The following is a 54,561-nucleotide window of genomic DNA, read 5'->3' as shown; positions in this document are numbered from 1 at the left end:
GCGGCCAAGGAGTTCGGCAAGCGCGAGATTTTGATCCGGACCAACGGCCTCGACACGCCCTGGTGGGCCGACGACGTCGCGATGGCTGCCAAGGCCTCGCCGGACGGCATCCTGGTTCCAAAGGTCTCCAGCGTCGAGGACCTCGACACGATCGGCCGCAAGCTGGCCGAGCTTGGCGCCGCGCCCACCGTCAAGGTCTGGGCCATGATCGAGACCGCGCGCGCGGTGCTGCATGCCGAGGAACTCGCCGCGGCCGGGCGCGATCCGAACACGCGGCTGTCAGGATTCGTGTTCGGGCCGAACGACATCTCGCGCGAGACGCGCATCCGCATGCTGCCGGGCCGCGCCGCGATGATCCCGATGATCACGCACTGCATCCTGGCGACGCGCGCCCATGGCCTCGAGATCCTCGACGGCCCCTACAGCGACATCGCCAATTCCGACGGTTTTGCCACCGAATGCGCGCAGGGCCGCGATCTCGGCTTCGACGGCAAGACGCTGATTCATCCCTCGCAGATCGAAGCCTGCAACGTGATCTTCACGCCGCCCGAGGAGGAAGTCGCGCGTGCGCGAAAGATCATCGCGGCGTTCGAGCTGCCGGAGAACGTGTCGCGCGGCGCGATCCGCCTCGACGGCGCGATGGTCGAGCGCCTGCATGCCGACATGGCCCGCCGCACGATCGAGATCGCGGACGCGATCGCTGCGATGAGCAAGGGCTGAGATTGCCCGAGCACGCGCTTCGTCGTGCGCGGCGGAGCAGGGGAATTTTCGGCCAGGAACTCAGCTAATCCCTTGATTTGTCTGATGCTGCGGCGCCGAGATGCTTTTTGATCACGACCGCGCGAATATCCGCCGCGATTGCCGCCGTTGACTTGCGTCAGGTCCACGTCGCAGGCTAACTCCAGCAACAGTTGAACATATTTGGCCCAACCTTGGACGAGGTGTCCCCATGACGGCGCTTGCGGAAGTCGCGGCTCCTGCCAACCTGGTTGACGAACTAACCGCGCACGCGGTGCGCAGCATCGAGGCCGCCGATCATTCCGCGGCTCCGTTTCCGCACATCGTCTTCCGCGATTTCTTTCCCGCCGACTTCTACCGTGACCTGATCCGGAGCGTGCCCACGCAGGGCTACGATCCGATCACCGGGACCGGGACGCGCATGGCGCTGCGCCTCTACGGCGAGAACGTCGACAAGATCGAGCCGTCGCTGCGGCCGGCATGGGCCGCGGTGTCGGCCATGCTGACGTCAGAGAGCATCGAGCAGGCGATCCGGAAGCGGCTGCATGACGGGCTGGAGATTCGTGCCAAGGGCGACAAGGTAGCCAGAGCCGAGGATCTGACGTTGGTGGCAAAGCCGGTCGTGTACGTGGACAGGGACGGCTATCAGATCAAGCCGCATCCGGACACGCGCAAGAAGGTCGTGACGATGCAGCTCTATTGTCCGGCCGACGCCAGCCAGGAAGCCTTGGGGACGACGCTCTACCAGGCCTCGCTCAAGGGACTGTTTCACGTCGGCTCGTATTGCCTCGAGCCGGTGAAGACGATCCCGTTCCTGCCCAATGTCGGCTACGCCTTCGTGGTCCTGAAGGCCTATCACACCCTGACCAGGATGAGCTGGCACGGCCGCCCGCCGATCCAGACCGATCGCGACCGCGTCACCATCCTCAACACGTTCTATGTGAACGAGAAGGTCGGCTTCTGAGCGTTGCGCATTGAGCGCGTCGCCTCAGTGCGGCGCGAGGTCGGCGCGATCGAGCGACTCCAGCGTCGAGGCGTTGCCGCAATAGCCGTGATAGGTCTCCGCGGCGGTGCCCTCAGTGAGGTCGCGGTCGCACTGTCGCTTCTGCGTGCAGAGCGCGCAGACCCGCTCCATGTCGCGTAGCAGCAGCGGCTGCGCCTGCCCGAGCCGCTCTGCGTTGATGCCGAGCTGCTCCAGCATCTTCGGCAGCTCGTCGGCGGCATGATGGCCGTGGCGGACCAATTCCTCGAGATCGTCAGGCGCGATCCTGAGATCGCTCGCGATCCGGTCGAAATCGGAGCGGTCGAGCCGCCGCATCTCGTTCATCTCGCGGCGATGCTTCAGCCAGGCGGCAAAGGACTCGATGAGGTCCTGGACGATGGGATACGGCCTGCTTGCGGTGCTCATGCGAGGCTCCATGGGGATCGTGGATTTGGAGCGAGACTACGCACAATGATGCAGAGGCGCGTTGCGCTGGATCAAATTGAGATAATGGGGCCGCGGCCGGGCGATGCGAAGCATCGTCCCGCGCGCCGGGTGAGGGCTTTCACCTCTGGGGGAATCTTCGTTGCGGAGAGACCCTCTCCCCAACCCTCTCCCGCAAGCGGGAGAGGGAGCGCGTCTTCTGCGCGGCGCTACGCGAACCGCTCCGTCGCCCACGCATAGAGGCTGCCGGGCACTGCCGGCTGCTTGCTGCGTCCCTTGCCCGAGATGTGCAGGCCGATCACCTCGGGGTCGGTGACGATGCCGAGATAGCTCGAAGGCTCGAAAAACAACTTCGGCTCGGAATGCACCGCGTAGAACGATTTCTTCGGCAATGCCTTTTGAAGATCGCCCGAACGCTTGGCGAGGATGGTGAGTGCCGGCGGCCCGTAGATGGCGATGCGCAGGTCGGACAGGCGCTGCGAGCCGCCGCCCAGCCGTCGCATCGCAAAGCTCAGACGATGGCTCAGCGATAGCCATTCCGGCGTCAGCTCCTCCTGCTCCATCAGCGCCTCGAAGGCGCGAACGATCTGATGTCCACGCGGCAGATAGAGCACGGAGTTGCCGAGCCGGCGCGATCGCTCCCAGGCGAAGTACGGCTTTGCCGGATCGATCTCGACCGGCCTCAGCAACACCACGTCGGCATCGAGCCAGAGACCGAGGCCCATCGCCATCAGCTTCATGCGGAAGAAGTCGCTGAACTGAAGCGTGGTCCAGTCGCGCCAGCTGCCGTCCGGCTGCGGCGGCCGCAGGCGCTCGGAGAACGCGTGCGGCAGCACCGCCTCGGCGTCAGCGTTCTCGACGCCCGCGGGCAGGCCGGGAATGGGATCGAAGCTGTAGAGCGTGACCTTGTGGCCAGCGGCCAGCTGCGAGCGCAGACAGGTCTGGCGCAGCGCATCCATCGGGCCGTGCCAGAAGGTGACGATGTCGGGCAGCATCAGGGAAAAGCTATAGGGTATATCGAGGGCAAAGAAAAAGCCCCGGCGCGCCAGGCGCCGGGGCTCGAACGGGATGTCGAACTCAGGCCCAGGCGCGCTCGCGCTTGAGCTTGTCCTCGTAGTCGTCGATCGAGGCCTTCTTCTCCATGGTGAGACCGATGTCGTCGAGGCCGTTGATCAGGCAGTGCTTGCGGAACGGGTCGATCTCGAACTTGACCTTGCCGCCGTCGGGGCCGCGGATCTCCTGGTTCGGCAGGTCGATCGTCAGCGTCGCGTTGGCGCCGCGCTCGGCGTCGTCGAACAGCTTGTCGAGGTCTTCCTGCGAGACGCGGATCGGCAGAATGCCGTTCTTGAAGCAGTTGTTGTAGAAGATGTCGCCGAACGAGGTCGAGATCACGCAGCGGATGCCGAAGTCGAGCAGCGCCCAGGGCGCGTGCTCGCGGCTCGAGCCGCAGCCGAAATTGTCGCCGGCGACCAGCACCTTCGTGTTGCGATAGGCGGGCTGGTTGAGGACGAAATCCGGGTTCTCGCTGCCGTCGTCCTTGTAGCGCTGCTCGGAGAAGAGCCCCTTGCCAAGGCCGGTGCGCTTGATGGTCTTCAGGTACTGCTTCGGAATGATCATGTCGGTGTCGACATTGATGATCTTCAGCGGCGCCGCGACGCCTTCCAGCGTAGTGAACTTGTCCATGTTGCGCTTTCCCAGGGGTGGTTCAGGGAACCGGTGTTTATCGCGAACGGAGCGGGAATCCTAGGCCGAATTCGGCAGATCTCGTCTGCTTGGCTGGATCAAGCCACGGCCGAGGGCGCCCCCTCTCCCGCTTGCGGGAGAGGCTAGGGAGCCCGCGGCTCGATACCGCTCTACTCCGCCTTGGCCTCAATCGCGGCCATATCATCGTCCGAGAGGCCGAAATGGTGGCCGATCTCGTGGATCAGGACGTGGCGGACGATGTGGCCGAGGCTCTCGTCGTGCTCGGCCCAGTAGTCCAGGATCGGCCGGCGATAGAGCCAGACCATGTTGGGCAGCCGCGCCACGTCGCCAAAGCTCTGCTGGGGCAGGCCGACGCCCTGGAACAGGCCGAGCAGGTCGAACTCGCTCTCGCATTCCATCTCGTCGAGCACCTCGTCGGTCGGGAAGTCGTCGACGCGAAGGATCACGCCCTCGCAGAGCTTAAGAAACTCCGCCGGCAGGCGCTCGAATACGTCGTGAGCCATCGCTTCCATCTCGGCCAGCGAGGGCGCTTTCAATTCCGTCCACATGGGTCACTCTTAACCCGGGTTCCGCGGCGATGCATCCGGCTTTATAGATGGGGCGTTGACGCCGCGCGCGAAAACGGGGAGCGTACGGCGCTTCAAGGGGTTGGCAGAGGTCAGTGGTGGGTGTGATGCGGGCGGGAACAGCGATACCGGTTCTACTGTGCATGGGGTTGTTTTCGACTTTTTTTGTCGGCGCCGAATGTCAGGCCCAAGCCCAGACGGCCGGCCCCGAGATCCGGCTGGCCCAGGTGGCCTCGCCTGACGACGTCCCTCCGCCGCGCAGGCGGCCTCCGGCGCGCTTGCGCGTCACGCCCTATTACAGCCCCGACGGCGTCTATCCGCGCTACAACCCGGGCCCCGATGCGGTCCGCGAATGCAACGTCGCCTATGTGCAGGAGCACAGGCCCAGCGGCACCGTGATCACGCCGCATATGAGCTGCTACTGGCGGCGGGGCTGACGGGCCGAGTTCAATGCGCAGCGCGGAGGCCTCGTGAGGGTGGTCATGGCAAGATCGATTGCACTAGTCGCCGTTGCCGTCACGCTCGCCGCCGGTCTGCCCTGCGCGTCCGCTGCGCACAGGATGACGATACCCGAGGCCTCGGCAGGGATCGCGGTTTTCGATGCGCGACGACACGCGCGAGCCCATGACATCGTGCGGCCCGCCGTGCGCCGCGATCCCCGCTACTACGCGCGGCCGGTCTACTACCGTCCCTATCCCTACGGCGTGCCCGCGCCGTTCGTGCTCGGCTACGGGCCGTTCTGGTGATCCGCTAACCGGCGGGCGCAAATCCCTTGACCAGCAGCACCGTCGCCTGCGCGCCCGCCTTGCGATCGCGTGAGATCTCTTCGTACTCGGGTGAATTCGAGAAGGCGAGGAATGCGGCCTCGTCCGGAAACGACATCATGACGAGCTTGTCGTGCGGCCATGTGCCTTCGAGCACGCGCGGATGTTCATCGGCGGCGAGCAGGCGTCCGTTGTACTTCCTGAACACGTCGAAGAACCGCGCCTGATAGCGGTCGTAGGCCGCGCGGTCCGTCACCTTCAATTGCGCAATCGCATAGACAGTCATCTCGAATCCTCACCTCGCGGCACCGCGTTGCCTGCAACGTCGTTCATTCATGGGGCATTCACGTCGCTGTCCCTAACTTAATCTTGGGAGCGGCTGCAAATGAACAGGGATGACGCGGGCCGGTTACGAGCGTCGCAACTCCGCTGTCCAGTTTCAGGGAGAAGTCCATGCTGAGGAGTTTGGGTCTCAGGGCAAGCCCGATGCGCTTGCTCGGGATCGCGGCGGCCGCGACGTTGATGCTGTCGGCCGGGACTGCGCGTCGTGCTGAAGCGCTGACCTTGATCAATCCGGCTGCGTCACCCGCGACGAAAGCTGCGACCGACGATCTCGTCACGCAGGTTCGTCACGGCGGCGGCGGTGGCGGACATGGTGGAGGTTTTCACGGCGGCGGCGGTTTCCGCGGCGGCGGCTTCCATGGTGGCGGCGGACATTTCGGCGGCTTCCGCGGCGGTGGTTTCCATGGCGGCGGCTTCCGCGCCGCGCCGGCGTTTCACGGCGGCGGCTATCGCTATGGCGGATTCCACCGCTACGGCGGCTTTCATCGCTACGGGATCTATCGCCCGCATTACGGCTACCGTCACTTCCACCGGCGCTATTATTACGGCGGCTATTATCCCTACTATCACTATCCGCGCCGCTGCCGGATCATCTGGACCTATTACGGCCCGCGCCGCATCTGCCGCTGGCACCATTGGCATCGCCCGTACCGGTACTATTGGTGAGGTGAGTTAGAACCGTCATTCCGGGATGGCGCGCAAGCGCCAGACCCGGAATCTCGAGATTCCGGATTCGCCCTTCGGGCGCTCCGGAATGACACCATCACTTAGAGCCAATCCTTCAGCTTCCAGGACGAAGCCTTCCACCGCATCAGCGTCTCGGCCTTCCACTGCCGAAACATCGCCGGCGGCCAGCGGCTGAGCTTCGAGGTCTCCTCGACCTCCGGCTTGGCGACGATGCGCAGCGGCGTCGCGCGCCGGCGGTGCTGGCGCGTCGCCTCGCTGATCAGATCGACATATTCAGGCTTGTTGGCCATCAGAGGTGTCCTCGCGAGATCGTCGCGAGGACACTGTCGGCGCTGCCGATTAACGGCCGTTTGCCGGGTTAGTTCAAATTGCAGGGACGGGCTTAGCGCCAGTCCCGGACGTCGACGAAGTGACCCGCGATCGCCGCTGCCGCCGCCATCGCCGGCGACACCAGATGCGTGCGGCCCTTGAAGCCCTGGCGACCCTCGAAATTGCGGTTCGAGGTCGAGGCGCAGCGCTCCTCCGGCTTCAGCTTGTCCGGGTTCATTGCAAGACACATCGAGCAGCCGGGCTCGCGCCATTCGAAGCCGGCCTTGATGAAGATCTTGTCCAGACCCTCGGCCTCGGCCTGCTCCTTCACGATCCCGGAGCCCGGCACGACCATGGCGTTGACGGTGCCTGCAACCTGCTTGCCTTCCGCGATCTTGGCGGCGGCGCGAAGATCTTCGATACGGCCGTTGGTGCAGGAGCCGATGAAGACGCGGTCGAGCTTGATGTCGGTGATCTTCGTCCCCGCGGTCAGGCCCATATATTTCAGCGCGCGGTGCTTGGAGATGCGCTTGGCCTCGTCCGCGATCTTGTCGGGATCGGGCACAATGCCGGTCACCGAGATGACGTCCTCAGGGCTGGTGCCCCAGGTCACGATCGGCGGCAGTTTTGCCGCATCGAGGCGCAGCTCGTGGTCGAAATGCGCGCCTTCGTCGGAGCGCAAGCCCTCCCAATAGCGCATCGCCGCGTCCCAGGCCGCGCCCTTCGGCGACTTCGGACGGTCGCGCAGGAAGTCGTAGGCCTTCTGGTCGGGCGCAACGAGGCCGGCGCGGGCGCCGCCTTCGATCGACATGTTGCAGACCGTCATGCGGCCTTCCATCGAGAGCGCACGGATCGCCTCGCCGGCATATTCCAGCACGTAGCCGGTGCCGCCCGCGGTCCCGATCTCGCCGATGATTGCCAGGATGATGTCCTTGCCGGTCACGCCGTCGGGCAATTTGCCGTCGACGGTGACGCGCATGTTCTTGGCCTTCTTCTGGATCAGCGTCTGTGTCGCCAGAACGTGCTCGACCTCGGAGGTGCCGATGCCGTGCGCGAGCGCGCCGAACGCGCCATGCGTCGAGGTGTGGCTGTCACCGCAGACGATGGTGGTGCCGGGCAGCGTAAAACCCTGTTCGGGGCCGATGACGTGGACGATGCCCTGGCGCTTGTCGAACTCGTTGTAATATTCGATGCCGAATTCCTTGGCGTTCTCGGCCAGCGCCTTGATCTGCTCGATGCTCTCAGGATCGGGATTGGGCTTGGTGCGGTCGGTGGTCGGCACGTTGTGGTCGACGACGGCGAGCGTCTTCTCGGGCGCATGCACCTTGCGCCCCGTCGCGCGCAGGCCTTCGAACGCCTGCGGCGAGGTCACCTCGTGCACCAGGTGACGGTCGATATAGAGCAGGCAGGTGCCATCCTCGGCTTCGTGCACCAGATGGTCGTTCCAGATCTTGTCGTACAATGTGGTCGACTTGGACATGAGCTTAAGCTCCGAAGGAATGTGTGTCAGCGATGAGCGCGGCGAGCGCGCGGGGCAACAAAATCGTCAGCGCAGCTTTTAGGCTGCGCGCGTAAGCTCTGACGTTGCCGAGGTCGCGAAGCGTCCGAAGAACCGGCCAGGCAGCCGCGAGCGATCGTCGATGACGATGCGCTGGGGGCTTACGAAGCTGGTCAGATCTGGAAACATTCTAGGAATATATAGCAGGCCGATTTGGAAGCGCGAGGGCTTTGACGCGCACGGCTGACGCAACAAAAAAGCGCGGAGCCGAGCCCCGCGCTTTCGAAAAGCTTGCCTGGTGGCGAAAGCTTACTCGCCGACGGCGGCCTGACGGTCCTGCTTCTCGACGATGCGGGCCGACTTGCCGCGGAGGTTGCGGAGGTAATAGAGCTTGGCGCGACGCACCTTGCCGCGGCGGACCACCTTGATCGAGTCGATCATCGGGGAGAGCAGCGGGAACACGCGCTCGACGCCCTCGCCATAGGAGATCTTGCGGACGGTGAAGCTCTCGTTGAGGCCACCGCCGGAACGGCCGATGCAGACGCCTTCATAGGCCTGCACGCGGGTGCGGTCGCCTTCGACGACCTTCACGTTGACGATCACGGTGTCGCCGGGGGCGAATTCCGGAATCTCCTTGCCGGCGGACAGCTTGTCGAATTGCTCTTGCTCGAGCTGCTTGATCAGGTTCATGGGTAAATCTCCATCGGCGCGCCCAGCCTTGGAAACGGGGGCTGCGCGAAATTCGTTTATCCAGCCATTGCGGATGTGGCCGCTCCTATAAGGCAAGCCGGAGCGTTTGTCACCCGTCTGTCTTGTTTTTTGGCGTTTTTTGGCGACGGGGCCGATTCGGGGGCTTGGGCGGGATTTGGGCCCATAAATCCGGCCGCCGGGCCTCGGTTAGAGCCTCGGATTGCGCCCGCCGCCAGCTAGCGACCTTGGCATGGTCGCCCGAGGTGAGAACCTCCGGGATCGGAACCCCCTCGAACAGCTGCGGCCGGGTGTATTGGGGGTATTCGAGCAGGCCGTCGGAAAAGCTCTCCTCTGTTCCCGAAGCTTCCTTGCCCATCACCCCCGGCAGCAGCCGGACGCAGGCGTCGATCAGGGCCAGGGCTGCGATTTCGCCCCCAGACAGCACGTAATCGCCGATCGAGACCTCCTCGAGGCCCCGCGCATCGATCACTCGCTGGTCGATCCCCTCGAACCGCCCGCAGACGATCAGGGGGCCGGGCCCCTGTGCGAGCTCGGCCACGCGGGCCTGGGTCAACGGCCGACCGCGCGGGCTCATCAGCAAACGCGGCCGATCCGGAGCGATCTCGGCGGCATCGATCGCCGCCGCCAGAACATCCGCCCGCAGCACCATGCCCGGTCCGCCGCCGGCAGGCGTGTCATCGACGCTCCGGTGCCGGTCGGTCGCGGAGGCCCGGATGTCCCGCGCCTCGATCTCCCACAGCCCGGAGGCGAGTGCCCGGCCGGCCAAGCTCACGCCGAGCGGCCCCGGAAACATCTCCGGAAACAGCGTCAGCACCGTCGCGCGCCAGGGTGAGGGGGTTGTCATGGTCTCTCAACTCTCGTCGTCCCCGGGCGCGTGAAGCGCGAGCCCGGGACCCATAACCACCGCAGTTCGTTTTGCGATGATCGGGGCCACCAGCTTAGCCAAAACCACGTCTCGTGGTTATGGGTCCCCGCTTTCGCGAGGACGACTCGGGGCGTCCTGATCATCGCCCTCGATCTCCTGCGGCAGCGCGATCACGACACGGCCGCCTTTGAGGTCGACCTCGGGCACCACGGCGTTCGAGAACGGCAGCAGCATGGTCGGCCCCTTGAGCGGCGCGATCTCGATGATGTCGCCGGCGCCGAAATTATGGATCGCGAGCACGCGGCCGAGCGCGTCGCCGTCGGTGGTGACGGCGGCGAGCCCGATCAGATCGGTATGGTAATATTCGTCCTCGTCCGTCGCGGGCAGCTTTTCGCGCAGAACGTAAAGCTCGATGCCGTTGAGGCGCTCGGCCTCATCGCGGGTCGTGACGCCCTTGAACGTCGCGACCAGATGATCTTTTGCCTCGCGCGCCGTTGCGACCTCGAACTGGCGCTTGCCGTCCTTGGCGAGAAGCGGACCGTAGCGGCGCACGGCAAACGGATCTTCGGTGAAGGTCCATAGTTTGACCGCACCGCGCACACCATGCGCGGCGCCGATCCGCGCGACGCAGACCAGCGCCGACATGATCTGGCCTTAGGCCTTCGCGGCGGCTTCGGCCTGCGCCTTGCGCTCCTTGCGCGGCACGGCCTTCTCGGGGTTGTTGCGCGCTTCGCGCTTCTTGACGCCGGCGGCGTCGAGGAAACGCATCACGCGGTCCGACGGCTGCGCGCCCTTGGCGAGCCAGGACTTCACCTTCTCCATGTCGAGCTTCAGGCGGGTCTCGTTGTCCTTCGGCAGCAGCGGATTGAAATAGCCGAGACGCTCGATGAAGCGGCCATCGCGGGGAAAGCGCGAATCGGCGACGACGACGTGATAGACGGGACGCTTCTTGGTGCCTGCGCGAGCGAGGCGGATAACGACGGACATTCAGTTCTCCTTCAAAGTACGTTTTGTTCGGTTGATTGGTATTCCGCGTCACGCGAGACCGATGCGATCCCGTGCGACGAATTCCTCATTTCTTCTTGCCCGGGAAACCGCCGAGGCCCGGCAGCGTCGGCTTGCCGCTCAGCCCGGTCAGTCCAGGAAGGTTGGGCAGGCCGCCGCGAAGACCGGCCGGCAAATCCTTCGGCAAATTCGGCAGGCCTTGTCCGCCGCCGCTCTGCATCTTCTCCTGCAGCGCCTTCACCTCTTCCGGCGAGGGCATCTTCATGCCGCCGCCAAAGCCCATCGCCTGCGCGATGCCGGCGAGCGGGCCGCGCTTGCCCGAGCCCATGGCCTTCATCACGTCAGCCATGTTCCGGTGCATCTTCAAGAGCTTGTTGACGTGCTCGACGCTCTGGCCGCTGCCTGCGGCGATGCGCTTCTTGCGGCTTGCTTTCAGCAGGTCGGGATGACGACGCTCGTCGCGCGTCATGGAATCGATGATCGCGACCTGGCGCTTCAAGATCTTGTCGTCGATGCCGGCGGCCGCGATCTGGTTCTTCATCTTGGAGATGCCGGGCATCATGCCCATCAGCCCGCTGATGCCGCCCATGTTCGACATCTGCAGCAGCTGCTCACGCATGTCGTTGAGGTCGAACTGACCCTTGCGCATGCGCTCGGCGGTGCGCGCGGCCTTTTCGGCGTCGATGTTCGCCGCAGCCTTCTCGACCAGCGAGACCACGTCGCCCATGCCGAGGATGCGGCCGGCGATACGATCGGGGTGGAAATCCTCCAGCGCGTCGGTCTTTTCACCGGTGCCGATCAGCTTGATCGGCTTGCCGGTGACCGCGCGCATCGAGAGCGCGGCGCCGCCGCGGCCGTCGCCGTCAACGCGGGTCAGCACGATGCCGGTGAGGCCGACGCGCTGATCGAATGCGCGCGCAAGGTTCACCGCGTCCTGGCCGGTGAGCGAGTCCGCAACCAGCAGCACTTCGTGCGGATTCGCCGCAGCTTTGATCGCGGCTGCTTCCGCCATCATCTCTTCGTCGAGTGTAGTGCGGCCGGCGGTGTCGAGCAGCACGATGTCGTAGCCGCCAAGCTTGCCGGCTTCCAGCGCGCGCTTGGCGATTTGCGGCGGCTGCTGGCCCGCTACGATCGGCAGGGTCGGGATGTCGAGGTCGCGGCCGAGCACGGCCAGCTGCTCCATCGCCGCCGGACGGTAGACGTCGAGCGAGGCCATCAGCACCTTGCGCTTGTCGCGCTGGACCATGCGGCGGGCGAGCTTTGCGGTGGTGGTCGTTTTACCCGAGCCCTGCAGACCGACCATCATGATCGGCACCGGCGGCACGGCATTGACGTCGATGGTCTGGCCTTCCGCGCCGAGCGTGTTGACCAGCTCGTCATGGACGATCTTGACCACCATCTGGCCGGGGGTGACCGACTTGACGACGGTGGCGCCGATCGCCTGCTCGCGGACGCGCTCGGTGAAGCTGCGCACCACTTCGAGCGCAACGTCGGCCTCCAGCAGCGCGCGGCGCACCTCGCGCATCGCGGCGTCGACGTCCTTTTCGGTCAGCGCACCGCGCCCCGTCAGACGATCGAGAATGCCACCAAGCCGTTCCGACAGATTGTCGAACAATGCCGTTGTCCTTTTTTACCTCTCCCCGCCTGCGGGGAGAGGTCGCCGCGCCCTTGAGCGGCGGGTGAGGGGGTACGGGACCATCAACGCGCATCACGCGCGGAGAGAGCCCCAACCCCGACCCTCTCCCCGCAAGAGCGGGGCGAGGGAGAGAAAGTCCAAACACCTTTGCGCCCGAGGGCGCACAGCGCTGTCGGGCGTTGACCTCCGGCCTCCAGGGCCGGTCGGCGGGTCGAAAAGAAAGCCTTTCCGAGAAAGTGGCGGGGTTAAACGCCGCTCCCGCCCAAAAGTCAAGGAAAGTTAGGGTGCCCAGGCGCCCTTGCCAGGGCCGAATCCTGAAATAAGGCCTTGAAATCTGGCCACTTCCGGCGATGGGTTCCTTTTTCGGCGGTCCCGCCCATATAGCCGGTCATGACTTCCCTCCGCTATCATCGCTGAAGCCGCCCGTGCGCATCACCCGCCGCCGCCTGTTCGGAGTGCTGGCCGGGGCCGGCGCGCTGGTCGGCGTTCCGCCCGTTTGGATGTCCCGTATGAAAACCTATGACGGTCCCGTCTCCGATCATTTCGACGGCCTGCACTTCTTCGATCCCAACGGGGCGTCGCCACGATCGCTCGGCGAGGTCCTGCGCTGGCAGTTCGGCGGCGGCCGGAAGCGTGAGACCTGGCCGGACTGGGTCCCCAGCCCCCATGCCGACATCCCGCCCGCGCGGGTCGATGGCGACAAGGTGCGGCTCTCCTTCGTCGGCCATGCCAGCTGGCTGATCCAGACCGGCGGACTCAACATCCTGGTGGATCCCGTCTGGTCGATGCGGGTCTCGCCGGTCGCCTGGGCGGGGCCGAAGCGGCACAATGATCCCGGCATCGCTTTCGAGAAGCTGCCGAAGATCGACGTCGTGTTGGTCTCGCACGGGCACTACGACCATCTCGATATCGTGACGCTGTCGCGGCTTGCCAAGAATTTTGCCCCGCGCGTGGTCACCCCGCTCGGCAACGACGTGGCGATGCGGAGCTTCGATCGCACCATCAAGGCTGAAGCCTTCGACTGGCACGATCGCGTCGAGCTCGGCGAAGGCGTTGCCGTGCATCTGGTGCCGACCCGGCACTGGACCGCGCGCGGCGTGTTCGATCGCAACAAGGCGCTGTGGGCGAGCTTTGTCTTGGAGACGCCGGCCGGGAAAATCTATGTCGTCTGCGATTCCGGCTATGGTGATGGCGGGCATTTTCGCAGCGTCGCCGAGAAGCATGGGGCGCTGCGCCTCGCGATCCTGCCGATCGGTGCCTACGAGCCGCGCTGGTTCATGCGCGACCAGCACATGAATCCGGAAGACGCGGTGAAAGCGCTGGCCGATTGCGGCGCGCAAGCCGCGCTCGGGCATCATCACGGCACGTTCCAGCTGACGGACGAAGCGATCGATGCGCCGGCGAAAGCGCTGGTGGAAGCGCTCGATGCCGCGAAGATTCCGCAGGAGCGGTTCGTCGCGATGAAGCCGGGGCAGGTGGTGGAGATTTAGCAGAGATTTGGCGTCATTCTCCGCTGTCGTCCCGGGGCGCGACGAAGTCGCGAACCCGGGACCCATAACCACAGGGCGGAGTTTGGCGAGGGCTCGGAGTTACCGCTTGCGCGTCACAACCACTCCCCGTGGTTATGGGTCCCCGCGCCCGTGCGCAATTGCGCACTAGGCGGGGACGACACCGTTGTTGTGTTGAGCCGTGAGCCTCTTACGTCCGCTACTCTTTCGGCTTGATCGCCCAGCTCACATTCACCGTCACCGACAGCGTCTCCTCGCCCGGCGCGACCGCGGCGGGGGCCGCCATCGGCGCTGTCGCCATCCGCGCCTTGAACAGCGGCACCGGGCCGCTGCCTTCGGAGACGCTCAGCGGCGCACCCAGCGTCACGCCGGTGGCCTTGGCGTAGATCTCGGCCTTGCGGCGCGCGTCGGCCACCGCCTGCTCGCGCGCATCGTCGAGCAGCTTCGAGGCCTGCGTCACCTCGAACGAGATGTTGCCGATGTCGTTGGCGCCGGCGCTGACCAGCGTGTCGATGATGCCGGCGACCTTGGTCACGTCGCGAATTTTCACCGTGACGCGGTTAGAGGCGCGGAAGCCGACGACAGGAGAGGCGCCGGTGGATTTGTTCTGGCCGTATTGCGGCTGCAGCGACAGGCGCGAGGTCTGGTAGTCCTTCTCGGCGATCCCGGCGCCCTTCAGCGCCAGCAGCACCTTGCCCATCGCGGCGTTGTTGGCATCGGAGGCCTCTTTCGCCGTCTTGGCGTCGTTGGCGACACCGGCATCGATCTGCGCAAGGTCCGGTGCCGCGGAAACATGGGCTTCGCCGCTTACCGAGATGGCGGAGGGGAAATCGTCGGCCAGCACAGGCGTTGCCAGCAGCGTGGCGGCGAAAGCGGCGGCGAGTACGGCAGGCTTCTTCATCTCTCTCACTTCAATGGCACGAACACGTTGATCACCAGCTTGTCCTCGGCCGTCTTCAGGGGATCGGTGAGGTACTCCTCGATGAAGGTGTCCTTGGCTTCCAGCTTCTTGTCGTCGAGGTGATTGGTGATCGCCTCATAGGTGTTGTCCATGTTGTCGTAGGAGCCGCGATGGACGAATTTCAGCGCCTTGCCCTCCGGCGACTTGCCGATGCTCATGTCCTTGGGCAGGTTCTTCGGATCCTGCTCGACCGGAATCTCGGCGAGGAAGGTGAAGCCGGTGTCGTCGGTCGAGGTGTAGACGATCATCGAATTGCCTGATGCCTTGATGCCCTGCTTGTCCAGCAGCGTGTTCAGCGCCTTGAATGCGTCGATCAGGGTGTCGAAGGCCGAGTCCCAATTGGCAGTGCCCTTGACCATCACGACCTTCTTGGCCTCGAGCGTGGTCTCCTGGCCGAACGGGTCGGCGGTCTGCACCGGGGCGGGCGTGGCGGAGGCTGCGGGCGGCGGGGCTGCCGGGCTGGGTGAGGCGCTGGCCGCGGGCGAAGGCGTCGCCGCGGGGGCCGGCGAGGCGCTCGCCGCCGGCGACGGGCTTGCCGCCGGCGCGGGCGAAGCGCTTGCGGCCGGGGCGGGCGAAGCCGACGGGGCCGGCGAGGGACTTGCTGATGCGGCCGGTACCGGGCTCGGGGTCTGCGCCGGCGCGCTGGACAGGCCAATCGACATGGCCGCCGCCGGGATCAGCGCGGCCAGAGCGAGACGACGAAACCTGATCATTTTATTCTCCCCAAGGCCTTGTGTACCAAGGCCTAAATCCACCCTTGTGCCCGCCCGCGTGTCCCGGTCCGCGCGAGTCGCGCCGTTCTAACACGCGAGCGCCAAATTCGTCCCATGACAGATGCGTCATGGCAGTTCACCTGGCAGGCCACCCTGGCCGGCGCCAAATGGCTGGCCAAGCCGGTAAGGATCGCCATATAAGGCAGGCGAAATTCGGGAATTTTCATGAGCGCGCTGGCCAACCACGCATTTGCCAAGATGAACGGCATCGGCAACGAGATCGTCGTTGTCGACATGCGCGATTCTGCCTCGCCGGTGACGCCGGACGATGCCCGCGCGGTGGCGTCCGCGCAAGGCGGCGTGCCCTACGACCAGCTCATGGTGCTGCAGAAGCCGCGGCTCGATGGCACCGAGGCCTTCATCCGCATCTACAACAATGACGGCTCGGAGGCCGGCGCCTGCGGCAACGGCATGCGCTGCGTGGTGCGGCGGATCTTCGAGAGGACCGGCCAGACCACGGCGACGTTCGAGACCGCGGCCGGCCTTCTCAATGCCTGGCAGGGTCCGGCGCCCGATCTCTACACCGTCGACATGGGCGCGCCGAAATTCGGCTGGCAGGACATTCCGCTCGCTGAGGAGTTTCGCGATACCCGCTACATCGAATTGCAGATCGGGCCGATCGACAATCCGATCCTGCATTCGCCCTCGGCCGTGAGCATGGGCAATCCGCACGCGGTGTTCTGGGTCGACGACGTCAACGCTTACGACCTCGGCCGCTTCGGTCCGCTACTGGAAAACCACCCGATCTTCCCCGAGCGCGCCAATATCACGCTGGCACATATCGTCGATCGCGAGCACATCACCATCCGTACCTGGGAGCGCGGTGCAGGGCTGACTCGGGCCTGTGGTTCGGCGGCCTGCGCGACTGCCGTTGCTGCTGCGCGGCTGAAGCGCGCGGAGCGCAATGTCGAGATTACGCTGCCCGGCGGCAAGCTCGGCATCGAATGGCGCGAGCGCGACGACCACGTGCTGATGACCGGCACGGCGACCTTCGAATATGAAGGCAATTTCGATCCGGCGCTGTTCGCGCCGGTCGGGTAATGGCCGTCGACGTCGTCAGCTTCGGCTGCCGCCTCAACGCCTTCGAGGCCGAGGTGATCCGCCGTGAGGCCGAGGGCGCGGGCCTCGAAGACACCATCGTCATCAACAGCTGCGCCGTCACCAACGAAGCGGTGGCGCAGGCGCGGCAGTCGATTCGCAAGCTGAAGCGTGAGCGCCCCTCGGCGCGCATCGTCGTCACCGGCTGCGCGGCGCAGACGCAAAGCGCGATGTTTGCCGAGATGGTCGAGGTCGATCGCGTCGTCGGCAATGACGACAAGCTGCGCAGCGATGCGTGGCGCCAGACCCGCGACGCGTTCGACATCGACGCCAGCCAAAAGATCGCCGTCAGCGACATCATGTCGGTCAAGGAGATGGCGCCGCATCTGATCGACGGCTTTGCGAGCGGCCTGCCGCGCGTGTTCGTGCAGGTGCAGAACGGCTGCGACCATCGCTGCACCTTCTGCATCATCCCCTATGGCCGCGGCAATTCGCGCTCGGTGCCGATGGGCGCGGTGGTCGATCAGGTCCGGACGCTGGCGGAGCGCGGTCATGCCGAGATCGTGCTGACCGGCGTCGATCTCACCAGCTACGGCACGGACCTGCCGGGCGCACCAAAGCTCGGCATGCTGACCAAGCAGATCCTGCGGCATGTGCCGGAGTTGAAGCGCCTGCGCATCTCTTCGATCGATTCGATCGAGGCCGACAGCGATCTGCTCGATGCCATCGCCGACGATGCGCGGCTGATGCCGCATCTGCATCTATCGCTACAGTCAGGCGACGACATGATCCTGAAGCGCATGAAGCGGCGGCATTCGCGGAAGCAAGCGATCGCGTTCTGCGAACAGGTCCGCCGCCTCCGCCCGGACATTGCGCTGGGTGCCGACGTCATCGCGGGCTTTCCGACCGAGACCGAGGAGATGTTTTCGCGCTCGCTCGATCTCGTCGAGGAATGCGGCCTCACCTTCCTGCACGTCTTCCCGTACTCGCCACGCCCCGGCACGCCGGCCGCGCGCATGCCGCAGGTCGCGGGTGGTGCGATCAAGCAGCGCGCGAAGCGGCTGCGTGCAGCCGGTGAAGTGGCCCTGCGTCGGAGGCTGCAAGCCGAGATCGGCGCAACGCGCGAGGTGCTGATCGAGAGCGACGGGCAGGGGCGGACGGAGCATTATCTGCCGGTGGCGGTCGCGGGCGAGCGTGTGGGGAGCGTCGTGCCGCTGAGGATCGCCGGCAGTGATGGTGAGCGGCTGACCGCGTAATCCGGCTGCGAGGAATTTCGCCGCGCTCTATCCTCAACGTCGTCCCTGCGCACGCAGGGACCCATACCGCGCGATCTATCGGTCGAAAACGGTGCTTGTCCCAACGAAGCAGAGCAACGGCTAGTCGTCGCCAAACCTCTCCCTGTGGTTATGGGTCCCTGCGTTCGCAGGGACGACACCGAGGGTGCAGCGCGCCCTACTGCGCCCTGACCTGCCAGAACCGCAGCGTCCGCCGCGCGTTCTCCGGCGTCATCCGCGCAAAATGCCCCTGCGCTCTGGCAAGGTCGGCCGACTTCATCGCGCCGGTGGCATAGCGGCTTTCGAGCACGGCGGCCGTGGTTTCCCAGCGGAGCTGCGCCGCTTTGCACGGCACCAGCAGGCCGTCGTCGCGCAGGCTCTGCATCAGCGGGCGAATCACCTCGACGGTCGAGCCAGACAGCGCGGCCAGCGCCGCGACGGTCTCCTCATAGCGCCGCTGCGTGGCGAAGCCGAGCAGCGTCGCCTCGTTGAGCTGGCCGGCCGCCTTGAGATTGGCGATCGCCCGCTTGGCGCCTTCGAAGTCGCGGACTGCAGACATCTCGCGCTCGACGCCGACGGTGACGGCCGTGATCGCGCTCTGGATTTCCTCGAATAGATGCGGCGGCGCGCGCGACAGCAGGCGGGTGCGCACCGCATCCGTTGCCGAGCGCAGCAATTGCCGGCGCAGCTCCGACGGCAAATCGACGCGGACGCCGACATTGACGGCGAGCTCGGGATCGCCCTCGGCCTGTCCGACGATGATGGCAAATCCGTTGCCCGACACGCGCGCACCCGGATTGGCGGCGAGGCGGCGGCTGACGCTGGGATAGCGCCGCGCCAGCAGCGCGTCGGTGACGATCTCCTTCAGCCACCAGCGTCCGGCGACCGCGAGCAGATGCGGCTCGCTTTTGCTGGAGGCGATCCTGACCAGCTCGCCATCGTCGAGGCGCGCGGATTCCTGCAGCACGGGACCGGCGATACGAATTTCGTCGTTGTTGGCGAGGCGGCGGATCACGGAGGGCGGCGCCTGCGCGATCGGCGCGAGCTGCGCGCTGATCTCGGCGAGGGCGACGCGCGCGCCGATGTCGGCAATGGCGCGCAGCTCGATGGTGCGGATCAGGCGCTCGAGCACGTCGTCGAACAGCGCGATCTGCTCGTCGTCGAAACTGCCGGCGGAGGAGAGGAACAGGTCGGTGACGCGCCGGGCGGTTTCCAGGCCCTTTTCCGCCGAGCCCATCCGGATTGCGGATTCGACCTCGTCGATGATCGATAGCTCGGCCTTGGACATGACGCGCGGCTCGTCCTGAGCGGATTGACGGAAGCTTGTTCTAAGCAACCGCTATCATTAGAGGCGCGCTGAAGGTTTCGTAAACCATGGGCAATGACCTGCGCCTTCGGCGCGACCTCTCCCGCAAGCGGGAGAGGTTAAGCGACAGCGCCGCTATTCCCCGTTCCACCCGCACGCCCTGAGCTTCTCATGCATATGCGGCGGGGCGGGCGCGACCACGCGGACCGGCTCCTTGTTCCGGGAGATCGGCACCACGATCTCGCGGGAATGCAGGTGAAGCTTCGGCTCGCCGAAGCGCGGGCCGTTGCCGTAAATGTTATCACCGAAGATCGGCCAGCCGGATGCGGCCGAATGCACCCGCAATTGATGGGTCCGCCCGGTCACCGGTTCCATGGCGAGCCAGGTGAAACCGTCGCCCCGGCCCATCACCTTCCAGTTGGTGATCGCCTTCTGCCCGTCCGGATCCGGCTTCTGCCACCAGCCGCGCTCGGCATTGAGCCGGCCGAGCGGCATGTCGATGGTGCCTTCGTCCTCGGTGGGGCCGCCCTCGACCACGGTCCAGTAGGTTTTGCCGATCTTGCCGTGCTTGAACAGCAGGCCGAGCGACGCCGTCGCCTTGCGATGGCGGCCGAGCACGAGGCAACCGGAGGTGTCCTTGTCCAGCCGGTGGGCCAGCACCGGCGGCCGCGGCAGGCCGAACCGGAGCGCGTCGAAGGAATCCTCCAGATTGGGGCCGCCCTTGGGGCCGCGATGCACGGGAAGACCGGCCGGCTTGTCGATGATCAGCATCAGGCCGTCGCGGTGGAGCACACGGGCCAGGATCTCGTCGGCGGTCAATTGGGGAACATCGAGCAATCGCAGGACTTTCGGTCAAGACTTTCGTTTGGCAGCCGGAACGGCTAACACACCCCCGCCATGAACGATACCACGTCAGATCCCCCCAAGCTGAGCTGGTGGCGCCGCCTGTCCAACGGGCTGAAGCGGACCTCGTCCTCGCTCGGGACCGCGGTCGCCGATCTCGTCACCAAGCGCAAGCTCGACCGCGCCATGCTCGACGACATCGAGGACGTGCTGCTGCGCGCCGATCTCGGCACGTCGGTCGCGGTGCGGATCGCAGAGGCCGTCGGCACGGGTCGTTACGACAAGGCGATCTCGGCGGACGAGGTCAAGGACGTCGTCGCGACCGAGGTCGAGAAGGTGCTGGCGCCGGTGGCAAAACCGCTCGTGATCGATACGGCCAAGAAGCCGTTCGTCATCCTCGTGGTCGGCGTCAACGGCTCCGGCAAGACCACCACCATCGGAAAGCTCTCGCAGAAATTCGCCTCCGAAGGCCGCAAGGTGATGCTGGCCGCCGGCGACACGTTTCGCGCCGCCGCCATCGAGCAGCTCAAGGTCTGGGGCGAGCGCACCAAGACGCCTGTTATCGCGGGCGCGCAGGGCTCGGATTCGGCGAGCCTCGCCTTCAACGCGCTGACCGCGGCGAAAGAGCAGGGCATCGACGTGCTCCTGATCGACACCGCCGGGCGCCTGCAGAACAAGGCCGAGTTGATGAACGAGCTCGAGAAGGTCGTGCGCGTGATCCGCAAGGTGGATGACACTGCGCCGCATGCCGTGCTGCTTGTGCTGGACGCCACCGTGGGCCAGAACGCGCTGTCGCAGGTCGAGGCCTTCCATCGCACCGCCGGGGTCACCGGCCTCGTGATGACCAAGCTCGACGGCACCGCGCGTGGCGGCATCCTGGTGGCGCTCGCGGAGAAATTCAAACTGCCGGTGCATTTCATCGGCGTCGGCGAGGGCGTCGACGATCTCGCCGCGTTCACCGCGCGCGATTTCGCCCGCGCGATCGCCGGAATCGAAAGCTGACGAATGGACAAGACCCAGCCGCACCCGCTGTTCAAGCTTGCGACCGAGCTCGGACCGCTGCTCGTGTTCTTCTTCGTCAATGCGAAGTTCAACCTGTTCGCCGCCACCGGCGCCTTCATGGTCGCGATCGTCGCGGCCATGATCGCGTCCTATGTGGTGACGCGTCACATCCCGATCATGGCGATCGTCACAGGCGTCATCGTGCTGGTGTTCGGCACGCTGACGCTGGTGCTGCACGACGAGACCTTCATCAAGGTCAAGCCGACCATCATCTACGGCCTGTTCGCCGCGATCCTCGGCGGCGGCCTCTTGTTCGGCCGCTCCTTCATCGCCGTGATGTTCGACCAGATGTTCAATCTGACGCCGCAGGGCTGGCGCATCCTCACGCTGCGCTGGGCGCTGTTCTTCGCCGGCATGGCGGTGCTGAACGAGATCGTCTGGCGCACGCAAAGCACGGACTTCTGGGTGAACTTCAAGGTGTTCGGCGTCACCACGATCACCATGATCTTCGCCCTCGCCCAGATGCCGCTGACCAAGCGCTACGGGATCGAGCCGGCCTCGCTGGAGGCGAGCGAGGCGGAAGCGGGGGATGTGAGGAAGGGGTAAGCGAAGCGTCGCTCCGCATACCGCTGTCATGCCCCGGCTTGACCGGGGCATCCAGTACGCCGCGGCCTCTCCGTATACGACTGACGTCTCTGGAATACTGGATCGCCCGATCAAGTCGGGCGATGACAGTCGAGTACGCGGCGCGAGGCCAGCGTCAGCTCCCCGCCTTCAACGCCTTTTCCATCTGCGGCAGCAGCACTGTCCGCAAATTGTCCGGCGTGATCGGCCCCACCAGCTTGTAGACGATCGTCCCCTCGCGGCCGACGACGAACGTCTCCGGCACGCCGTAGACGCCCCATTCGATCGAGGCACGGCCGTTGGCGTCGACGCCGACGCGGCCGAACGGGTTGCCGTAGCGGCCGAGGAAGCGGCGCGCGTTATCGGCGCTGTCCTTGTAGTTGATGCCGACGAGTTCGAAGCGCTTGTCTTTTGCCAGCTCAGTCAGCAGCGGCGCCTCGTCGTGGCAGGGCACGCACCAGGACGCCCAGACATTGACGAGGCTGACCTTGCCCTTGAATGCGGCGGGATCGAGCCCCGGCACCTGCGCATTGCCGGTCTGTAGTCCCTCGAGCGGCGGCAGCGTGGTCTGCGGCGCGGGACGACCGATCAATGCGGAGGGAATCCGTGAGGGATCGCCGCTGCCGAGCCGGAACCAGAACAACAGCGCCAGGGCGATGAAGGCGATGAGCGGCAGCACCATCAGGAAGGTGCGGCGCTGCGGGGCCGTGGATGTGGTTTGATCGCTCATCGTGAGTCCGTCGCGCTGCGGCCCGAGCGGCGGGTGACGCCGCTGCGGTCAAGCTCGCGTAGCCGTTCGGTCTGGCTGCGATAGTCGAGCACGATCCAGCCGACCAAGATCGCGACCACGAGGGCGGCTGCCGCATAGGACGTCACGATGAAAGACGCGTAGGGGCCGAGCGACATGATCAGGCAGCCCCTTTTGACGCGTTTTCCTCACGCGAACCGGGGCTTAACTCGCTCGAAAACGCGATGCGGCTCGCCTGCATCATCTGCAGCGAGCGGACGCGCCGGCGCAAAATCTCGTTACGCATCGCAGCCAGATGCAGCGTGACGAACAGCAGCGTGAACGCGACCGCCATCACCAGCAACGGGACCAGGAAGGATTTGTCGAGCGTCGAGCCGCCCATGCGCATCACCGAGGCCGGCTGGTGCAGCGTGTTCCACCAGTCGACCGAGAACTTGATGATCGGCAGATTGATCGCGCCGACCAGCGTCAGCACGGCCGCGGCACGCGCCGCGCGCGAGGGATCGTCAACCGCGCGCCACAGCGCCATCAGGCCGAGATACATCAGGAACAGGATCAGCACCGAGGTCAGTCGCGCGTCCCATTCCCAATAAGTGCCCCACATCGGCCGGCCCCACAGCGAGCCCGTGAGCAGCGCGAGGAAGGTGAAGCTGGCGCCGATCGGCGCTGCCGCCTTCGCGGCGACGTCGGCAAGCGGATGCCGCCACACCAGCGTGCCCAGCGAGGCAATGCTCATCACGCCCCACACGAACATCGACAGCCACGCATTGGGAACGTGGATGAACATGATCTTGACGGTCGCACCCTGCTGATAATCGTCGGGTGCAAGCGCCGATTGATAGAGACCGATCGCGAGCAGGATGACGGTTGCACCCGCGAGCCACGGCAGCAGCCGCGCCGTCAGCGCGAGGAACCGTGTCGGATTGGCAAGGTCGATCAGCGTCATGGTCTTCTGATTAATCACAGGTCGGCGCTCACGCAATCAGCATAAAAGTGCGTACCGAAAGTTGATCGGGGTCAAGGCCGGCCGAGCCATGGTCAGTCGAGCCCATGCCGCAGGCTTGCAGCGGCCGCGAACGGGCCGATCACGAGGCTGACCAGCGACAGCGCGCACAGGATCGAGAACGGCGCGCCGAAGGTCATGGGGCCGACGATCGCAGCCTGCGAGGCCGCAACGCCGAAAATCAGCACGGGAATCGACAGCGGCAGCACCAGCACCGCCATCAGGAGCCCGCCTCGGTGCAGCGTCACCGCCAGCGCCGCGCCGATCATGCCGGTGAAGGTCAGCGCCGGGGTGCCGGCCAAGAGCGTCAGTGCCACGGCTCCGGTTGCGACCATGTCGAGGTTGAGCAGCAGGCCCAGCACGGGGGTTGCGACAATCAGCGGCAGCCCCGCCGCCAGCCAATGCGCCAGCGCCTTGGCCGCGCAGGCGAGTTCCAGCGGGGTCCGGCTCATCGTGATCAGGTCGAGCGAGCCATCCTCATGGTCGGCCATGAACAGCCGGTCGAGCGTCAAAAGGCTCGCCAGCAGTGCGCCAAGCCACAGGATGGCAGGTCCGAGCCGCGACAACAGCGCCAGATCGGGTCCCACCGCGAACGGCATCAGGACGACGACGGTCAGGAAGAACAGCACGCCGATCAGCGCCCCGCCGCCGACGCGGAGCGCGATCCTGATGTCCCGGCGGATCAGGGCGGCGAGGGCGGTCATGGGGTGGCTCCGGCGGTGCGGCGGCCATGGGAGCCCGGCTCGCGCCCCAGGCAAACCGCGCTCCCTCCCCCCTTGCGGGGGAGGGAGGGGGAGAGGGGTAGCCTCGGGCGAGATGCCTTTGAGGGGCGGATTGCAAACAGCAATGCGCTCGCCTCCCCAACGCCAGAACCGAGAGGCTGTGCGGTGCGGCACCCCTCTTCCTGACCCTCCCCTGCAAGGGGGGAGGGAACGGAGAGAGCGGCGCCCGGCCGCTTGGAAAGCTGAGGGTCAGGCCGCCTCACGCCGTCCCCCCGATCCGCAGCTCCCGCGCCTCGATCCCCAGCGGCGCGTGGGTCGCCGCGACGATCATCCCGCCGCGCCCCAGATGCTCTCGCATCAGGCCGCCGAACATCTCCTGGCCGGCGACATCCAGCGCATTGGTCGGCTCGTCCAGCAGCCAGATTGGCCGTCGCAGCGTCAGCAGCCGGGCCAGCGACAGCCGGCGGCGCTGGCCCGCGGACAGGAAGGCTGCGGGCAGATGGGCGGCGTGGTCGAGGCCGACAATGGCGAGGCTTTCAGCCGCGTCGCGGCGCTCGCCGCCCAGGAAATCAGCCCAGAATGCCAGATTTTCAGCCACGCTCAGCGCCGGCTTCAGGGCGTCGCGATGGCCGAGATAGTGACACTGCTCGGGCAGCGTCATGTCGGCGTCGCCCCCGTCGAGTATGATCGTGCCGCCAGCCGGAACGAGCAGGCCGGCGATCAGCCGCAGCAGCGAGGTCTTGCCCGAGCCGTTGCGGCCGACCACCGCCACGGCCTCGCCGGCGACGGCCTCGAAATCGAGCCCGGCGAACACCTCGCGGCCGCCGCGCACGCAGGTGACCCCTCGCCCGGACAGCTGCATCTTGCCTGGTATCAACCCGTCCAAACGCTGGGCCTCAGGAAAACTTGGGGTAGCGCATCAGAATTTTTGGCTCGCGACTTGCTGGGTTCGATTGTGGCTGTGGCGGCGCGGTTAGAAAGCTTCTATAAGCCCGGAACTACTTGATGCAGCAACTCAACCTGCCCCTGCAAGCGACCCAGCCTGCTATGCTGACGGTGTTAAAATACCCTGCCGGGTATAACTAACAATTGGGATTTCCTACATGACCTCGCTCGACAGCTTCAAATGCAAAAAGACCCTCAAGGTCGGCGCCAAGACCTATGTCTATTACAGCCTGCCCACGGCCGAGAAGAATGGTCTGAAGGGAATTTCGAAACTTCCCTATTCGATGAAGGTCCTGCTCGAGAACCTCCTGCGCAACGAGGACGGCCGCTCGGTCAAGAAGGAAGACGTCGTCGCGGTGTCGAAGTGGCTGCGCAAGAAGTCGTTGGAGCATGAGATCGCCTTCCGCCCGGCCCGCGTGCTGATGCAGGACTTCACCGGCGTTCCGGCCGTCGTCGACCTCGCCGCGATGCGCAACGCGATGCAGAAGCTCGGCGGCGATGCCGAGAAGATCAACCCGCTGGTGCCGGTCGATCTCGTCATCGACCACTCCGTGATCGTGAACTTCTTCGGCGACAACAAGGCCTTCGCCAAGAACGTCACTGAAGAGTACAAGCAGAACCAGGAGCGCTACGAGTTCCTGAAGTGGGGCCAGAAGGCATTCTCGAACTTCTCCGTCGTGCCGCCCGGCACCGGCATCTGCCACCAGGTCAATCTCGAATATCTCTCCCAGACGGTCTGGACCAAGAAGGAGAAGATGACGGTCGGCAAGAAGACCGGCACCTTCGAGGTCGCCTATCCTGACTCGCTGGTCGGCACCGACTCCCACACCACCATGGTCAACGGTCTCGCCGTTCTCGGCTGGGGCGTCGGCGGCATCGAGGCGGAAGCCTGCATGCTCGGCCAGCCGCTGTCGATGCTGCTGCCCAACGTCGTCGGCTTCAAGCTGAAGGGCGCGATGAAGGAAGGCGTCACCGCGACCGACCTCGTGCTGACCGTGACGCAGATGCTGCGCAAGCTCGGCGTGGTCGGCAAGTTCGTCGAATTCTTCGGCCCGGGCCTCGACAATCTCTCCGTCGCCGACAAGGCGACGATCGCCAACATGGCGCCCGAATACGGCGCGACCTGCGGCTTCTTCCCGGTCGACGCCGCTGCGATCGATTACCTCAAGACCTCGGGCCGCGCGCCGGCGCGTGTCGCGCTGGTGCAAGCCTATGCCAAGGCGCAGGGCCTGTTCCGCACCGCCAAGTCGCCTGATCCGGTGTTCACGGAAACGCTGACGCTCGACCTCGCCGACGTCGTGCCGTCGATGGCCGGCCCGAAGCGTCCCGAAGGCCGCATCGCGCTGCCGTCGGTCGCCGAAGGTTTCTCGCTCGCACTCGGCACCGAGTACAAGAAAGCCGAGGAGCCCAACAAGCGCTTCGCCGTCGAAGGCAAGAAGTACGAGATCGGTCATGGCGACGTCGTCATCGCCGCCATCACCTCCTGCACCAACACCTCGAATCCGAGCGTGCTGATCGGCGCAGGCCTCCTGGCTCGCAACGCTGCCGCCAAGGGCCTCAAGGCCAAGCCGTGGGTGAAGACCTCGCTCGCCCCGGGCAGCCAGGTGGTCGCGGGCTATCTCGCCGATTCCGGTCTGCAGGCCGATCTCGACAAGGTCGGCTTTAATCTCGTCGGCTTTGGCTGCACCACCTGCATCGGCAATTCCGGTCCGCTGCCGGAGGAGATCTCGAAGTCGATCAACGAGAACGGCATCGTCGCCGCGGCCGTGCTCTCCGGTAACCGCAACTTCGAAGGCCGCGTCTCGCCGGACGTGCAGGCGAACTATCTCGCCTCGCCGCCGCTGGTCGTCGCGCATGCGCTCGCGGGCAGCGTCACCAAGAACCTCGCCGTCGAGCCGCTCGGCGAAGGCAAGGACGGCAAGCCGGTGTACCTCAAGGACATCTGGCCGACGACGAAGGAGATCAACGCTTTCATGAAGAAGTTCGTGACCGCGTCGATCTTCAAGAAGAAGTATGCCGACGTGTTCAAGGGCGACACCAACTGGCGCAAGATCAAGACTGTCGAGAGCGAGACCTATCGCTGGAACATGTCTTCGACCTACGTGCAGAACCCGCCCTACTTCGATGGCATGAAGAAGGAGCCGGAGCCGGTCACCGACATCGTCGAGGCGCGCATCCTCGCGATGTTCGGCGACAAGATCACCACCGACCACATCTCGCCGGCCGGTTCGATCAAGCTGACCTCGCCCGCCGGCAAATATCTCAGCGAGCACCAGGTGCGCCCCGCCGACTTCAACCAGTACGGCACGCGCCGCGGCAACCATGAAGTGATGATGCGCGGCACCTTCGCCAACATCCGCATCAAGAACTTCATGCTCAAGGGCGCGGATGGAAACATCCCCGAGGGCGGCCTGACCAAGCACTGGCCCGACGGCGAGCAGATGTCGATCTACGACGCCGCGATGAAGTATCAGCAGGAGCAGGTGCCGCTCGTCGTGTTCGCCGGCGCCGAATACGGCAACGGCTCCTCGCGCGACTGGGCTGCGAAGGGCACGCGTCTGCTCGGCGTTCGCGCCGTGATCTGCCAGAGCTTCGAGCGCATCCATCGCTCCAACCTGGTCGGCATGGGCGTGCTGCCGCTGACCTTCGAGGAAGGCACCTCGTGGCAGTCGCTGGGCCTGAAAGGCGACGAGAAGGTCACGCTGCGTGGCCTCGTCGGCGACCTCAAGCCGCGCCAGAAGCTGACCGCGGAGATCGTCTCCGGTGACGGCTCGCTGCAGCGCGTTTCGCTGCTCTGCCGCATCGATACGCTGGACGAGCTCGACTACTACCGGAACGGCGGCATCCTGCACTACGTGCTGCGCAAGCTCGCGGCCTAAGCGCGAATTTGTGAACGGTGGCTCACTGCGACGTGAGTAGAAGGTTAAACGAAGGCGGCCTATCACAAGGCCGCCTTCGCGCGTTTGCGGCATGCTTCAGATGGGCCCGCCCGGCGGAAATCCCGCCCAGGACGGTTGAACATGCCGCGCCCCGTAAGATTACGGTGACCATCAGGCGATAAGCTTCCCCCCAACGACTGACGATGTGTGACGTTCGACATGACGACAATGACGGCTTCTAATCTGGTTTCGCGCTGGTCCGGTGCACTCTGGTCGGGAGCGCTCAGCATCTGCGCCATCGCCGCCATCATCCGTCCCGCCCACGCCGATCCGCGCGCCGTTGTCGAATTGTTTACCTCGCAGGGCTGCTCGTCCTGCCCGCCCGCCGACAAGATCATCGGCGATCTCTCCAGCGATCCCTCGATCATCGCGCTGAGCATGCCGATCGATTATTGGGACTATCTCGGCTGGAAGGACACGCTGGCGGATTCGCGTTTCTCGGCGCGGCAGCGCGCCTATTCGCGCATGCGCGGCGACCGCGAGGTCTACACGCCGCAGGTCGTGGTCAATGGCTCGGCGCATGTCATCGGCAGCGATCGTGCCGGCATCGAGAATGCGATCGGCAAGACCGACAAGAGCAGTGGCGTGATGAGCGTGCCGGTGACGATGTCGCTCTCGGGCAAGCAGATCAACGTGTCGGTGGCCGCGAGCAAGGAGCCGGCGGTCTCGCATGGCGAGGTCTGGATCTGCTCGGTCGCCAAATCGGTGCCGATCTCGATCAGCCGTGGCGAAAATCGCGGACAGCAGATCACCTATCACAACGTGGTGCGCAATTTGCTCAAGGTCGGCGACTGGACTGGCCGTCCGGAAAGCTGGACCGTGCCGCTCGAGAACCTCACGCGCGACGGCGTCGACGGCGCGGTGGTCTATGTCCAGGACGGCAGCCGCGACAAGCCCGGTCCGATGCTGGGCGCAGCGTACACGTCGCTGCATTGATTCGAATTTCTCTCTAGCGTCGCACTCGCTCTAACTCTTCATGTGGAGAGCGAGAGTATGCGCGAGATCGTCTCAGGAGATCTGGTCTCCCGTCATTCCGGGGCGCGCGAAGCGCGAGCCCGGAATCCATCGATCCACAATCCGAGCTGAGAAATGGATTCCGGGCTGGCGCCAAGCGGCGCGCCCCGGAATGACAGCGCGTCAGAAACAATCCGACACAAACAAAAAAGGACCAACTTGCGTTGGCCCTCCTTGTCGCGCGTACAGACCCGATCCTGTTCGACCCCGGGGGGCTGGGGAATCCGGAACCGAAAGGACCGGGCCAACGCACACGAATCTTTTCGCAATGCAGGGCGGCGGGCACTGGGCGGAAAAGCGGCGACAGTATGATTCCTGCTAACGATCCCGTGACGGTTTGCCGCGACAGAGTTCCACTTTTGCGTGTGGTCCAATTCGCACCCGATCAGGCGGGTTGAGCCCAGAGCCCTGTCCCGGATTCCTGCAAGAGCCCTTGCGGCGAGGAGCGGTTGGCGCGATCATGTGACTGTCATGATCCGCGGTACCCTGGGACGGTTTCGCGGGCGCGATCATGCTGTGCGATGAGGAGCGCTCCCATGAGTCTGACGTCGGAGGATGCCGATCCGAGCGAGCAGCGCGCGGCGGCGCGGCCCGTCGCGGCGAACGCGCAGCCGAACCGGGTGACGTTCAACCGGCTCGAGCTGCACCGCATTCTCAATCTCTATGGCCGCATGGTCGCCGACGGCGAGTGGCGCGACTATGCCATCGACTTCCTGAAGGACCGCGCCGTGTTCTCGGTCTATCGCCGCGCCTCGGAAGTGCCGATCTACCGCATCGAGAAGGACCCGCGCCTCGCGCGCAAGCAGGGCATGTACAGCGTGATCTCGGCGACCGGCCTGATCCTGCGCCGCGGCCATGAGCTCGAGCGCGTGCTGCTGGTGATCGACCGGAAATTGGCGGTGGTCTAACCGCACGAACGGTGCCGTAGGGTGGGCAAAGGCGCAAAGCGCCGTGCCCACGACCTTTCCGTAATCGCCCTGATGGTGGGCACGCTTCGCTTTGCCCACCCTACGAGCGGTGCCGTGGCGAGGCCCTACTTCCCCGGCACCGTCTTCGCGCCCTCGCCGAGGTCGCGCTGCATCATCACCGTGTCGAGCCAGCGACCGAACTTCAGCCCGACATTGGGGTGGGTGCCGATCATCTTGAAGCCGCCCCTGGTGTGCACGCCGATCGAGCCGGCATTGGCGGAATCGCCGATCACGGCGATCATCTGGCGGAAGCCGCGCGCCTCGCATTCGGTGATCAGCCGCTCCAGCAGCAGCGAGCCGATGCCGCGGCGGTGGAAACTCGGATCGAGGTAGATCGAGTTCTCGACCGTGAAGCGATAGGCCGGCCGTGGCCGGTAGGCACCGGCATAGGCATAGCCGGCGACGCTGCCGTCGAGGATGGCGACGAAATAGGGATAGCCGCCGTCGACCAGCGTGCGGTAACGGCGGGTCATCTCGGCTAGGTCAGGCGGATCCAGCTCGAACGTCGCAGTGCCCTCGCGAACGGCCTGCTGGTAGATGGCGGTGATGGCGGGAAGGTCGGCCTCGGTCGTGGGCCTGATATCGGGTGCGGACATGGCCTCAGACTAGAGGCTTCGCCCGGTTGCTGGAAGGGGGCCGCCACCGTCTCCCGGTCGTCATTGCGAGCGTAGCGAAGCAATCCAGAAATGCATCCGCGGAGGGCCTCCGGATTGCTTCGTCGCAAGGGCTCCTCGCAATGACGAGGAGAGCTACCGGGGCCCCAAACAAAAACCCCGGCCTCTCGGCCGGGGTTCGTGTCCGTTCTCTCGTCTGGCGCTTAGTCGCGCTGGCCGAGGAGCTGCAGCAGCAGCGTGAACAGGTTGATGAAGTTCAGGTACAGCGACAGGGCGCCGGTAATGGCCGCACGCTCTGCGATGTCACCGCCGGCCGAAGCGTAGCCGTAGATGTAGTCGTTCTTCAGGCGCTGGGTGTCCCAGGCGGTGAGGCCGGCGAACACCAGCACGCCGACCACCGACACGATGAACTGCAGCATCGAGCTCGCCAGGAACAGGTTCACCAGGCTCGCGATGATGATGCCGATCAGGCCCATGAACAGGAACGAGCCCATGCCGGTCAGGTCACGCTTGGTGGTGTAGCCGTAGAGGCTCAGTGCACCGAAAGTCGCCGCGGTGATGAAGAACACCCGCACGATCGAGGTGTGGGTGAACACCAGGAAGATCGACGACAGCGAGATGCCCATCAGCGCCGAGAACACCCAGAACAGGATCTGGGCGGTCGAGGGAGCGAGACGGTTGATGCCCGCCGAGATCACGAACACCATCGCGAGCGGCGCGAGCATGAACAGCCACTTCAGGGGGCTGACGAACATCGCGTAGCCGAACGGCGTCAGGAACAGCTTGCCGACGCGGACGGCGTCCGCGGTCGGGACGTCAGTCACGGCAGCCAGGTAGACACCGAGCGCGGCCAGGCCGGTGATGGCAAGGCCAATGCTCATGTAATTGTAGATGCGCAGCATGTAGGCGCGCAGGCCGGCGTCGACCGTCGCGGCGTCAACACGCCCGGCGGCCCTGCCGAAAGGAGAAGCGTAGTTACGGTCTAGGTCCGACATGGTCGAATTCCCGTTGGTTGGCCGGTCCGGCATGAGGGTCGCCACGCCGCCGGTTCGTCAAGTTCTATCCGGATACCGATGTCTGCCGACATTAAATTTGGCTAACAATCGGGGGCTCCGAACCCATTCGATATGTGGGAAACTAACACATTCGCTGCAACCGTCCACGCGCGGCTGAATGTCGCCCTCGGGCACAATCCTGGCGAGCGGACGTGGTTAATCGCAGGAATCGTGCGATTCCGCTACCGCGCGGCATCCCGCTACATTTTGTCACAAATTCCGCAACACCGTAGCGGGCTTTTTGTTCAACGCCAGCAGAGTGCCGGCGAGCCCGAGCCCCACGGTGACGACCAGTGCGGCCGCGACCACGCCGGCGGCGCTGCCGGCCTGCCAGACGAAACTCAGCGTCATCAGCCGTGTCACGATCATCCAGGCCGCGATGCTGCCCGCGATCACGCCGAACACCGCGGTGGCGAGCCCGATCAGGAGGTATTCGAGGGCATAGGCGCCGAGCAGCCGCAGCCGGGTTGCGCCCAGCGTCTTCAGGATTACCGCATCATAGACCCGGTGGCGGTGGCCGGCGGCCAGCGCCCCGCCCAGCACCAGGATCGCCGAGATCAGCGTCACCGCGCTGGCGCCGCGGATCGCCAGCGCCAGGTTGGTCACGACCGAGCCGACCGTCTCCATCACCTCGCGCACGCGCACGCTGGTCACCATCGGATAGGCATCCGCAACCTGCTTGATGATCTTGCCGTCACCGGTCGCATCGCCGCCGGATTCGGTCAGCGTCGCGATGTGGGTGTGGGGTGCGCCCTTGAAGGCGTTCGGCGAGAACACCAGCACGAAATTGATGCCCATCCCCTGCCAGTCGATGGTGCGCAGATTGCCGATCTTGGCCGGAATGTCGCGGCCGAGCACGTTGACCACGATCTCGTCGCCGAGCTTGAGGTCGAGCCCGTCGGCGATCTTCTTCTCCATCGAGACCAGCAGCGGGCCGGAATAGTCGGGGCCCCACCATTCGCCCTCGACCACCTTGGAGCCCTTCGGCAGCTCGGCGGTATAGGTCAGGCCGCGGTCGCTTTGCAGGACCCATTCCGAATCCGTGCTGGGCTTGAGGTCCTCGGCGCGCACGCCGCGGGCGGCGACGATGCGGCCGCGCAGCATCGGTACGTCCTCGACCTTCGCGCCGGGCGCGATCTGCCGCAGATAATCGTCGAACTGCTCGGCCTGCGTGCTCGGGATGTCGATGAAGAAGAACGAGGGTGCACGATCCGGGAGCGCTGCCAGGAACTGCCGGCGCAGATTGCCGTCGATCTGGGTGATGGTGACGAGCACGGCGAGCCCGAGACCGAGCGACAGCACGACCGAGGGCGTCAGCGCGCCGGGCCGGTGGATGTTGGCGATCGCCAGCCGCAGCATCGGCAGCCGCGTCCGCGGCAGGTGCCGCGCGATACCCATCAGCAGCGCGGCGATGCCGCGTAGCAGGGCGAACACGACGACGGAGGACGCGACGAACACCGCGGCGATGCGTTTGTCGAACGAAAGCCCGATCACGACCGCAACGAGCAGGGCGATCACGACGCCCATGAACACGAGATAGCTCGCGCGTGGCCGGTGCCATTCGGAGCTGATGGTGTCGCGGAACAGCGCGGCGACCGGCACGTCGTGCGCTCGCCCGAGCGGCCACAGGCCGAAGGCGAGCGCGGTGAGCAGGCCATAAACGAAGGACAGCGCGAGCTCGTCGGCATGCACGGCCGGCACCACCGGCAGCGGCAGCAATTTTCCGAACAGGCCGACGATCGCGAACGGCATCGCGGCGCCGAGGGCAAGGCCGATCACCGAGCCGATCGCGGCAAGCAGGAGAACCTGCGCCAGGTAAATGCCGAACACGTCGCGGCCGGTGGCGCCGACCGCCTTGAAGGCGGCGATCACTTCGAGCTTGCGGTCGATATGGCTCTTCACGGCGTTGGCGACGCCGACGCCGCCGACCAGCAGTGCGGCAAGGCCGACCAGCGTCAGGAACTGTGTGAAGCGGTTGATATTGCGCTCGAGCTGCGGCGAGGCATTGGAGCGGCTGCGGATCTCCCAGCCGGCCTGCGGCGCAGCGTTGCGCGCATCATTGATGAAGGTTTCGGTGGCGCGCTCGCTGTTGGCGCCATCGGGGAGCTTCACCCGGTAGACCCAGCGTACCAGGCTGCCGGGCTGGATCAGGCCGGTGGCGCGCAGGCCCGCCTCGCTGATCAAAAAGCGCGGGCCAAAACCGATGCCGCCGGCGAGCTTGTCCGGCTCGGCCTCGACAGTCGCGCGGATCTGGAATGTCGCCGAGCCAATGGTGACGCGGTCGCCGGTCTTGAGGGAAAGACGTGCAAGAAGCGTCGGATCGGCGGCCGCGCCGAACGCGCCATCGCGTTCTGCGACGAGATCGGACATCGGCAGAGGCGGCGCCAGCGTCAGCTGTCCGAGCATCGGATAGGCGTCGTCGACCGCCTTCATCTCGACCAGCGCCAGCTTGCCCTCGGCCGAGCGCGCCATGCCGCGCAACGTCGCGGCGGTCGAGACAGTGCCGCGCGAGCGCAGGAAGCTGACCTCTTCGGGCTTGGCCTCGCGCTGGAACAGCACGAAGGAGACGTCGCCGCCGAGCAGCGTGCGGCCTTCGCGGGCGAGACCGTCGGAAAGACTCGCCGACACCGAGCCGACTCCGGCAATCGCCATCACGCCGAGCGCGATGCAGGCGATGAAGACGTAGAAGCCGCGCAGGCCCCCGCGCAATTCGCGCAATGCGTAGCGCAGCGACAGCGCGACGGCGCTCGGCTTTGCGAACGGTTCGGCCACAGCACTCATGCCGGCGCAGTCTGCGTGTCGATGCGGCCGGAGCGCAGGCGGATCACGCGATCGCAGCGATGCGCCAGCGAGGAATCGTGCGTGACCAGCACCAGCGTCATGCCGCGCTCGGCATGCTTGCTGAACAAGAGATCGACGATCTGCTTGCCGGTGGCTTCGTCGAGATTGCCGGTCGGCTCGTCGGCGACGAGGATGGCCGGATCGGGCGCCAGCGCACGGGCGAGCGCGACGCGCTGCTGCTCGCCGCCGGACAGCTGCGTCGGATAGTGATGCAGGCGGTCACCGAGCCCGACCGATTGCAGCTCCTGCGCCGCGCGCTTGGCGGCATCGGGATTGCCGGCGAGCTCGAGCGGCACGGCGACGTTCTCCAGCGCCGTCATGGTCGGGATCAGATGGAAGGACTGGAACACGATGCCGACCTGGCGGCCGCGGAAGCGGGCCAGCGCGTCCTCGTCGAGGGCATTGAAAGGCGTGCCGTTCACCACCACCTCTCCGCTATCAGGACGCTCCAACCCCGCCATCACCATCAGCAGCGTGGATTTGCCCGAGCCTGACGGGCCGATCAGGCCGATCGTCTCGCTACGGCCGACCCGCAGGCTGATATCCTTGAGAATGTGAACGCGCGCCGCGCCCGTACCCAAAGAAAGATTGACGTTGGAGATGGCGATGGTGTCCGACGAGGTGTCGGCGAGCGAAGAGGTATCGATGCGAGTGTCCATGGTCCGGTCATATGGCAACTCCGCACGCGCGGTCGAGAGGCGTTGCGGATTCTTCATGCACATAGCCGTGTTGATGCTCGCTTTGATGACGATGGCGAACCCGGCCTGGGCGGAGGCGACAAAGCCGGTCAAGCTTGTCGTTCTCGGCGATTCCTTGAGCGCCGGCCTCGGTCTCCCGGGCCAGGAGGCATTCCCCATTAAACTTCAAAAAGCCTTGCAAGCCAAAGGCATAGCCGTCGACATGACCAATGCGGGGGTGTCCGGCGACACCTCTTCCGGCGGCCGCGACCGGCTCGACTGGTCGGTGCCCGATGGAACCGATGGCGTGATCGTCGAGCTCGGCGCCAACGACGCGCTGCGCGGCATCGATCCCGACTTGACGCGCAAAGCGCTGACCGACATCGTCGCGCGTCTGAAGGCGCGCAAGATCCCGGTGATGCTGTGCGGCATGCTGGCGCCGCCGAATTACGGCGCCGAATATGCTGCGCGCTTCAATTCGATTTATCCGGATCTTGCGAAGACGTTCGACGTGCCGCTCTATCCGTTCTTCCTCGAGGGCGTCGCGGCCGACGCCAAGCTCAACCAGGCCGACGGCATTCATCCGACAGCGGCCGGCGTCGACATCATCGTCGGCAGGATCATGCCCACTGTGGAGGCATTCGTTGGCACGATCCACGAGCAGCAGCGTTGAAAAACAGGCAGCGCTAACCCTAATTCCCAGGGTTTTACCGGGGTGAGGCGCGGCATGCTTCGCAGAGTCACACAACTGCGATAGGAATCAGGGTACCGGTTGATTCGTCGCCGGCTCTAATTTGGATATGGTCCTCGCCTCGAGGGTCGTACCCAAGCATCGGGAGGCTGAACGATGCCGCGTTTGTTCACTGGTCTGGAAATTCCGGCCGAGATCGGCCAGTCGCTTTCCAATCTCAGGGGCGGCCTTCCCGGCGCCCGGTGGATCGATCCCGAAAATTATCACGTCACCTTGCGCTTCATCGGCGATATCGACGGCGCCTCCGCCAACGAGATCGCCTCGATGCTGTTTCGCGTCGACCGAAAGCCGTTCGAGGTGAAGGTGCAGGGCCTGACCAGTTTTGGCGGCCGCAAGCCGCGCGCGGTGGTCGCCACCATCGCGCCGAGCAAGCCGCTGATGGAATTGCAGGCCGAGCTCGAACGCATGATGCAGCGGATCGGTCTCGATCCCGAGGGACGCAAGTTCATCCCGCACGTCACGCTGGCTCGTTTGCATGACGCCACCGACCGCGACGTCGCCGACTATCTCTCGATCCGCGGCTACTTCCCGAGCAAGGCCTTCATGGCCGAACGCTTTGTCTTGTTCTCGTCGCGCGCATCGACCGGTGGCGGACCGTATGTGGTCGAGGACGCTTACGAGCTGTGTGAGTAGCACTGCTCTCGTACCCTGGACGCAGTGCGCCACGTAGTGGTGCACTGCTGAGCCGGGGCCCATAGCTCCCAGCAATGAACGAAACAGTGGGTCCCGGCTCTGCGCAGCAGCGTTCCACGTCCGACATGAAACCGCATACCCCGTCCACCAATTCACGGCTTGCAATTTCCGCCCATCTCTGGCGGTAAAGAGCCATGCTCTCCACCCCAAACTCCTCATTCCGCGAGGCATACCAGGCCCAGATCGCGTCAGGCGCGATTGAGCCCGATGCTGCGCAGGCCGAGGTCGCCGAAGCCTATGCCGCGCTCGACCAGCGGCTCGCGAATTACAAGCCGCAGCGCAAGCAGGGCCTGCTCAGCCGCCTGTTCAGCAGCGACAAGGACGAGGCGCCGCGCGGGCTCTACATCCATGGCGAGGTCGGCCGCGGCAAGACCATGTTGATGGACTTGTTCTTCCAGCACGCGAGTGTCGAACACAAGCGCCGCGCGCATTTCCACGAGTTCATGGCCGAAGCGCATGAGCGCATCTACGACTATCGCCAGAGCATCGCGCGCGGCGAGATCGCCGACGGCGACGTCATCGCACTGACCGCGACGGCGATCTTCGAGGAGAGCTGGCTGCTCTGCTTCGACGAATTCCACGTCACCGACATCGCCGATGCGATGATCCTGGGCCGCCTGTTCGCAAAGCTGTTCGAGCTCGGCACCGTGGTGGTCGCGACCTCCAACGTCGCGCCTGACGATCTCTACAAAGGTGGCCTGAACCGGTCGCTGTTCCTACCCTTCATCAAGCAGATCACCGACCACATGGACGTGGCGCGGCTCGACGCGCGCACCGACTTCCGCCTGGAGAAGCTTCAGGGTGTGCCGATGTGGCTGACGCCGGCGGATGGCGATGCGGACGCCGCGCTCGACCGCGCCTGGGCGAAGATGACCGGCAACGCCAAATGCAAGTCGCGCGACATCTCGATCAAGGGCCGCACCTTGCACGTGCCGTGCTCGGCGCACGGCGTGGCGCGGTTCTCGTTCGCCGATCTCTGCGAGAAGCCGCTCGGGGCGTCCGATTATCTGAGGCTCGCGCACGACTATCACACCATCCTGGTCGACCATATTCCAGTGATGGACTTCTCCCAGCGCAACGCCGCCAAGCGTTTCATCACGCTGATCGATACGCTCTATGACAATGCCGTGAAGCTGATGGCCTCGGCGGACGCCAACCCGATCTCGCTCTACCTCGCCCACGAGGGCAACGAGGCCATGGAGTTCAAGCGGACCGCCTCGCGCCTGATCGAGATGAGCTCGGAATCCTATCTGGCGCTGGCCCACGGCCGCAAGGATTCCACCGCCAGCGGCTCCACCAAGGGGCTGGTGGAGACTTAAGTCCTATTTGCCAGCGCTGTCATTCCGGGGCGTCGCGAAGCGACGAGCCCGGAATCCATCGCGCCACAGACTCTGCCGCCTGATGGATTGCGGGCTCGCGACTTTCGTCGCGCCTCGGAATGACGGGGTTGCGCTTGTATATGCGCCAAGCCCGACAAATGGGCATCCAGCGACTTGAACGGGGGAGGCGAAAGGGATAACCACCCGTCTCAGTTTTCCCCTCCTTACGTGTCTAAAGGACAGGTTCACATGGCGCGCGACAAGATTGCTTTGATTGGCTCCGGTCAGATCGGCGGAACGCTGGCTCATCTCATCGGCCTGAAAGAACTGGGCGACGTGGTGATGTTCGACATCGCCGAAGGCGTGCCGCAGGGCAAGGCGCTCGACATCGCGCAGTCCTCGCCGGTCGACGGCTTCGACGCGCACTACACCGGTGCCAACTCCTACGAAGCGCTCGACAACGCCAAGGTCTGCATCGTCACCGCCGGCGTGCCGCGCAAGCCCGGCATGAGCCGCGACGACCTCCTGTCCATCAACCTCAAGGTCATGGAGCAGGTCGGCGCCGGCATCAAGAAGTATGCCCCCGACGCCTTCGTCATCTGCATCACCAACCCGCTCGACGCGATGGTCTGGGCGCTGCAGAAGGCCTCGGGCCTGCCGCACAAGAAGGTCGTCGGCATGGCCGGCGTGCTCGACTCCGCGCGCTTCCGCTACTTCCTGGCCGACGAGTTCAACGTCTCGGTCGAGGACGTCACCGCCTTCGTGCTCGGCGGCCATGGCGACACCATGGTGCCGCTGGTGAAGTACTCCACCGTCGCCGGCATCCCGCTGCCCGACCTCGTCAAGATGGGCTGGACCTCGCAGGCGCGCCTCGACGAGATCGTCGACCGCACCCGCAACGGCGGCGCCGAGATCGTCAACCTGCTCAAGACCGGCTCGGCCTTCTACGCCCCCGCCGCCTCGGCGATCGCGATGGCTGAGAGCTATCTGCGCGACAAGAAGCGCGTGCTGCCTTCGGCCGCCTACCTCAACGGCGAATACGGCGTGAAGGACATGTATGTCGGCGTACCCGTCGTGATCGGCTCCAAGGGCGTCGAGCGCGTCGTCGAGATCGAGCTCGCCGGCAAGGACCGCGAGGCCTTCGACAAGTCGGTCGGCGCGGTGCAGGGCCTGGTCGATGCCTGCAAGAAGATCGCACCCGATCTTCTCGGCCGCTAAGGCCCAAACAATCCCGCCGAAGACCGAAACCCGGTCTTCGGCGGTTTCACTTCCGGGGCCCGGCTGACCGGGCGGGCCTTCGGTTCGGCAGTCCAGAGATCTCGAAGTCAAAGAATCCGGGTTGCAGTTCCTGTGGTATATGGTATGCCAGCCACAAGACTGAGGTGGGCCCATGGGGTCACCGCCCGCGGGTTCAGGGAGCGACCATATGAATATCCATGAATATCAGGCCAAAGCGCTGCTGGGTGAGTTCGGCGTGCCGATCTCCAAGGGCGTCCCGGTTCTCAAGGCCGCCGACGCGGAAGCAGCCGCCAAGGCGCTGCCCGGTCCGGTCTATGTCGTGAAGAGCCAGATCCATGCCGGTGGCCGCGGCAAGGGCAAGTTCAAGGAAGCCTCAGCCGGCGACAAGGGCGGCGTCCGGATCGCCAAGTCGGCCTCTGAAGTTTCCGAGTTCGCCAAGCAGATGCTGGGCGCGACGCTGGTGACCGTGCAGACCGGCCCCGCCGGCAAGCAGGTCAACCGCCTCTACATCGAGGACGGCTCCGACATCGACAAGGAGTTCTACCTCTCGATCCTGGTCGACCGCGAGACCTCGCGCGTCTCCTTCGTCGTCTCGACCGAAGGCGGCGTCAACATCGAGGACGTCGCGCACAACACGCCTGAGAAGATCGTGACCTTCTCGGTGGATCCCGCGACCGGAATCATGGGCCATCACGGCCGCACCGTCGCCAACGCGCTGAAGCTCTCCGGTGATCTCGCCAAGCAGGCCGAGAAGCTCACCGCGCAGCTCTACGCCGCCTTCGTCGCCAAGGATATGTCGATGCTGGAGATCAACCCGCTGGTCGTGACCAAGCAGGGCCAGCTCCGCGTGCTCGACGCCAAGGTGTCGTTCGACGACAACGCGCTGTTCCGCCACCCCGAGGTGCTCGCGCTGCGCGACGAGACCGAGGAAGACGCCAAGGAGATCGAGGCGTCCAAGTACGACCTCAACTACGTCACCCTCGACGGCAACATCGGCTGCATGGTCAACGGCGCCGGTCTCGCCATGGCGACGATGGACATCATCAAGCTCTACGGCATGTCGCCGGCGAACTTCCTCGACGTCGGCGGCAGCGCCAGCAAGGAGAAGGTCGCGGCCGCGTTCAAGATCATCACCGCGGATCCCAACGTGAAGGGCATCCTGGTCAACATCTTCGGCGGCATCATGAAGTGCGACGTGATCGCCGAGGGCGTCACGGCTGCGGTTCGTGAAGTCGGCCTCAGCGTGCCGCTGGTGGTTCGCCTCGAAGGCACCAATGTCGAGCTCGGCAAGAAGATCATCCGTGAATCCGGCCTGAACGTGGTGCCGGCCGACAATCTCGACGACGCCGCGCAGAAGATCGTGAAGGCCGTCAAGGGAGGCTAAGGCCATGGCCCAGGACCATCTCGCCGCATCATCTCCGCTTGCAGAGCACGCGCGTCTCGCCGCGTTCGCCGGCGAATGGGATGGCGAAGAGACGGTCTTCCCATCGCGCTGGACCGAAGGCGGCCCGGCGACCTCGCGCACCGTCGCGCGCATGGATCTCAACGGGTTCTACCTGATCCAGGACTCGGTGCAGATGCGCGACGGCAAGCAGGTCTTCGCGACCCATGGCATCTTCACCTACGATCGTGACGACCGGACCTACAAATTGTTCTGGTACGACTCGCTCGGCTACACGCCGCCCTCGCCCGCTTCCGGCGGGTGGGTCGGCAAGACCCTGACGCTGGTGCGCGGCTCGCTCCGCGGCAATGCGCGCCACGTCTACGAGATCATCGACGACAATTCCTACTCGTTGAAGATCCAGTTCTCGCCGGACGCGGAAGGCTGGGCCGACGTGCTCACTGGCGTCTACCGCCGCATCCACTGACCCTCTCACTCTGTTAGTTTCGCGAAAGCAGACCTCATGTCCATCCTGATCGACAAGAACACCAAGGTCATCTGCCAGGGCTTCACCGGCAAGAACGGCACCTTCCACTCCGAGGCTGCGATCGCCTATGGCACCAAGATGGTCGGCGGCACCTCGCCGGGCAAAGGCGGCTCGACGCATCTGGGCCTGCCGGTGTTCGACACCGTGCGCGATGCGCGTGAGAAGACCGGCGCCGATGCGTCGGTGATCTACGTGCCGCCGCCGGGCGCGGCCGACGCGATCTGCGAAGCCATCGACGCCGAGATCCCGCTGATCGTCTGCATCACCGAGGGTATTCCGGTCGTCGACATGGTCCGCGTGAAGCGCTCGCTGGCCGGCTCCAAGTCGCGCCTGATCGGGCCGAACTGCCCCGGCGTCATGACCGCCGGCGAGTGCAAGATCGGCATCATGCCGGCCAACATCTTCAAGACCGGCTCGGTCGGCATCGTCTCCCGCTCCGGCACGCTCACTTACGAAGCCGTGTTCCAGACCTCGCAGGAAGGCCTCGGCCAGACCACCGCGGTCGGCATCGGCGGCGACCCGGTCAAGGGCACCGAGTTCATCGACGTGCTCGAAATGCTGCTGGCCGATCCCAAGACCGAATCGATCATCATGATCGGCGAGATCGGCGGTTCCGCCGAGGAGGACGCCGCCCAGTTCCTCAAGGACGAGGCCAAGCGCGGCCGCAAGAAGCCGATGGTCGGCTTCATCGCCGGCGTCACCGCACCTCCCGGCCGCCGCATGGGTCATGCCGGCGCGATCATCTCGGGCGGCAAGGGCGATGCCGGTTCCAAGACCGAAGCGATGCAATCGGCCGGAATTACCGTGTCTCCGTCGCCGGCGCGCCTCGGCCATACGCTTGCCGAAAAGTTGAAAGGCTAATTCACTTCTTCGTGCTTTTCCGGGCGAAGTTTCGCAGCAAATAGGGTAAATGGTGCCAGTCGCGTCGGGCCTCTGCCGGGGAGCCCGACGCCAGCGCCGTTTGTTATGCGCGAACCGAAATCGCCAGGAACTCAAGTATGTCTCGCCAGGACGCGAACGCAGCCTTTGCCCTCTCTTCGTTTTTGCAGGGCACCAACGCCACCTACATCGACGAAATCTACGCCCGCTACGAGAAGGACCCGTCCTCGGTCGACGCCGAGTGGCAGGAGTTCTTCAAGAGCCTCAACGATCAGCCGGCCGACGTCCGCAAGAACGCGGAAGGACCGTCCTGGGAACGCGACAACTGGCCGCTGAGCCCGCAGGACGATCTGACCTCCGCCCTCGACGGCAACTGGGCTGAGGTCGAGAAGGCGGTCGGTGCCAAGATCGCGGCCAAGGCGCAAGCCAAGGGCGCCGACATCTCCTCCGCTGACGTGCTTCAGGCGACGCGTGACTCGGTCCGCGCCCTGATGTTGATTCGCTCCTACCGCATGCGCGGCCACTTCCACGCCAAGCTCGATCCGCTCGGCATCGAAGCCCCGCGCAACCGCGAAGAGCTCGACCCACGCACCTACGGCTTCAGCGAAGCCGATTTCGACCGCAAAATCTTCCTCGATCACGTGCTGGGTCTCGAATACGCCACGCTGCGCGAGATCACCGCGATCTGCGAGCGCACCTACTGCCAGACGCTCGGCGTCGAGTTCATGCACATCAGCAACGCCGCGCAGAAGGCCTGGATCCAGGAGCGCATCGAGGGACCGGACAAGGAAATCTCGTTCACCCGCGAAGGCCGGCGGGCGATCCTGATGAAGCTGGTCGAGGCTGAAGGCTTCGAAAAGTTCTGCGACACCAAGTTCACCGGCACCAAGCGCTTCGGCCTCGACGGCGGTGAATCGCTGATTCCCGCGCTCGAGCAGATCATCAAGCGCGGCGGCAATCTCGGCGTGAAGGAAGTCGTGCTCGGCATGCCGCATCGCGGCCGCCTCAACGTGCTGACCCAGGTGATGGGCAAGGCGCACCGCGCACTGTTCCACGAGTTCAAGGGCGGCTCGGCCAATCCCGACGCGGTCGAAGGCTCCGGCGACGTCAAATATCACCTCGGCGCCTCCTCGGACCGCGAGTTCGACGGCAACCGCATCCATCTGTCGCTGACCGCCAACCCCTCGCATCTCGAGATCGTCGATCCCGTGGTGCTCGGGAAAGTGCGCGCCAAGCAGGACCAGCACGGTGATCCGCCGGACCAGCGCATCTCCGTGATGCCGCTGCTCATGCACGGCGACGCCGCATTCGCCGGCCAGGGCGTGGTGGCCGAGTGCTTCGGCCTGTCGGACCTGAAGGGCTACCGCACCGGCGGCTCCGTGCACTTCATCGTCAACAACCAGATCGGCTTCACGACTTATCCGCGTTACTCGCGCTCCTCGCCCTATCCGTCGGATGTGGCGAAGATGATCGACGCGCCGATCTTCCACGTGAACGGCGACGATCCGGAAGCCGTGGTGTTCGCGGCGAAGGTCGCCACCGAATTCCGTCAAAAGTTCCACAAGCCCGTCGTCATCGACATGTGGTGCTATCGCCGTTACGGCCACAACGAGGGCGACGAGCCCGCGTTCACCCAGCCGGTGATGTACAAGCGGATTGCGGCCCATCCCTCGACCCTCACTCTCTACTCCAAGCGCCTGATTGCCGAAGGCGTGGTCACCGAGGGCGAGGTCGACAAGCTAAAGGCCGACTGGCGCTCGCGGCTCGATGCCGAATTCGAGGCCGGCACCTCTTACAAGCCGAACAAGGCCGACTGGCTCGACGGCAAGTGGTCCGGCTTCAAGATCGCCGACCAGGAAGAGGATGCACGGCGCGGCGTCACCGGCGTCGATCTGCCGATCCTCAAGGACATCGGCCGCAAGATCACCAAGGTGCCGGACGGCTTCCGCGTTCACCGCACCATCCAGCGTTTCCTCGATAACCGCTCGAAGGCGATCGACACCGGCAACGGCATCGACTGGGCGACCGGCGAGGCGCTGGCGTTCTGCTCGCTGCTCAATGAAAACCATCACGTCCGTCTGTCCGGACAGGATTCGGAGCGCGGCACCTTCTCGCAGCGCCACTCGGTCCTGATCGACCAGGAAGACGAGAGTCGCTACACGCCGTTCAACCATCTCGGTCACGAGCAGGGTCACTACGAGGTCATCAACTCGCTGCTGTCGGAAGAGGCCGTGCTCGGCTTCGAATACGGCTATTCGCTCGCCGAGCCGAACACGCTGACCCTGTGGGAAGCCCAGTTCGGCGACTTCGCCAACGGTGCGCAGGTCGTGTTCGACCAGTTCATCTCCTCGGGCGAGCGCAAATGGCTGCGCATGTCCGGCCTCGTCTGCCTCTTGCCGCACGGCTATGAAGGCCAGGGACCGGAGCATTCCTCGGCGCGCCTCGAGCGTTATTTGCAGATGAGCGCCGAAGACAACATGCAGGTGGTCTATCCGACCACGCCGGCGAACTACTTCCACGTGCTGCGCCGGCAGCTCCATCGCGAGATCCGCAAGCCGCTGATCGTGATGACGCCGAAGTCGCTGCTGCGCCACAAGCGGGCGGTCTCGCGTCTCGAAGAGCTCGCGAAGGGAACGACCTTCCACCGCATCCTCTATGATGACGCCCAGATGCTGCCGAACGAGGCGATCAAGCTCGTCCCCGACGAGAAGATCCGTCGCATCGTGCTGTGCTCCGGCAAGGTCTATTACGATCTCTACGAGGAGCGCGAGAAGCGCGGCATCGACGACATCTACCTGATGCGCGTCGAGCAGCTCTATCCGGTGCCGCTGAAGGCGCTGGTCGCCGAGCTGTCGCGCTTCAAGAAAGCCGAGATGGTGTGGTGCCAGGAAGAGCCCCGCAACATGGGTGCCTGGCACTTCATCGAGCCCTATCTGGAATGGGTGCTGAACCAGGTGAACGGTGTGAGCCGGCGTCCGCGTTATGTTGGCCGCGCCGCTTCCGCCGCGACCGCGACTGGTCTGATGTCCAAGCATCAGGCGCAGTTGAAGGCGTTCCTGGACGAAGCACTGAGCTGAACTCTTTCGAACTGCGTCATGCCCCGCTCCAGTGCGCAACTGCGCACAAGGGCGGGGCATCCAGTACGTCGTGACCGCAACGTCGCGGCTCGCTGGATGGCTTGCTTTTCGCTGGCCGATGACACCTGAGAATTCATGACCGCGACTGCGATCCCTTAAGGAAAAGACCATGACTGAAATTCGTGTGCCGACGCTCGGCGAATCCGTCACCGAGGCCACCATCGGCCGCTGGTTCAAGAAGGCCGGCGATCCCGTCGCCGTCGACGAGCCCTTGGTGGAGCTCGAGACCGACAAGGTCACCATCGAGGTCCCGGCGCCCTCCGCCGGCACGCTGAGCGAGATCATCGCCGCCGATGGCGCGACCGTTGCGGTCGGCGCGCTGCTCGGCCAGATCACCGATGGCGCCGGCGCTGCGAAGCCCGCCGCCGCGCCTGCCAAGCCTGCTGCTGCTCCGGCGCCCGCCGCTGCTGCTCCCGCGCCTGCTCCGGCCGCGAAGGCGCCGCCGGCCGATGCGCCGCTCGCCCCGTCCGTGCGCAAGCTCTCCGCCGAGACCGGCATCGACGCTTCGACCGTTCCGGGCTCCGGCAAGGACGGCCGCGTCACCAAGGGCGACATGCTCGCTGCGATCGAGCGCGCCGCCTCCGCGCCGACCCCGGTCAACCAGCCGGCCGCCGCCGTGCAGGTCCGCGCGCCGTCGCCGGCCGATGACGCCGCCCGCGAAGAGCGCGTCAAGATGACCCGCCTGCGCCAGACCATCGCGCGCCGCCTCAAGGACGTGCAGAACACCGCGGCCATGCTCACGACCTTCAACGAGGTCGACATGACCAACGTGATGGCGCTGCGTGCCCACTACAAGGACGCGTTCGAGAAGAAGCACGGCGCCAAGCTCGGCTTCATGGGCTTCTTCACCAAGGCCGTCGTGCAGGCGCTGAAGGACATTCCGGCCGTCAACGCCGAGATCGACGGCACCGACCTGATCTACAAGAACTACTACCACATCGGCGTGGCCGTCGGCACCGACAAGGGCCTCGTCGTGCCTGTTGTCCGCGACTGCGACCACAAGTCGATCTCCGACATCGAGAAGGGCATCGCCGATTTCGGCCGCCGCGCCCGCGATGGCCAGCTCAAGATCGACGAGATGCAGGGCGGCACCTTCACCATCACCAATGGCGGCATCTACGGCTCGCTGATGTCGACCCCGATCCTGAACGCGCCGCAGTCCGGCATCCTGGGCATGCACAAGATCCAGGATCGCCCGATGGTCGTCGGAGGCAAGATCGAGGTCCGCCCGATGATGTATCTGGCGCTGTCCTACGATCACCGCGTCATCGACGGCAAGGAAGCCGTCACCTTCCTGGTGCGCGTCAAGGAGAGCCTGGAAGATCCGGCGCGCCTGGTGCTCGATCTCTGATCCCTGATGCTTTGCGAGCGCCGTCGCCATTCGCGACGGCGCGTGTCGAACCATGGAGGCGCGCGTGACGGATAAAGTCGTTGTCATCACCGGCGGCAGCCGCGGCATCGGGCGGGCGACCGCGCTTGCGGCGGCCGCGCGCGGCTTCCGCGTCGTGGTCGGCTATGCCAGCAACAAGCAGGCCGCCGACGAGGTCGTAGCTACGATCGAGGCCAGCAACGGCAAGGCCATCGCGGTGAAATGCGATGTCGCCGAGGAAAACGACATCCTCAATTTGTTCAAGGAGGCCGACAAGTTCGGCACGCTGGGCGCGCTCGTCAACAATGGCGGAATCGTCGGCAAGAGCGGCGTGCGCGTCGACGAGATGTCGGCCGAGCGCATCCAGCGCGTCATGGCCGTCAACGTCACCGGCTCCATCCTCTGCGCGCGCGAGGCGGTGAAGCGGATGTCGACCAAGCACGGCGGCAAGGGCGGCGTCATCGTCAATCTGTCGTCGGTCGCCGCCAAGCTCGGCTCGCCCAACACTTACGTCGACTATGCGGCGTCGAAGGGCGCGATCGATTCCTTCACCATCGGCCTCGGCTATGAGGTCGCGAGCGAAGGCATCCGCGTCGCCGGCATTCGCCCCGGCCTGATCGACACCGAGATCCACGCCGCCGGCGGCGAGCCCGACCGCGCCCATCGTCTGGCCCATCTGGTGCCGATGAAGCGCGTCGGCACATCTGACGAAATCGCCAATGCCATCGTCTGGCTGCTGTCGGACGAGGCCTCTTACGTCACCGCAGCCACTCTCGATGTGTCCGGCGGACGCTGACGCGCCGCGCGGACGCTGACACATCCTCATCACGCTAAAACCTTACGGGACTATCTCTCATGGCTACCTACGATCTCGTCGTCATCGGCACCGGACCGGGCGGTTATGTCTGCGCGGTGCGCGCCAGCCAGCTCGGCATGAAAGTCGCCGTGGTCGAAAAGAACGCCACGCTCGGCGGCACCTGCCTCAACGTCGGCTGCATGCCGTCGAAGGCGCTGCTGCACGCCTCCGAAATGTTCGAGGAAGCCGGGCATTCCTTCGCCAAGATGGGCGTTTCCGTTTCCGCGCCGAAGCTCGAATTGCCCGCCATGATGAACTTCAAGCAGCAGGGCATCGACGGCAACGTCAAGGGCGTCGAGTTCCTGATGAAGAAGAACAAGGTCGACGTGCTCAAGGGCACCGGCAAGATCCTCGGCACCGGCAAGGTCGAAGTCTCCGCCGACGGCAAGTCGCAGGTCATCGAGACCAAGAACATCGTGATCGCCACCGGCTCGGACATCGCGCGTCTCAAGGGCATCGAGATCGACGAGAAGCGCATCGTCTCCTCGACCGGCGCGCTCTCGCTCGACAAGGTCCCCGGCAAGCTCCTGATCGTCGGCGCCGGCGTCATCGGCCTCGAGCTCGGCTCGGTGTGGAAGCGGCTCGGCGCCGAAGTCGTCGTCGTCGAATTCCTGGATCGCATCCTGCCCGGCATGGACGGCGAGATCGCCAAGCAATTCCAGCGCATCCTTGAGAAGCAGGGCTTTGCATTCAAGCTGGGTTCGAAGGTCACCGGCGTCGAAGTGAACAGCAAGGCATTGCTCGCGAAAATCGAACCGGCTGCCGGTGGTGCCGCCGAGACGCTGGAAGCCGACGTCGTGCTCGTCTGCATCGGGCGCGTGCCTTACACGGATGGTCTCGGTCTGAAGGAAGCCGGCGTTGCGCTCGACAATCGCGGCCGGGTGCAGATCGATCCCCATTTCGCGACCAGCCTGAAGGGCGTCTATGCCATCGGCGACGTCGTCGCAGGCCCGATGCTCGCGCACAAGGCCGAGGACGAAGGCGTTGCGGTTGCCGAGATCATCGCCGGCCAGGCCGGCCACGTGAATTACGACGTTATCCCAGGCGTCGTGTATACCACGCCGGAAGTGTCCTCCGTCGGCAAGACCGAGGAGGAGCTGAAGCAGGCGGGTGTGGCTTATACCGTCGGGAAGTTTCCCTTTACCGCCAACGGCCGCTCCAAGGTCAACCAAACGACTGATGGCTTTGTGAAGATTCTCGCAGATGCGAAGACCGATCGCGTGCTCGGCGTGCACATTATCGGCATCGAGGCCGGCGAAATGATCCATGAAGCCTGCGTTCTCATGGAGTTCGGTGGCAGTGCGGAAGATCTCGCCCGCACCTGTCACGCGCATCCGACCCGCTCGGAGGCCGTCAAGGAAGCCGCGCTTGCAGTCGGCAAGCGGGCCATCCATATGTAAGCGACGCCCAGCTCCGAATCGGGCGGGAAACACATGCTGCGCCGCCTACTTCAACCGCTCTGGGTCCTGCTGGCGATCGTCTTCCTGATCGAAGCCTGGCTGTGGGACCATCTCGAGCCGATCGTCGCGCGGGTTGTCGCAGCCATCCCGCTCGCGCGGTTCAAGCAATGGCTGACGGAGCGCGTCGATGCGCTGTCGCCGGCCATGACGCTGATCATCTTCGTCGTGCCGATCATCCCGCTGTTTCCGCTGAAGCTGATCGGCCTGTGGCTGCTCACGCATGAATACTGGCTGAGCGGCGTCTCGACGTTCCTGTTCGCAAAGCTGCTCGGCGTCGGCGTCACCGCCTTCGTGTTCGACGTCACGCGCGACAAGCTGCTGGAGATGCACTGGTTCGAGCGGCTCTATGATCTCGTCATGAAGCTGCGCGCCAAGGCGCACCTCTTGGTCGACCCGATCAAGCGCCGCATCCGCGAGCTGATCGCCGGCAACGGCGAAGGCTGGTCGTCCCGCACGCTGCGTCTGATCCAGCGCTTCAGGAAGAGCGTGCACGAGGCGCGGTGAGCTGCTCGCTACAGACTCGCTGCCATCGCCACACACTCGCTGTCATCGCCCGGCTTGACCGGGCGATCCAGTATTCCAACAGCAGTCGTGATTGAACCGAAGGGCCGCAGCGTACTGGATGCCCCGGTCAAAGCCGGGGCATGACACTGTCTGTGTGGCGTCACGCCGCGCGCCACACGCTCCCTAATGCAAATGCATCAGGTGCGGCCACCACAGGCCGAGCGCGGTCATGATCAGGCCCGCGAGGGTCAAGATGCCGCCGACATAGGCGAGCGCGACCATGCCGGTGATGATGGTGGCCGAGGCCAGCACGATGCCGATCTGGAAGGCGGCCGATGCCAGCTCGAAATGATGATACTTCGCGGTCGCCTCGTCGCGCTCGTGCTCGGCGTGCTTGGCCTTCTCGGCGAGCTGCTCGGTGCCTTCGCCGGTCTCCGGCTCGGAGCGGTAGCGCTGCGCGGTCTTGGTCCAGTCGTCGATCTGCTTCTGCACGAGCGCCTTCTGGGCGTCGTCGGTGGTGGCGCCGAGCGTGAGCTTGCCCTGCTCGGCCGCGGTCACGACCACGGTGCGGCGGATGCTCTTGGCCTGGAAGAACGCCCAGAGATTGGCGGCCTCGACGTTCTTGCTGATCGCTTCGGTCTGCGCACCCTTGCCGAGCGTTTCCGAGATCGCCAGGAACAGCGCCAGCACGGCGATCAGGAGGGCGATCTTCTTGTTCGAGCCGGACGCGTGTTCGGCGTGCTCGGCATGCTCCATGCTCTCATGTGCGCTCATAAAAATCCCCTCCTGCTCATTTACCAACGATTGACCGAACCGTGCGGCGCGCGCAAGTGGCAAGCGGGATGGCGCATGCAATTAATGGTTTTGCCGTCTGGCTGTTCTAGTCCTGTCACATGACCACAGCGGATTTCATCGCAGCCTGCTTCTGGCCGTCCGCCGTCATCGCTGCGTTTGCGTTGCTGAAGGCCCGCAACAGCGCGGTCTTTCCGATCATCCTCAAGATCGTGATCTGGTTCGGCCTGGCCTACTTCCTGCTGGTGGTGCTCTGGGTCAACAGCTCGATCATCGCGATCAACGACATGAATGCCCTTCTCGTTCTCTTCGGCCTGGTGGTCGTCGGCTCCCAGCTGCGAGCCCCTGCGCCTCAAGGCTCATGGCGCGACAAGGCGAAAGGGTATGGCGGGATGATCGCGATCGTGCTGTTCGGCAGCATCATCGCATGGTTCTTCGGACGGATGCTCGTTCTCGACCTCTTCACGTCCCGCCTCGTGATCGAGGGCCGTGTTCAATACGCCAGCAGAACAAGTGGGCGCAGGGCCGATTATATCGTGATCATCGCGGGTCAAACCGTGAAGGTGACGGCGCCGCTTTACGAGCGGCTGCAGCAATTCAGACCCAAGGTTCGCGTCGAAGTCGGGCGCGGGTCGAACTATGTCTACGAGATCGAATATCTCGCCAACTAAGCTTCAGCGCCGCGGATGCGCACTCGCATAGACTTCGAGCAGGCGCTCGGAATCGATCCCGGTATAGATTTGCGTGGTCGAGAGCGAGGAATGGCCGAGCAATTCCTGGATGGCGCGCAAATCGCCGCCGCGCGAGAGCAGATGCGTGGCGAAGGAATGGCGCAGCGCGTGCGGCGTGGCGCTGTCGGGGAGGCCAAGCGCGCCGCGCAGCCGCTCCATCGCGAGTTGGATGATGCGTGGGCTGAGGGGACCGCCGCGCGCGCCGACGAAGATCGGGCCTTCCGCCGGCAACGGATACGGGCACATCGACACGTATTCCTGCACGAGCTCCAGCACGTTCTGCAGCACCGGTACCATGCGGGTCTTGTTGCCTTTGCCGGTGACGATCAGCACGTCGCCTTCGCCGGGCCGCGGCACCTCGCGGCGCTTCAGCCCCAACGCCTCGGAGATGCGCAGGCCCGAGCCATACAAGAGCGCCATCACGGCGGCATCGCGCGTCAGGATCCAGGTCTCGCGTTCCTCGCCGGCGCGCTCGTCGGCATCGGCAAGACGCTTTGCCGACGCCATCGGCAGCGGCTTCGGCAGGCTCTTCGCCACCTTCGGCGCGCGGATGGCGGAGAGGGCGCCGACCTTGCCCTTGCCCTCGCGCTCGAGGAAGCGGCCGAACGAGCGCAGGCCCGCCAGCGCGCGCATCAATGAACGGCCGGCAATGTCGTCGGCGCGGCGCATCGCCATGAAGGCGCGGATGTCGGTGGCTTCGAGCGATGCGAATCGTTCGAGCGTCACGCGCTCGCCCCAATGGCTGCAAAGGAAATCCAGGCACTGCCGCAAGTCCCGGCCATAGGCCTCCAGCGTCTTCGGCGACAGCCGCCGCTCGGCGCCGAGATGCGCCAGCCAGCGCGTCATCTCCAGCGCGATCGTGGGATCGGCGCTGGCGAGCTCGATTGGGGGGGCGGCCGCTTTGCTCATGCGCTCTGGACGTAATGATTCCGCACAGTATATCGCATCACACCAGTTTACTGTTCGCTAAGGCCGCGCCACGGCGCTAGCCTGAAGGCCGCAAGGTTCCGATTCTCCCTCCAAAGACCGTTGATGGATCACACGTCGCGCAGCAACGCCGCCCCTACTAATGCGACCCGCATGGTCGACGTGCTGGTGCCGGTCGCGCTCGACCAGACCTATTCCTACAAGGTGCCGCGCGGCATGGAGCTGAAGGCGGGCGATCTCCTCAGTGTGCCGCTCGGCCCGCGCGAGGTGCTGGCCGTGGTCTGGGGCGAGAACGCCAACCCCGATCCGCGCCTGCACAACCGCCTCAAGGAGGTCAGCGAGAAGCTCGACATCCAGCCGCTGAAACCCGAATTGCGCGCGGTCGTCGACTGGGTCGCCAATTACACGCTGAGCCCGCGCGGCATGGTGCTGCGCATGTGCCTGCGCATGGGCGAGAATTTGGGTCCCGAGCGGGTCCGCCCCGGCGTGCGCCTGGTCGGTGATCCCCCCAGGCGCCTGACGCCGGCGCGGGCGCGCGTGATCGAGGTGCTGTCCGACCGGCTGCTGCACGGCAAGTCCGAGGCCGCCAAGGAAGCCGGCGTCTCCGCCGGCGTGATCGATGGCCTCGTCGACGAAGGCACGCTCACGGTCGAGCCGATGCCGCCGCCTCCGCCGCCGCCGGCACCCGATCCCGATTTCGGCCGGCCGGATTTCTCACCGCTGCAGCGTGCCAGCGTCGATGCGATGCGCGCCCTCGCGGCCAACGGCACCTTCCACGTCGCGCTGCTCGACGGCGTCACCGGCTCGGGCAAGACCGAGGTCTATTTCGAGGCCGTTGCGGAGACCATCCGCCGCGGAAAACAGTCACTGATCCTGATGCCGGAGATCGCGCTCACCGGCCAGTTCCTCGACCGCTTCGCGCAGCGCTTCGGGGTGCGGCCGATCGAATGGCACTCCGAGCTGACGCCGCGCACCCGCGCGCGCAACTGGGCGGCGATCTCCGAGGGATCAGCGCCCGTCGTGGTCGGCGCGCGCTCGGCGCTGTTCCTGCCTTATGCCAATCTCGGCCTCATCGTCGTCGATGAGGAGCACGACCAGGCCTACAAGCAGGACGAGGGCGTGCATTATCACGCCCGCGACATGGCGGTGGTGCGCGGGCACATCGCAAAGATCCCGGTCGTGCTGGCCTCGGCGACGCCCTCGGTCGAGTCCGAGGTCAATGCGCGCAAGAACCGCTATCAGCGCGTCGCGCTGCCGTCGCGTTTCGGCGGCCAGCACATGCCGCATATCGAGGCCATCGACCTGCGCCGCGAGCCGCCCGCGCGCGGCCGCTTCATCTCGCCGCGGCTTGCCGGCGAGATCAGGACCGCGATCGAGCGGCGTGAGCAGGCGCTCTTGTTCCTCAACCGCCGCGGCTATGCGCCGCTGACGCTGTGCCGTGCTTGCGGCCATCGCTTCGCCTGCACCATCTGCGATGCCTGGCTGGTCGATCACAGATTCCGCCAGCGCCTCGTCTGCCACCATTGCGGCTTCTCGATGCCGCGCCCGCATCTCTGCCCGAACTGCTCGGCGGAGGAATCGCTGGTCGCGGTCGGGCCCGGCGTCGAGCGTTTGCAGGAGGAGGCGGCCGCGCTGTTCCCGGACGCACGCACCATGGTGCTGTCGAGCGATCTCATCACCTCGATCGAGACGATGCGCTCGGAGCTCGCCGAGATCGCCGAGGGCCGCGTCGATATCATCATCGGCACCCAGCTCGTCGCCAAGGGCCACAATTTCCCGCGACTCAATCTCGTCGGCGTGGTCGATGCGGATCTCGGCCTTAGCAATGGCGATCCGCGCGCGGCGGAACGTACCTGGCAATTGCTTAACCAGGTGATCGGCCGCGCCGGCCGCGAGCAGGGCCGCGGCGTCGGCTATCTCCAGACCCACCAGCCCGATCATCCCGTGATGAAGGCGCTGATCGCCTGCGACCGCGAGGCCTTTTACGACAGCGAGATCGATCTGCGCGAGAGGACGCTCTATCCGCCGTTCGGCCGGCTCGCGAGCCTGATCATCTCCGCGGGCGACCGCCCGAGCGCGGACGGTTTCGGCCGCAAGCTGGTGGCGCTCGCCCCGCGCGACGAGCGCGTCGTCGTGCTGGGCCCAGCGGAAGCCCCGCTCGCCGTGATCAAGGGCCGCTACCGCTTCCGTATCCTGGTGAAGTCGGCGCGCGGCTTTGACCTCTCGGATTACTTGCGCAACTGGCTCGCGGTGTGCCCGAAGCCGACAGGCAATCTGAAGCTCGAAGTCGACGTCGATCCGCAGAGCTTTTTGTAGCGACCGTCATTCCGGGGCGCGCGCAGCGCGAGCCCGGAATCCATTTCACCGCAGACTCTGTCGCCCAATGGATTCCGGGCTCGCGACTTCGTCGCGCCCCGGAATGACAGGGAATAAAAAAGCCCGCGGTCCCCCAAGACCGCGGGCTTGTTTCATGCGCGCATCAAACTGATGAAATCTGCGCGGGCAATGTGAGGCGTCTTGAACGCCTTACGAGACGACTTCGGCGGTGACGCGGCCGACACCGGCGCCGGTGAGGCCGATGGCGCGGGCTGCGCCCGTGGAGAGGTCGAGCACGCGGCCGCGAATGAACGGGCCACGGTCATTGATGGTGACGATGACGCTCTGGCCGCCATGGGTGACGCGGAGCTTGGTGCCGAACGGCAGCGAACGGTGTGCCGCGGTCATGGCGTTCTGGTTGAAGCGCTGGCCCGAGGCGGTGCGGCTGCCGGATTCGTTGCCGTAATAGGAGGCCATGCCGGAGAAGCTGCGGCCGGTGCCCGAGGACGGGGTCATGGACGCATTGGCGTTGCGCCACTCTGCGCCGGCATTGG

The 54,561-nt window shown here is 65.3% G+C and carries 55 protein-coding genes (2 of these 55 running past the window's edge); 27 read left to right on the top strand and 28 right to left on the bottom strand.

Translation table 11 applies throughout. From position 1 onward, the window contains the following. Together BRAGE_RS0138025 and BRAGE_RS0138020 are read left to right on the top strand one after the other, a co-directional pair. Positions 1-720, top strand: the 3' portion of a protein-coding gene (locus tag BRAGE_RS0138025; RefSeq protein ID WP_027561823.1) for an HpcH/HpaI aldolase/citrate lyase family protein. The gene continues 162 nt to the left of window position 1, outside the view; 720 of the gene's 882 nt are visible here — the last part of the coding sequence; the start codon falls outside the window, past its left edge; its stop codon occupies positions 718-720. Positions 721-949: 229 nt separating this feature from the next. Beyond that, positions 950-1,702 (top strand): hypothetical protein, encoded by a 753-nt coding sequence (locus BRAGE_RS0138020; RefSeq protein WP_027561824.1) that lies wholly within the window; start codon positions 950-952, stop codon positions 1,700-1,702. Between the two features lie 24 nt (positions 1,703-1,726). Here the strand turns inward: BRAGE_RS0138020 and BRAGE_RS0138015 are convergent, their stop codons facing one another. The 4 genes from BRAGE_RS0138015 to BRAGE_RS0138000 all read right to left on the bottom strand — a co-directional run bounded on the left by BRAGE_RS0138015 (position 1,727) and on the right by BRAGE_RS0138000 (position 4,416). Further along, positions 1,727-2,146, bottom strand: coding sequence for a DUF6455 family protein (locus BRAGE_RS0138015; RefSeq protein ID WP_027561825.1), 420 nt, complete (start codon positions 2,144-2,146; stop codon positions 1,727-1,729). A 227-nt stretch (positions 2,147-2,373) separates the two neighbouring features. Continuing rightward, positions 2,374-3,159, bottom strand: a complete 786-nt coding sequence (locus BRAGE_RS0138010) for a hypothetical protein (RefSeq protein ID WP_027561826.1) — start codon at positions 3,157-3,159, stop codon at positions 2,374-2,376. Between the two features lie 82 nt (positions 3,160-3,241). Continuing rightward, the gene (leuD, locus tag BRAGE_RS0138005) at positions 3,242-3,847 is read right to left on the bottom strand and encodes a 3-isopropylmalate dehydratase small subunit (protein WP_027561827.1); all 606 of its coding nucleotides are present in this window, start codon (positions 3,845-3,847) and stop codon (positions 3,242-3,244) included. A gap of 170 nt (positions 3,848-4,017) precedes the next feature. Beyond that, positions 4,018-4,416, bottom strand: coding sequence for a metallopeptidase family protein (locus BRAGE_RS0138000; protein WP_027561828.1), 399 nt, complete (start codon positions 4,414-4,416; stop codon positions 4,018-4,020). A 161-nt stretch (positions 4,417-4,577) separates the two neighbouring features. Here BRAGE_RS0138000 and BRAGE_RS0137995 point away from each other — a divergent pair, with 161 nt between their 5' ends. Beyond that, positions 4,578-4,871, top strand: coding sequence for a hypothetical protein (locus BRAGE_RS0137995; protein WP_027561829.1), 294 nt, complete (start codon positions 4,578-4,580; stop codon positions 4,869-4,871). A gap of 45 nt (positions 4,872-4,916) precedes the next feature. Further along, positions 4,917-5,180, top strand: coding sequence for a hypothetical protein (locus tag BRAGE_RS0137990; protein WP_027561830.1), 264 nt, complete (start codon positions 4,917-4,919; stop codon positions 5,178-5,180). A 4-nt stretch (positions 5,181-5,184) separates the two neighbouring features. Here BRAGE_RS0137990 and BRAGE_RS0137985 read toward each other — a convergent pair whose 3' ends face one another. After that, positions 5,185-5,484 (bottom strand): DUF1330 domain-containing protein, encoded by a 300-nt coding sequence (locus BRAGE_RS0137985; RefSeq protein ID WP_027561831.1) that lies wholly within the window; start codon positions 5,482-5,484, stop codon positions 5,185-5,187. Positions 5,485-5,651: 167 nt separating this feature from the next. On the opposite strand from BRAGE_RS0137985, the gene BRAGE_RS0137980 reads away from it, so the two are divergent. Further along, entirely contained in the window at positions 5,652-6,206 is a 555-nt protein-coding gene (locus tag BRAGE_RS0137980) for a hypothetical protein (protein ID WP_027561832.1), read from the top strand. 101 nt (positions 6,207-6,307) lie between these two features. On the opposite strand, the gene BRAGE_RS0137975 is transcribed toward BRAGE_RS0137980, so the two are convergent. The 7 genes from BRAGE_RS0137975 to ffh all read right to left on the bottom strand — a co-directional run bounded on the left by BRAGE_RS0137975 (position 6,308) and on the right by ffh (position 12,230). Further along, complete coding sequence (locus BRAGE_RS0137975; protein ID WP_027561833.1) at positions 6,308-6,517, bottom strand: hypothetical protein; 210 nt, start codon at positions 6,515-6,517, stop codon at positions 6,308-6,310. 92 nt (positions 6,518-6,609) lie between these two features. Then, positions 6,610-8,016 carry a 3-isopropylmalate dehydratase large subunit gene (gene leuC, locus BRAGE_RS0137970; RefSeq protein ID WP_027561834.1) on the bottom strand — a complete coding sequence of 469 codons (1,407 nt, stop codon included), beginning with the start codon at positions 8,014-8,016 and terminating at the stop codon, positions 6,610-6,612. 327 nt (positions 8,017-8,343) lie between these two features. Further along, positions 8,344-8,724 (bottom strand): 50S ribosomal protein L19, encoded by a 381-nt coding sequence (rplS, locus tag BRAGE_RS0137960; protein WP_027561835.1) that lies wholly within the window; start codon positions 8,722-8,724, stop codon positions 8,344-8,346. A gap of 109 nt (positions 8,725-8,833) precedes the next feature. Continuing rightward, on the bottom strand, positions 8,834-9,589 hold the full coding sequence (gene trmD, locus BRAGE_RS0137955) for a tRNA (guanosine(37)-N1)-methyltransferase TrmD (protein ID WP_027561836.1): 756 nt from the start codon (positions 9,587-9,589) through the stop codon (positions 8,834-8,836). Between the two features lie 117 nt (positions 9,590-9,706). Beyond that, the gene (gene rimM, locus BRAGE_RS0137950; protein WP_027561837.1) at positions 9,707-10,255 is read right to left on the bottom strand and encodes a ribosome maturation factor RimM; all 549 of its coding nucleotides are present in this window, start codon (positions 10,253-10,255) and stop codon (positions 9,707-9,709) included. Between the two features lie 9 nt (positions 10,256-10,264). Continuing rightward, a complete protein-coding gene (gene rpsP, locus BRAGE_RS0137945; protein ID WP_027561838.1) occupies positions 10,265-10,597 on the bottom strand; it encodes a 30S ribosomal protein S16 in 333 nt (110 codons plus the stop codon). Positions 10,598-10,682: 85 nt separating this feature from the next. After that, entirely contained in the window at positions 10,683-12,230 is a 1,548-nt protein-coding gene (gene ffh / locus BRAGE_RS0137940; protein WP_027561839.1) for a signal recognition particle protein, read from the bottom strand. 446 nt (positions 12,231-12,676) lie between these two features. On the opposite strand from ffh, the gene BRAGE_RS0137935 reads away from it, so the two are divergent. Continuing rightward, positions 12,677-13,741: an MBL fold metallo-hydrolase gene (locus BRAGE_RS0137935; RefSeq protein ID WP_027561840.1), complete on the top strand. Its 1,065-nt coding sequence runs from the start codon at positions 12,677-12,679 to the stop codon at positions 13,739-13,741. Between the two features lie 217 nt (positions 13,742-13,958). Here BRAGE_RS0137935 and BRAGE_RS0137930 read toward each other — a convergent pair whose 3' ends face one another. Together BRAGE_RS0137930 and BRAGE_RS53840 are read right to left on the bottom strand one after the other, a co-directional pair. Then, positions 13,959-14,660, bottom strand: coding sequence for an SIMPL domain-containing protein (locus BRAGE_RS0137930; protein WP_027561841.1), 702 nt, complete (start codon positions 14,658-14,660; stop codon positions 13,959-13,961). A 5-nt stretch (positions 14,661-14,665) separates the two neighbouring features. Next, positions 14,666-15,433, bottom strand: a complete 768-nt coding sequence (locus BRAGE_RS53840; RefSeq protein ID WP_027561842.1) for a GyrI-like domain-containing protein — start codon at positions 15,431-15,433, stop codon at positions 14,666-14,668. A gap of 225 nt (positions 15,434-15,658) precedes the next feature. On the opposite strand from BRAGE_RS53840, the gene dapF reads away from it, so the two are divergent. After that, positions 15,659-16,534 carry a diaminopimelate epimerase gene (dapF, locus tag BRAGE_RS0137920; protein WP_027561843.1) on the top strand — a complete coding sequence of 292 codons (876 nt, stop codon included), beginning with the start codon at positions 15,659-15,661 and terminating at the stop codon, positions 16,532-16,534. Next, positions 16,534-17,787, top strand: a complete 1,254-nt coding sequence (gene mtaB / locus BRAGE_RS0137915; protein ID WP_027561844.1) for a tRNA (N(6)-L-threonylcarbamoyladenosine(37)-C(2))-methylthiotransferase MtaB — start codon at positions 16,534-16,536, stop codon at positions 17,785-17,787. Before dapF ends, mtaB begins: the two co-directional genes overlap by 1 nt. A gap of 196 nt (positions 17,788-17,983) precedes the next feature. On the opposite strand, the gene BRAGE_RS0137910 is transcribed toward mtaB, so the two are convergent. After that, a complete protein-coding gene (locus tag BRAGE_RS0137910; RefSeq protein WP_027561845.1) occupies positions 17,984-19,093 on the bottom strand; it encodes a DUF2336 domain-containing protein in 1,110 nt (369 codons plus the stop codon). Between the two features lie 153 nt (positions 19,094-19,246). After that, on the bottom strand, positions 19,247-19,948 hold the full coding sequence (locus tag BRAGE_RS0137905) for an RluA family pseudouridine synthase (RefSeq protein ID WP_027561846.1): 702 nt from the start codon (positions 19,946-19,948) through the stop codon (positions 19,247-19,249). A 60-nt stretch (positions 19,949-20,008) separates the two neighbouring features. Between BRAGE_RS0137905 and ftsY the strand changes: the two genes are divergently transcribed. Beyond that, positions 20,009-20,956, top strand: coding sequence for a signal recognition particle-docking protein FtsY (gene ftsY, locus BRAGE_RS0137900; RefSeq protein WP_027561847.1), 948 nt, complete (start codon positions 20,009-20,011; stop codon positions 20,954-20,956). 3 nt (positions 20,957-20,959) lie between these two features. Further along, positions 20,960-21,562 carry a septation protein A gene (locus BRAGE_RS0137895; protein ID WP_027561848.1) on the top strand — a complete coding sequence of 201 codons (603 nt, stop codon included), beginning with the start codon at positions 20,960-20,962 and terminating at the stop codon, positions 21,560-21,562. Positions 21,563-21,716: 154 nt separating this feature from the next. Here BRAGE_RS0137895 and BRAGE_RS0137890 read toward each other — a convergent pair whose 3' ends face one another. The 5 genes from BRAGE_RS0137890 to ccmA form a co-directional block, all read right to left on the bottom strand. Further along, the gene (locus BRAGE_RS0137890) at positions 21,717-22,310 is read right to left on the bottom strand and encodes a DsbE family thiol:disulfide interchange protein (protein ID WP_027561849.1); all 594 of its coding nucleotides are present in this window, start codon (positions 22,308-22,310) and stop codon (positions 21,717-21,719) included. Then, on the bottom strand, positions 22,307-22,492 hold the full coding sequence (gene ccmD, locus BRAGE_RS0137885) for a heme exporter protein CcmD (protein WP_027561850.1): 186 nt from the start codon (positions 22,490-22,492) through the stop codon (positions 22,307-22,309). Before ccmD ends, BRAGE_RS0137890 begins: the two co-directional genes overlap by 4 nt. Continuing rightward, positions 22,489-23,274 carry a heme ABC transporter permease gene (locus BRAGE_RS0137880; RefSeq protein WP_027561851.1) on the bottom strand — a complete coding sequence of 262 codons (786 nt, stop codon included), beginning with the start codon at positions 23,272-23,274 and terminating at the stop codon, positions 22,489-22,491. Before BRAGE_RS0137880 ends, ccmD begins: the two co-directional genes overlap by 4 nt. A 92-nt stretch (positions 23,275-23,366) precedes the next feature. Continuing rightward, entirely contained in the window at positions 23,367-24,035 is a 669-nt protein-coding gene (gene ccmB / locus BRAGE_RS0137875; RefSeq protein ID WP_027561852.1) for a heme exporter protein CcmB, read from the bottom strand. A 277-nt stretch (positions 24,036-24,312) separates the two neighbouring features. Continuing rightward, positions 24,313-24,915, bottom strand: coding sequence for a heme ABC exporter ATP-binding protein CcmA (ccmA, locus tag BRAGE_RS0137870; RefSeq protein WP_027561853.1), 603 nt, complete (start codon positions 24,913-24,915; stop codon positions 24,313-24,315). A gap of 241 nt (positions 24,916-25,156) precedes the next feature. Here ccmA and acnA point away from each other — a divergent pair, with 241 nt between their 5' ends. The 3 genes from acnA to BRAGE_RS0137855 all read left to right on the top strand — a co-directional run bounded on the left by acnA (position 25,157) and on the right by BRAGE_RS0137855 (position 29,859). Beyond that, positions 25,157-27,877: an aconitate hydratase AcnA gene (acnA, locus tag BRAGE_RS0137865; RefSeq protein ID WP_027561854.1), complete on the top strand. Its 2,721-nt coding sequence runs from the start codon at positions 25,157-25,159 to the stop codon at positions 27,875-27,877. Between the two features lie 219 nt (positions 27,878-28,096). Next, positions 28,097-28,873, top strand: coding sequence for a DUF1223 domain-containing protein (locus BRAGE_RS0137860; RefSeq protein WP_027561855.1), 777 nt, complete (start codon positions 28,097-28,099; stop codon positions 28,871-28,873). Between the two features lie 614 nt (positions 28,874-29,487). Next, on the top strand, positions 29,488-29,859 hold the full coding sequence (locus tag BRAGE_RS0137855; RefSeq protein ID WP_027561856.1) for a DUF2794 domain-containing protein: 372 nt from the start codon (positions 29,488-29,490) through the stop codon (positions 29,857-29,859). A 125-nt stretch (positions 29,860-29,984) separates the two neighbouring features. On the opposite strand, the gene BRAGE_RS0137850 is transcribed toward BRAGE_RS0137855, so the two are convergent. From BRAGE_RS0137850 to BRAGE_RS0137835, 4 genes are all read right to left on the bottom strand, one after another. After that, positions 29,985-30,515, bottom strand: a complete 531-nt coding sequence (locus tag BRAGE_RS0137850; protein ID WP_027561857.1) for a GNAT family N-acetyltransferase — start codon at positions 30,513-30,515, stop codon at positions 29,985-29,987. Between the two features lie 221 nt (positions 30,516-30,736). Further along, complete coding sequence (locus tag BRAGE_RS0137845) at positions 30,737-31,528, bottom strand: Bax inhibitor-1/YccA family protein (RefSeq protein ID WP_027561858.1); 792 nt, start codon at positions 31,526-31,528, stop codon at positions 30,737-30,739. Between the two features lie 270 nt (positions 31,529-31,798). Then, positions 31,799-34,369, bottom strand: coding sequence for an ABC transporter permease (locus BRAGE_RS0137840; protein ID WP_027561859.1), 2,571 nt, complete (start codon positions 34,367-34,369; stop codon positions 31,799-31,801). Further along, the gene (locus BRAGE_RS0137835) at positions 34,366-35,088 is read right to left on the bottom strand and encodes an ABC transporter ATP-binding protein (RefSeq protein ID WP_027561860.1); all 723 of its coding nucleotides are present in this window, start codon (positions 35,086-35,088) and stop codon (positions 34,366-34,368) included. The genes BRAGE_RS0137840 and BRAGE_RS0137835 overlap by 4 nt, the downstream gene beginning before the upstream one ends. Before the next feature lie 55 nt (positions 35,089-35,143). Between BRAGE_RS0137835 and BRAGE_RS0137830 the strand changes: the two genes are divergently transcribed. From BRAGE_RS0137830 to BRAGE_RS0137775, 12 genes are all read left to right on the top strand, one after another. Next, on the top strand, positions 35,144-35,779 hold the full coding sequence (locus BRAGE_RS0137830; protein WP_027561861.1) for an arylesterase: 636 nt from the start codon (positions 35,144-35,146) through the stop codon (positions 35,777-35,779). Between the two features lie 174 nt (positions 35,780-35,953). Then, positions 35,954-36,490, top strand: a complete 537-nt coding sequence (thpR, locus tag BRAGE_RS0137825) for an RNA 2',3'-cyclic phosphodiesterase (protein ID WP_027561862.1) — start codon at positions 35,954-35,956, stop codon at positions 36,488-36,490. A 194-nt stretch (positions 36,491-36,684) separates the two neighbouring features. Beyond that, positions 36,685-37,869, top strand: coding sequence for a cell division protein ZapE (gene zapE, locus BRAGE_RS0137820; RefSeq protein WP_027561863.1), 1,185 nt, complete (start codon positions 36,685-36,687; stop codon positions 37,867-37,869). A 249-nt stretch (positions 37,870-38,118) separates the two neighbouring features. Further along, positions 38,119-39,087: a malate dehydrogenase gene (gene mdh, locus BRAGE_RS0137815; protein WP_008145224.1), complete on the top strand. Its 969-nt coding sequence runs from the start codon at positions 38,119-38,121 to the stop codon at positions 39,085-39,087. A gap of 208 nt (positions 39,088-39,295) precedes the next feature. Beyond that, the gene (gene sucC / locus BRAGE_RS0137810) at positions 39,296-40,492 is read left to right on the top strand and encodes an ADP-forming succinate--CoA ligase subunit beta (protein ID WP_027561864.1); all 1,197 of its coding nucleotides are present in this window, start codon (positions 39,296-39,298) and stop codon (positions 40,490-40,492) included. A 4-nt stretch (positions 40,493-40,496) separates the two neighbouring features. Continuing rightward, entirely contained in the window at positions 40,497-40,976 is a 480-nt protein-coding gene (locus tag BRAGE_RS0137805; protein WP_027561865.1) for a DUF1579 domain-containing protein, read from the top strand. A gap of 36 nt (positions 40,977-41,012) precedes the next feature. Then, entirely contained in the window at positions 41,013-41,897 is an 885-nt protein-coding gene (gene sucD / locus BRAGE_RS0137800; protein ID WP_027561866.1) for a succinate--CoA ligase subunit alpha, read from the top strand. Positions 41,898-42,034: 137 nt separating this feature from the next. Continuing rightward, positions 42,035-44,992 carry a 2-oxoglutarate dehydrogenase E1 component gene (locus tag BRAGE_RS0137795; protein WP_027561867.1) on the top strand — a complete coding sequence of 986 codons (2,958 nt, stop codon included), beginning with the start codon at positions 42,035-42,037 and terminating at the stop codon, positions 44,990-44,992. Between the two features lie 169 nt (positions 44,993-45,161). Continuing rightward, positions 45,162-46,403, top strand: a complete 1,242-nt coding sequence (odhB, locus tag BRAGE_RS0137790) for a 2-oxoglutarate dehydrogenase complex dihydrolipoyllysine-residue succinyltransferase (RefSeq protein ID WP_027561868.1) — start codon at positions 45,162-45,164, stop codon at positions 46,401-46,403. 52 nt (positions 46,404-46,455) lie between these two features. Beyond that, on the top strand, positions 46,456-47,217 hold the full coding sequence (locus BRAGE_RS0137785; RefSeq protein WP_092217830.1) for an SDR family oxidoreductase: 762 nt from the start codon (positions 46,456-46,458) through the stop codon (positions 47,215-47,217). 59 nt (positions 47,218-47,276) lie between these two features. Beyond that, positions 47,277-48,677, top strand: coding sequence for a dihydrolipoyl dehydrogenase (gene lpdA, locus BRAGE_RS0137780; protein WP_027561870.1), 1,401 nt, complete (start codon positions 47,277-47,279; stop codon positions 48,675-48,677). Between the two features lie 33 nt (positions 48,678-48,710). Further along, a complete protein-coding gene (locus BRAGE_RS0137775) occupies positions 48,711-49,241 on the top strand; it encodes a hypothetical protein (RefSeq protein ID WP_027561871.1) in 531 nt (176 codons plus the stop codon). 183 nt (positions 49,242-49,424) lie between these two features. On the opposite strand, the gene BRAGE_RS0137770 is transcribed toward BRAGE_RS0137775, so the two are convergent. After that, positions 49,425-50,015, bottom strand: coding sequence for a DUF4337 domain-containing protein (locus BRAGE_RS0137770; RefSeq protein WP_027561872.1), 591 nt, complete (start codon positions 50,013-50,015; stop codon positions 49,425-49,427). A gap of 119 nt (positions 50,016-50,134) precedes the next feature. On the opposite strand from BRAGE_RS0137770, the gene BRAGE_RS0137765 reads away from it, so the two are divergent. Next, positions 50,135-50,704, top strand: a complete 570-nt coding sequence (locus BRAGE_RS0137765; RefSeq protein ID WP_027561873.1) for a hypothetical protein — start codon at positions 50,135-50,137, stop codon at positions 50,702-50,704. Positions 50,705-50,707: 3 nt separating this feature from the next. Here BRAGE_RS0137765 and BRAGE_RS0137760 read toward each other — a convergent pair whose 3' ends face one another. Beyond that, positions 50,708-51,673 (bottom strand): tyrosine recombinase XerC, encoded by a 966-nt coding sequence (locus BRAGE_RS0137760; RefSeq protein ID WP_027561874.1) that lies wholly within the window; start codon positions 51,671-51,673, stop codon positions 50,708-50,710. A 123-nt stretch (positions 51,674-51,796) separates the two neighbouring features. On the opposite strand from BRAGE_RS0137760, the gene BRAGE_RS0137755 reads away from it, so the two are divergent. Then, entirely contained in the window at positions 51,797-54,007 is a 2,211-nt protein-coding gene (locus BRAGE_RS0137755; protein ID WP_027561875.1) for a primosomal protein N', read from the top strand. 210 nt (positions 54,008-54,217) lie between these two features. Here BRAGE_RS0137755 and BRAGE_RS0137750 read toward each other — a convergent pair whose 3' ends face one another. After that, positions 54,218-54,561, bottom strand: the 3' portion of a protein-coding gene (locus BRAGE_RS0137750) for a septal ring lytic transglycosylase RlpA family protein (RefSeq protein ID WP_027561876.1). Its footprint extends 163 nt past the window's final position; only the last 344 of its 507 coding nucleotides appear in the window; its start codon lies off the right edge, out of view — the gene reads right to left on this strand; it ends in the stop codon at positions 54,218-54,220.

Source organism: Bradyrhizobium genosp. SA-4 str. CB756 (genome assembly GCF_000473125.1).
Classification (GTDB): domain Bacteria; phylum Pseudomonadota; class Alphaproteobacteria; order Rhizobiales; family Xanthobacteraceae; genus Bradyrhizobium; species Bradyrhizobium arachidis.
This window is presented reverse-complemented; position numbering and strand designations above follow the sequence as displayed.

Bases quoted from the DNA above. Each gene is read 5' to 3' on its own strand.
- BRAGE_RS0137835 (WP_027561860.1), bottom strand. From the start codon at position 35,088: ATGGACACTCGCATCGATACCTCTTCGCTCGCCGACACCTCGTCGGAC.
- BRAGE_RS0137760 (WP_027561874.1), bottom strand. From the start codon at position 51,673: ATGAGCAAAGCGGCCGCCCCCCCAATCGAGCTCGCCAGCGCCGATCCC.
- BRAGE_RS0137845 (WP_027561858.1), bottom strand. From the start codon at position 31,528: ATGTCGGACCTAGACCGTAACTACGCTTCTCCTTTCGGCAGGGCCGCC.
- BRAGE_RS0137855 (WP_027561856.1), top strand. From the start codon at position 29,488: ATGAGTCTGACGTCGGAGGATGCCGATCCGAGCGAGCAGCGCGCGGCG.
- dapF (WP_027561843.1), top strand. From the start codon at position 15,659: ATGAGCGCGCTGGCCAACCACGCATTTGCCAAGATGAACGGCATCGGC.
- BRAGE_RS0137980 (WP_027561832.1), top strand. From the start codon at position 5,652: ATGCTGAGGAGTTTGGGTCTCAGGGCAAGCCCGATGCGCTTGCTCGGG.
- BRAGE_RS0137840 (WP_027561859.1), bottom strand. From the start codon at position 34,369: ATGAGTGCTGTGGCCGAACCGTTCGCAAAGCCGAGCGCCGTCGCGCTG.
- ccmA (WP_027561853.1), bottom strand. From the start codon at position 24,915: ATGCAGCTGTCCGGGCGAGGGGTCACCTGCGTGCGCGGCGGCCGCGAG.
- odhB (WP_027561868.1), top strand. From the start codon at position 45,162: ATGACTGAAATTCGTGTGCCGACGCTCGGCGAATCCGTCACCGAGGCC.
- acnA (WP_027561854.1), top strand. From the start codon at position 25,157: ATGACCTCGCTCGACAGCTTCAAATGCAAAAAGACCCTCAAGGTCGGC.
- zapE (WP_027561863.1), top strand. From the start codon at position 36,685: ATGCTCTCCACCCCAAACTCCTCATTCCGCGAGGCATACCAGGCCCAG.
- BRAGE_RS0137880 (WP_027561851.1), bottom strand. From the start codon at position 23,274: ATGACGCTGATCGACCTTGCCAATCCGACACGGTTCCTCGCGCTGACG.
- mdh (WP_008145224.1), top strand. From the start codon at position 38,119: ATGGCGCGCGACAAGATTGCTTTGATTGGCTCCGGTCAGATCGGCGGA.
- BRAGE_RS0137830 (WP_027561861.1), top strand. From the start codon at position 35,144: ATGCACATAGCCGTGTTGATGCTCGCTTTGATGACGATGGCGAACCCG.
- sucD (WP_027561866.1), top strand. From the start codon at position 41,013: ATGTCCATCCTGATCGACAAGAACACCAAGGTCATCTGCCAGGGCTTC.
- BRAGE_RS0138015 (WP_027561825.1), bottom strand. From the start codon at position 2,146: ATGAGCACCGCAAGCAGGCCGTATCCCATCGTCCAGGACCTCATCGAG.
- BRAGE_RS0137755 (WP_027561875.1), top strand. From the start codon at position 51,797: ATGGATCACACGTCGCGCAGCAACGCCGCCCCTACTAATGCGACCCGC.
- BRAGE_RS0137990 (WP_027561830.1), top strand. From the start codon at position 4,917: ATGGCAAGATCGATTGCACTAGTCGCCGTTGCCGTCACGCTCGCCGCC.
- ftsY (WP_027561847.1), top strand. From the start codon at position 20,009: ATGAACGATACCACGTCAGATCCCCCCAAGCTGAGCTGGTGGCGCCGC.
- BRAGE_RS0137805 (WP_027561865.1), top strand. From the start codon at position 40,497: ATGGCCCAGGACCATCTCGCCGCATCATCTCCGCTTGCAGAGCACGCG.
- BRAGE_RS0138020 (WP_027561824.1), top strand. From the start codon at position 950: ATGACGGCGCTTGCGGAAGTCGCGGCTCCTGCCAACCTGGTTGACGAA.
- BRAGE_RS0137930 (WP_027561841.1), bottom strand. From the start codon at position 14,660: ATGAAGAAGCCTGCCGTACTCGCCGCCGCTTTCGCCGCCACGCTGCTG.
- rplS (WP_027561835.1), bottom strand. From the start codon at position 8,724: ATGAACCTGATCAAGCAGCTCGAGCAAGAGCAATTCGACAAGCTGTCC.
- BRAGE_RS0137785 (WP_092217830.1), top strand. From the start codon at position 46,456: ATGGAGGCGCGCGTGACGGATAAAGTCGTTGTCATCACCGGCGGCAGC.
- BRAGE_RS0137860 (WP_027561855.1), top strand. From the start codon at position 28,097: ATGACGACAATGACGGCTTCTAATCTGGTTTCGCGCTGGTCCGGTGCA.
- BRAGE_RS0137975 (WP_027561833.1), bottom strand. From the start codon at position 6,517: ATGGCCAACAAGCCTGAATATGTCGATCTGATCAGCGAGGCGACGCGC.
- rimM (WP_027561837.1), bottom strand. From the start codon at position 10,255: ATGTCGGCGCTGGTCTGCGTCGCGCGGATCGGCGCCGCGCATGGTGTG.
- BRAGE_RS0137795 (WP_027561867.1), top strand. From the start codon at position 42,035: ATGTCTCGCCAGGACGCGAACGCAGCCTTTGCCCTCTCTTCGTTTTTG.
- BRAGE_RS0137985 (WP_027561831.1), bottom strand. From the start codon at position 5,484: ATGACTGTCTATGCGATTGCGCAATTGAAGGTGACGGACCGCGCGGCC.
- lpdA (WP_027561870.1), top strand. From the start codon at position 47,277: ATGGCTACCTACGATCTCGTCGTCATCGGCACCGGACCGGGCGGTTAT.
- BRAGE_RS0137775 (WP_027561871.1), top strand. From the start codon at position 48,711: ATGCTGCGCCGCCTACTTCAACCGCTCTGGGTCCTGCTGGCGATCGTC.
- leuC (WP_027561834.1), bottom strand. From the start codon at position 8,016: ATGTCCAAGTCGACCACATTGTACGACAAGATCTGGAACGACCATCTG.
- thpR (WP_027561862.1), top strand. From the start codon at position 35,954: ATGCCGCGTTTGTTCACTGGTCTGGAAATTCCGGCCGAGATCGGCCAG.
- mtaB (WP_027561844.1), top strand. From the start codon at position 16,534: ATGGCCGTCGACGTCGTCAGCTTCGGCTGCCGCCTCAACGCCTTCGAG.
- ccmB (WP_027561852.1), bottom strand. From the start codon at position 24,035: ATGACCGCCCTCGCCGCCCTGATCCGCCGGGACATCAGGATCGCGCTC.
- BRAGE_RS0137850 (WP_027561857.1), bottom strand. From the start codon at position 30,515: ATGTCCGCACCCGATATCAGGCCCACGACCGAGGCCGACCTTCCCGCC.
- BRAGE_RS0137770 (WP_027561872.1), bottom strand. From the start codon at position 50,015: ATGAGCGCACATGAGAGCATGGAGCATGCCGAGCACGCCGAACACGCG.
- BRAGE_RS0137765 (WP_027561873.1), top strand. From the start codon at position 50,135: ATGACCACAGCGGATTTCATCGCAGCCTGCTTCTGGCCGTCCGCCGTC.
- BRAGE_RS0137910 (WP_027561845.1), bottom strand. From the start codon at position 19,093: ATGTCCAAGGCCGAGCTATCGATCATCGACGAGGTCGAATCCGCAATC.
- leuD (WP_027561827.1), bottom strand. From the start codon at position 3,847: ATGGACAAGTTCACTACGCTGGAAGGCGTCGCGGCGCCGCTGAAGATC.
- BRAGE_RS53840 (WP_027561842.1), bottom strand. From the start codon at position 15,433: ATGATCAGGTTTCGTCGTCTCGCTCTGGCCGCGCTGATCCCGGCGGCG.
- BRAGE_RS0137995 (WP_027561829.1), top strand. From the start codon at position 4,578: ATGGGGTTGTTTTCGACTTTTTTTGTCGGCGCCGAATGTCAGGCCCAA.
- sucC (WP_027561864.1), top strand. From the start codon at position 39,296: ATGAATATCCATGAATATCAGGCCAAAGCGCTGCTGGGTGAGTTCGGC.
- BRAGE_RS0137890 (WP_027561849.1), bottom strand. From the start codon at position 22,310: ATGAGCGATCAAACCACATCCACGGCCCCGCAGCGCCGCACCTTCCTG.
- trmD (WP_027561836.1), bottom strand. From the start codon at position 9,589: ATGACAACCCCCTCACCCTGGCGCGCGACGGTGCTGACGCTGTTTCCG.
- BRAGE_RS0137895 (WP_027561848.1), top strand. From the start codon at position 20,960: ATGGACAAGACCCAGCCGCACCCGCTGTTCAAGCTTGCGACCGAGCTC.
- rpsP (WP_027561838.1), bottom strand. From the start codon at position 10,597: ATGTCCGTCGTTATCCGCCTCGCTCGCGCAGGCACCAAGAAGCGTCCC.
- BRAGE_RS0138000 (WP_027561828.1), bottom strand. From the start codon at position 4,416: ATGTGGACGGAATTGAAAGCGCCCTCGCTGGCCGAGATGGAAGCGATG.
- BRAGE_RS0138010 (WP_027561826.1), bottom strand. From the start codon at position 3,159: ATGCTGCCCGACATCGTCACCTTCTGGCACGGCCCGATGGATGCGCTG.